The following is a 57,671-nucleotide window of genomic DNA, read 5'->3' on the forward strand; positions in this document are numbered from 1 at the left end:
CCGGACGATATCGCGCCCGGTATGACCGTCGCAGACCGTCCAGACGCCAGCCACATCCTTATAGGCTTCGTACTTCCGTCCCTCCACACCGTCATGGCCGCCAAGAAAAGCCGTGGCAATGAGCATCGCGCCGCCGCCCGCAGCAGCGATGAGTTTATTACGCAGACTGCTGGTCATCGGCATATCAGTCATCTCCAACTTTTACCGTCGGGCCGTATTTCTCCAGCGCCCTGACCTGGGCATTGGCGACCTTTCGTTTGAAGTACCAGTTAATAAGCCCGGTGATGACAATGCCCGCGATACCAGCCAGCACGCCGACGGCACTCCATTCATCAGGGCTCAGTTTTGTCAGAACACCGTTCAGGATGGTGCCGCCGGAAGTGCCGAGCGCGACACCGGTTACGAGTTTGCTCATATGGGACATGTCTCTCACCTCCGCTGAGGGGAAGTGTTTCAGGGGAAAATGGATAAAAAAAAAGCCTGCATTGCAGGCTTGTGAGATATTTTTTTGGCTTGTGGTGCCGGGTGCCTCCCGGTAAGTTCGAGCCAGCGACTGAAACTTGCGTGTTAGGTTGTCTTACTGTTAACCGGTTGCTGATTACGCCCCTCCGCTCAGGGGGATTCACCACAAAAGAATCTTATCCCATTTCGCTGTAATCGCCTGTTTATGAGGCTAAAAAAGGCACCCTACCGCACGATGTGTTAAAGATGGCTAAAAAGCCTGCTTGTAAAAGCAGGCCAGAAGTAGCAAAGCAAATATGACTGTCGGTGTAATTGGTATGTGGTGCCGGGTGCCTCCCGGTGGATCTGCCCCAGTCAGCAGATCCGCGATGTTGAATAATCAAAAAACTTACTGGTCGCCCCGCCGCACAGGGGGATTCACCACAACTACATTAGCCACTAAATAATTCACTTTGTCAAAGGCACCAGGAGATGCCTTTTGCACAGTGTAATCACTGGATTCAACCAAACCCCAGGGTTATGCTGGAACTTCAGCGCGCCCGTGGTAGCACACGGACGAACTCAACATATGAGGGATGGCTGATTACCTCTGTTCAAGGAAAAATAATGGCTATAAATATTCCCGTATATTTTATGACCGATGATGGTGAGATTTCACTAACTCCAGTTCATAAGGCTGTACCCGTTATTCCGATTACATTTACCGCTGCAGACAAAGACAACTTAAACACCGCCCCTAATCCAGAGAAACATAAATACACTATGGTTTTGCTTGATACTGGTGCGACTGGTTGTTTTATTGATGAAAGTTTTGCTGATGATCTTGACATGCCAGTAATCAAAGAAATTAATGTTCTCGGAGCCACGTCGACTATCAAATCAACTGTACGTGCGACAGTAATGTGTTTTACGGACGATGGAAGATTATTCAGGCAAGAAGTTTCAACTGCACCGTTATCTGCTAATGGTAGAAAATTTCTTGCGGCATTCGGAATGGAGTTTCTGGAGCATTGCTCGTTAACCCTTGATTTCGAAAATAATAAATTTGAGTTATTATTTAACAGCTAATCCATACCAGTAACAAAATCACCTCAGTGTTTTCGTTTTTAATACCAGTAGGCGGCTTGTCCCTCAAAGAGTCATGCCGCTGAATGCCAGTATCAATCAAATTTAAAACCACTAATTTCACATTTTTTTTACATATATTGCATTCTAAAATTTCAACATGTTGAGCCAACGTCAACTTTTCATCGACCTTGTCAACCTGACACTCAAGCTGCTGAATACGTTCTTCCTGTGTCATTTTCACCTCAACAAAATCTTTATTTCGAAGCATCTAGCTAAAAGGCCCGCCGAAGCGAGCCTTTAGAACACATTCCCTATGGTTCGTCCTATAGTTTTACTTATTCATCTGCTTTTGTTTTTTTGCCAAGAGGTTCACTTTCAATCTTTAAAATAATTGACTGTTTCACCATCTCACTAAAAGCCTTTAAATCATCAGAATTATGAATGGTTACAGAGACATTATTATTCTGATTATCTGCCAACAGGACATAGACTAATTTACCATCCATTACATGCACGTTAATTCGCGTAACCACTGGCCGAGGTAACGGAGGTTCATCATCAATCACTGTATATAATTCAAATGTCGCGCCATCGACTTTATCAATTGTGAGGCTATCAAATGAATGACCCCAACTACCATTCTTATTTATTACATATACATATGGATGATGCGTATGACTCTCTGTTTGAAACGACTCAGCGGGTAACTCCAGTGAATTAATATAAATCACTATAAAATTATTTATAGAGGTGAGTATTAACTCTTTATACTGATGCCTATTGCCTTTTAGCTCTGCCCTTTTATTTTTAAAATCTTTAAACGTAATCATACTATTTCTCTTTTCAAATTTCCTCGATAACAGTATGCCACGATAAATCGTCACGAAAAGGTAGACAGCTTGATTATGTGCAGTGCAACCAACAAAAAAACCCGCCAGTGGCGGGTTTAGTGCGAAGTATCTCTTGGGCGCTATACTCCACGATTTAAAGCATACACGACAACTTCGGACAAAAGCAAGTTCTACGCTGCGAAATTTCTAAATATTGCTCTTATCATCACGAAAGCTGGTTGCAGCCTCAAAGGCGGTTTCAGCTCTCTGTTCCTGTCGATGGCAAAAATCCACCAGCAGCTCCAGAAATGGCTTCCAGTTGCGGGTCCATGTTCTGACATGCAGATCCGGGACGCGCTTCAAAATCGCCCTGTATGCAGCAGTTGAGGGTAATGAAGAATAACCATTACCATCACACCGCTCACATTTTTTAAACACTGGTGCGCCATGTTCTTTGGTCGCTTTGCGGTCGAGCACTTCCCCTTTCCCACCACAACGACAACGGGCATAAATAACCCCCTTCCCATTGCATGCGCCGCAGATATGCTTTACCAGTTCACGCTTAATTTTTGCTGGTACCGCCTCGACACCTTCGGAATTGATAATACCTGGATGTTTAACCACATCTTCATATAGTGATGTAAAGCCGGTACCACTACAGTTGTGACACGTCACGCTGGTGGCCGCCGATCGTGAGTATTCAGCAAAGGCAAACTGCGCCAGCACCAGCATACATTGGCCAAATTCACCGCCAGCTGCTTTGCGCACGTTTTTTGGTGCGGTGTCAATTGCATATCGGGCCAGCGCCTGAACAGCCAGTTGCTCATCACTTTTACTGACACCAGCTTTACCCAAATATGCAGCCAGACCAAAGCGTGCCTTACTGCTGGTGGTGCCTAATGCCGCCATGATATCGTTGCCGGTAAGTCGATCAGGGCCTGTACTACTGGCCGTGTCGTTAATATGCATACTTTGCGGGCTAAAATGTTTGAGTGCTGCTTCCAGTTTCATGCGGCCTCCTGCTGTTTTTTATAGAAAACCAGCTCACGAACCTGATCGCCGTTCATAAGCATATTGTTGAAATCATCGTGATCCGGCCAGTACACGCTTACGCGCTCCAGGTCGTTCTTTGCCAGCAAATTGGCATGGGCGCATTCGTAGGCCGCAGCCAGCCCGGTGGCACTGTTCTCGTCACGGTCGGCAAAAATAATCAGGTGCTTAACGCCTGAAGGGACGCGGAACTTTTTCATGAAGCCGCTATTGATTGTTGCCCAAGTGTTTACCTTGTAAATTTGGTGAGCAGACAACGCCGTTTCGATGCCTTCAGCGATGCCCAGAGTAGTGGAGACGGGAAACATTCTGATCGCAACTGAACGCGCATAATCCAGGTAGTTATCTTCCTGTAATGATTTGAGACGCTTGGCGCTGGAACCGATGTCTGCTTTTTTGGCTCCATCAAGCAAGGTCTGGTGCAGGTAGCACAATTCCCCTTTATCATCTGTAGCCAGAGAATAAAGAGACTGAAACACGCGCCCGTTATGTCTCTGTTTATCGTTAAATCGGATCGCCTCAGCAGGCAGGTTGAATATTCCACGATAATTTAGATAGTCAGCTCCGGTTGTACCACGCAGCGCCACCAGCTTCGAAAACTTGCTCAGCACGCGACTGCGCAGACTAGCAGCATTACTGATCACCGGAATTTTCACACGCTGAAAATTATTACCGATCAAACGGTCTATTTCGGTGCAAATCTCATTAAATGGCTTCCCCTGTGTCAGGGTGACAAGCTTCATGCCGTCACCGCTGCCGCAGATGCAGATCCAAGTCCCGGCACCATTACGATCATCAATGCGGAATTTTCCGCGAGCACTGCATACAGGACACTTACCTTTGAAGTGATTTTTTCCTGTAATTGGTGGCAGGCGGTAATGCTTGAAAATCATGGCCCACTGGCCCTTTGCTGCTTCTGCTGTTTTCATGCCTGCACTCGCTTAGATAATTCCTGTCTTATGTCACTAATCCGGTCTAAAGCTTGTTGAACTTTTGGAGCAATGGGCTTCTGCTGTTGTTCATTAATCATCTGCCCGCGTTGCTCTTTTTCTCGCCGTTTAACAAAAGCGATCTGTTTATGTTTGATGAAGTTAGAAACCACGGGAGTAATTTCCATTGGGTAGTCACTTAAATTTCTGGGCCATTCGTTAAAACGCTCGCGAAATGTATTTGCACACCAGCCATCACTCACTGGCTTTTTGCCCAGCGATACTCGCTGGCGCTGATAGAACTTGATTTGACTCCACCAGGCTTGTTTCTCAGCCGTTGTCGGTTGTGGCTGAACTTTCCCCAGCTTCTTGAGCTTGCGACCAGAATCAGTATCAATGTCCTCACCTGCCAGGGGCTTATGCCCACATTTTGGGCAGACGTAGACGCCAGCTGGTTTCATGTAGTGGCATTGCGAGCATTCATGCGGCAGCTTCTCTTCGCGTTCTTCAGCTGCGCGGCGCGGGCTTTCCTCCATACCGTCAGATTTACCGGGGAGATCGTCATACTCGATAGAGTCCGGATATCCCAGGCGGTGCACAGTGCCGCTGTGATCAAAGATGAGGCAGGTTTCTTTACCAGGAGCTATGCGCAAACCACGCCCGATCGCCTGCAACCAGCGAATTTCACTTTTGGTTGGCCTGGCATAAATGATGCAACGAACGTCGCTATCGAAGCCGGCCACGAGCACGCCAACACTGACAATGATTTTTGTCGCACCCTTTTCAAAGCGGTGAATGATTGTCTGCCGTTCGTCCGCTGGCGTATCAGCGGTCATGACCTCAGCGTTAACACCCGCCTGGTTAAACTGGATTGTCAGGAAATTGGCGTGGTTTACGTTGACGCAGAATGCAATTGTCGGCAGGTCCCGGCCATTTTCCAGCCAGTTCTGTACGATGTCGCCCACCAGCGTCGAGCCGCACATGATCTCCGCCAGTTGTGCTTCGTTGTAGTCAGTGCCGAACTGCAGCGATGGGCAAGTTTTAACCCCTTTCAGATCCGGCTTAGTCGGTGCGTAAAATTCGTATTTGCTCAGATCACCGCGCTGAATCAGCTCGCCGATAGTGGTTGGCTTAATCAGTCGTTCATAGTATTTGCCCAGGAACGGGGAAAAGGGTGTACCCGACAGGCCGATAACTTTCACACCTTTAGCCCGCAGGCGTTCGATATCCTGAAGGATGCGTTTTTTGCGCAGGTGCGCTTCGTCGATAATCAGCAGATCGATGTCGTCAGGAAACACTCGACGAATCAGTGTGTCGGTGCTGGCAATCTGAATTTTCAGAGACGGATCATAGTTCGGGTGATCCGCCCAGATATAACCGATTTCGTCACCCGGCAACCCATACTCAACAAAGCGATTTGCAGTTTGAGTAATAAGAATCTGGTATGGGGCGCAAAACATTACTCGCATGCCACGGCTGACGAAACCGGCAACGATGAAGGCGGCCAGTCCTGTTTTACCGCTGCCAGTCGGAGCGTAAACCATGAAGCTGTCGTGTGCCTTCCAGTTACGGCGCAACATATTAAGCGCGCGCTCCTGTGCAAAATTCGGTGTGATCGTCAGCTGCATTGTGCGGACCCCGTGGTAATGAGATAATCATTTTGTGATGTGGTTTGCATGTATTTCCCCCTCACATGGCTGGTGGCCTCCCCAAAGGCTGCCAGCCTCCCTTATGATTCAGCTCCCCTGAAAATTACTCTTCCAGAAAGAACCCTCTTAACATTTGACTGCTGCGTACTACTTAGCTGATACAGACGTTTTTTTAAAAACCCCTTTAAGACAGAGATCTACTTAACTTATGGATCTCTCCTGTTGGAAAAGGACACGGTTCCAGCCCCTACACCCAATCCCCCCTTACCCCCCTTTCCCTCTTCCCCATAAAAACGTACTACTTACCTAGTACATACGGGGGTTGAGTTAGTGTGTTGCCAACCTGAACAGGCACCTTTAAGCCTGTTTAAGTCCGGGTACCTTTAAACCCGTAACATTCAGGAACGCGTTGGCGTTCCGGCCAGGGGAGGTTCGGCGGTATACCCCTGCAAAGCCCTGCCCTGGTTCTTCACAAAAAGACGGAGCCGGGTATTTGCTTCATGCCTTGCCCGGTTGTCTTTTCGGTATGAAACTGGCTCAGCATCGAAAGTTTCCTGATACACCGCCGCATAACGTTGAATTGCTTTTTGCCTTGCAGTGGGAGTCAGGCTATGTAACTGCTCCTGAATCCACTCGGAATCTGCCTGGCAAAAAGATGACGGTAATTCCAGTTGAGAAATCACATTCAGTCCTTCAGATGATTTCAACTGGATGTGGAAAAAGTTCAGGTAAGTCTGGCCGAATTTGGTGAGCACTAATTTGACCGCCAGCCGCAGCCACAATCCTTAAAACATGCTCAGCCTTAACCCTTTTTCCATGACGCCATTTCCAAACTGTGGCCTGCGATACACCGCACAATTTTGCTAATGCGCCTTGGCTACCAGCGCAGCTAATAGCAATGTCAATCGGTTCCGAAATCATAAAACCCCCTTAGTAATAATTATTACTTTAGCGATTAAATGTGGTTGTAGCAAGGTTAATAATTACTTTTTGACTTACCTATTTGTATGAGCTACATTTTTAACAACTTTTGGAGTATTCGATATGACAAACAATTCTTTCGCGGACAGATTGTCCGAAGCGATGAAAACAGCAGGGTTAACACAGGCATCTCTTGCAGAGTCGGTGGGGATGTCACAATCAAGCATATGGAAGTTAACTTCCGGAGCAGCTTCAGGCTCAAGAAAAACAGTTGAGTTAGCCAAGGCACTCAAAGTAAGACCTGAATGGCTGGCTTCTGGGGAACTTCCCAGAGATGATTCAACTCCGGCTACAATGGTTTCAACCACTCCCCCTTCATTACCGGGAACATTTCGCATCGATCTACTTGACATACAGGCAAGTGCGGGGCCGGGAACATATCTTTCTTCAGAGTTCGTGGATACTATAAGAGCAATCGAGTTCACAGAAGAACATGCCAGAAGTATGTTTGGTAACCGCTCTGCCTCTGCTATAAAAGTCATAACAGTTCGCGGAGACAGCATGGAAGGAACAATTGACCCTGGAGACTTTGTTTTCGTTGATACAACAATAAATTACTTTGAGGGTGATGGTATCTATGTCTTTGTTTTCGGTAAAACTATCCATATTAAACGTTTGCAAATGCAGAAAAACTCACTAGTAGTGCTCTCTGACAACAAGCTTTATAGCTCATGGGAGATTGACGCTTCTGATGAAGATCAATTTCATGTTTTAGCGAAAGTTCTGGTTAAACAGTCGTCTGCCTTCAAAAGATTTGGATAAGATGAAGATCACATAAAAGACCGCTTAGGCGGTCTTTTTTTTGCTTAGCAAACAATAAATTAAAACCAAAGTAAAAAATAAAATCACTTTAGTGGTTGACCAGAGAATCATTTCAAGCCATGCTTATTAAAACTTAAGTAATAGAGGGCTTGAAGATGAAAGCTGCAACCACCAAAAAATTCTTTCAAATCGTAGATATTCCTGATTATCGCTACCCTGGCAATAAAGATGCAATCATGGATATCGATTTCAATAGCGTCGCTACTGACTGTGATACTAAAACTATCTCCCTGCTGGAAGCGATTAACATCTTAGGTATTAATATTCTTAACGAAACTGACGGGAAGAAAACTGATAGCAGTAAGATTTCTATGTTATCAGGCATTATCTGTGACCTAGCGGAACTTGCAATTGCCACCAACAAAATATCTCAATCCGCTGCTTATTCTTCAGGTTATAAGGATGCAGAAAATGTCTGATATCACATTGCAAAAAGCGGCAACTAAGGCTTACCAGGCTGAGATTGTTGCGAGGATGCTTGAGAACTATCCTCATAAATTGACCGACTCAGATGTGGAATCCGTCGCATCACTTTTGGCAGATCTCATTAGGCCGGTAACTGCTTACCTTATTGAGGAAGAGTCCAAAAACCCTGCTTAAAAATAAATTAATCATTTTAATTATAGAAATAATCCTGGGGATTCCTGCAATCAAATTAAGGTGAATCATGGTTAATCCACAAGCATTTAAAACAGCAAAATTATTAGCATCATCAGGCTACTGGGACATAGCTCTGCTTTTCCTTCGTAAAGCATATGGGAGATGATTATGGAGAATGTGATAAACACATATCGCCGCCGAATTTTAAAAGCTGCATTATTACGCCACCAGCGCAAAACAGGCAGTAACTGCCTTGTTATTAAAATTAATAAAGGAAGAATTAACACGGTCGAGTTAACAGAGATTCTTCTGGATGGATTATTACGAAAATTCGAAAGGCTCGCTATCAGTGAGTATGGAAATGTAGAGGGCGTAAAAACTATTAAGGGAATTTACAGCAGCTCTGTTGATGTAAATGGCAGCGGTGAATTCCTCACAGAAAGCGGGAAGGAGTTAATCGACGAACTTATTTCTGAGCTGGTTGAGTTCGTTAAAAAGCAGAAACCAGTAAATGCGGAGACCGTCAATGACTAACCAACAAACAATGCTCTATCAGGGTGTGCAGATTCCTCGCCCAGTATTGAACGTGGATCTGCATGTCCTCCCTGATTTTACCGGGCGGGTAGTCCTGCACATTCAAAACGGGAGGGTGATATGCGACCGCCGGCTGCTCGACGATGAACACATTTGCTCACTGGCAACGTTTATCGAAATGGCACGCGACATGGAGCTGAGGATTGGGGAGGTAGCTGGTGGCACTGACAGCGATACGAATTCCTGAATGGGTTCATGGACAGGCGGTAAACATTCTTCGCCAATACCGGGCCGGGAGAATACACCCTCGCCGTATGCACAAGACAGGCTATCTGAGCCTGAAAGTCAATCTGCGCTGGCGGCTGTTGTCCCGCGACGGCGGCCAGAACTGGGCAGTAATGAGTCACGAACGATATAGCAAGTTAAAGGATAGAAAATGAAAAACAACCGCACTAATTCTGCAATTGACCAGGCGATCAGAGTCTATGAGACCCCAGCTGGTCCGTTATTCGTTGCCGCCCGGCATGGTCGCATCAAAAAGTGCTTCACCCGTGATACTGCGATCCGTTACCTCGCTTATTTTATGACTACCCAGGCATTCGGTATGTCAGGCTTTAAACAACGGCATCCGGAAGAAAGGATCGAGCGTAACGGTATTGAGATGTGGCAACAGGGCGAAACAACGCAAAAGTATTTGCATGCCCACCAGCGTTGCGTACGTAGGCTGCGCCGCATCCTGAAACATAAGCGTGATGTACAAACCTGGTACGACAAATGGGAATCCATGCATAACCGCTATGTCAAAGAGGTTGATGAACTACAGGCCATCAAGCCCAAAGGGCTTCTCTGACAGTTTTTTGCATACTTTGCAGCTTTCTGCTGATGGTCGTATTTTTCGGCCAAACAACTGATATGAGTTTTGATGAAACACTGAGGTTAGCTATGAACATAGTTAAAAATACCGGGCTGAACGCTGAGCAATCTTCGAATACTTTCTCAGACAAAGATCTGGAAAGTATGGCCCACGGCAATAATCCTCAATCCAACGCTTACCGCGAACTGCTTGCCCGTCGCCATCAGCAAACAGATTTTCAGGCTGCCATCGATATTTTGCGTGAAAGAGCTGCGCGCGAACTTGATGGCGGTTTTAAGGCTCACCACAACGCTCTGATTTATGCTGCTAACGAACTGGAAAATGCTCAGGCTTTTGGGCGGGAGGGCAGGCATGAGTCTTGATTGCGTACCGCTTTCTACTTACTGCCGTGACGCCGGGGAAACAGTAGAAGCCGTTAACAAACGGATACAAAGAGGGTTATGGGTGGAGGGTGTCCATGTATTAAAAGTCGATGGCGTAAAAGAACGCTGGATTGACTTAACGGAGGTTTCAAAGTGGGCAAGAAAGAACAAGGATCATTATCTCTCCCAAGAGGAGTAACCATTCGCCAGCACAAAACTGGCGATACCCTGGTGATCACATTCACATACAAAGGGGTTCTCTGCCGGGAGCCTCTTTCCAAAATGGAAACGAACGCGCGCGGTGTGAAGTATGCTGAGCGGCTACTAGGCGAGATACAAAATCAAATTGTCAGCGGCACATTCGACTATCCGAAATACTTTCCCAACTCCAAAAAGCTGACGCTGTTCGGTGTTGTGAAGAAAACCAAAAATATTAAGTCCTATCTGGACGAGTATCTGAAAATCTGCGAAAACCGCAATCTGTCGCCGTCGACTATTGGTGGTTATGAAAAATGCCTTTCGGCACTGTCAGCCCTGCATAAACTTCATGTTTCAGAGCTGACTCCTGCAGTGCTAAAAAATTGGATAGCCAGTCGGAAAACAAAGCTTAAGACGATCAGGAATAACCTTTCATTTTTGCGCAGCGCTATCGATGAGGCCGTTACTGATGGACTATTGACGATCAACCCGGTCACGCTGGTCAGCGCCAGTCGGTACCATGTGATCGATAGTTGTCCGAACTCCGACGATTACGAGGTTGATCCATTCGCGCCATCGGAGACCAGCGCTATTTATCAGCACTGTAAATATCAGGAGTGGGAGAACCTGTTCCGCTTCGCATTCAACACTGGTCTACGCAGCTCCGAGTTGTGCGCATTAAGATGGTCTGATATCGACTTTATCGAAAATACAGCGCACGTTCAGGCGGCCAGCGTAGTTGGTGTACTGAAGGGTACAAAAACAAAAGCTGGTACCCGTAAAGTGGAGTTGAACAGTGATGCACTGATTGCACTGCAAGCCCAGAAGATATTCACTTTCATGAAAAGCGAGTTCATTTTCAGCGATCCAAAAACGGGAGAGCCCTGGGCGAACGCCGACGCAATACGCAAAAAAGCCTGGGTGCCAACCCTCAAAAAAGCCGGTGTTCGTTACAGGAATCCGTACCAGACGCGTCACACTTTCGCCACCCGGCATATCAGCATGGGCGTTAACCTGTTCTGGTTAGCCGGGCAAATGGGCCATAAGGGGCCAGAAATGTTGTTCCGCCATTACGGATCTTACCTTGCTGAATATGACGGTAAAACTGCCATTACAGCAGCTCTGTAGGACGGTAAATATTGCAAAATGTTGGACAGAATCAGGACGTTACAGAGACAGTAATCTGCACGTAAAATGCACTTGAGCAATATTATGAAAGAAAATTTATTTATATTCAATGTGTTATATTGTTTTCGGACACGGGTTCAACTCCCGCCAGCTCCACCAAAATCCTTCGAAGATGATTCCAGAGTCATCTATAGAAGTCGAAAGCCCGCATGGCGCAAGCCTTGCGGGCTTTTTTGTCATCTACATACCCGTCATCAACAAACCGCTGACGCCGCCTGTCAGCTGACAGTGTTTCAGACAAGCTCATGCTCAGGTAAGCCACCCTCCCCCTTTCAGCCCCCTGACCATCCGCACTTCACCACCGAACGCGTATGGAGAAAATAACTGGATTTCGGTCACCACCTGACATGTCAGATACTGTCAGAACGAAAGCCTTCAGCATGACAGGCAAACTACCCTATGAATAAATCTCACAACGTTATAAAGAGCGATTTTATTCCATGCGCTTTCATCATCCTCATGACAGTCAACCAAAAGAATTAAAGTACAAATAATAAATCCCCGTTACTATCGCCCGGTCGCGAGGCCCACTTTATTTAGCGAATAAGGAATATAATACAGGTATTCCGGAAAAGAACAGATCACGAACTCTATGGAATAATTGATTGTATGTCTTTATCTTATAAGCGCTAATACGATAATGAATCATATTGCCAGGCAGTGACTTATTTTATCCTTCCATGTTGAATCCTTTCAGTTAATACTTACCAATATCCGGGTACCTGCCTGACCGGGCAGTCAGGACGCCTTATCACCAAACGATTCGGTCCTTTACTCTCTGCACGAGTGAGCTTATCTGCCTCGCTGGATGGTGTTTACCAGCCGAAAAAAGTTAATGCTTACACAGTCTGGGCCGCGTTTTTAGTAGGCTTAAGAAAAAAAACCATGTATAAACAATCCATTACACCCCACCACATCATTTATTTTCTTTGAACCCCATCACAAAATTTTATATAAATCACAATACCTACAATTTAATGTAGGAATCCTTAATTTGCGCATTTTTATAGTTCTGGCTATATCATTAATAAGCCATACGGGAGAAACGCCGTGAGGAGCATATTGCCTATTTGAGTGCCGCTGAAAAACATTCATTGGCGGCCAAAAATTAATACCTTTATATAACCACTACCTCTCGTCTCGGGAAGTAGGATTCATAGCAAAACGCAAATAAATAACGGTGAGAAACTATTTTTAAATAGAATCTCTGCCGCAGAGTCTTTTTACCTGAAATTCAGAACGATGCGTAAGTTAACGCTTCATCTATATCTGCTGGGAGTAAAAACCAATGGTATCGATATCTGTCATTTCTGCTTTAACCGGTGTAGAAACGTCTACCACAGCCTCTGAAGTCACGTTAAGCCATCCCGCTATTGTAAAACTTCAGGTAGCGCGAGCAGATATCGCCTCCCTTACCCGCGCCAATAACGATTTGATTGTTCATCTTCGCTCGGGTGAAACCGTCGCCATTAAAAACTTTTATCTTGCTGAAGGCGAAACCAAAAGTTTGCTGGTGCTTGAAGACAGTCAGGGGGCTTTGTGGTGGGTAGAAGATCCTTCAGCCGCCGGGCTTAATTTTGTCCATATTGCCAGCATTGACGATTTATTAGCGACTGCTGGCGCAGGCGCAGCGGCCTCTGACGGCGCGGCTCCGGTGTGGCCGTGGGTGTTGGGTGGGTTGTTAGGCGGCGGTGGTCTGGCTGCCGTCGCTGCTTCCAGCGGAGGAAGCGGTCACGATGACGACGAGCACAATACCACGCCGCCTCCAGGTAACGAAACTGGCGAAGATAATACCCCGCCTGATGCCCCCGGAAACCTGATCATCAGTGAAGATGGCAAAACGCTTACCGGCAGCGCTGAACCTGGCAGCACGATTACCGTGACCGATGCTAATGGCAATATTATTGGATCCGGCACGACGGGTAGCGATGGTAACTTCACCATCGATCTTGATACGCCGCAGACGGAGGGTAAACCTGTCGAGGTGGTGGCAACCGATCCTGCGGGCAATACCGGCCCTTCCGCCAGCGTAGATACTCCCGACCTCACTGCGCCAGATGCGCCTGCCAATCTGTTGATCGTTGATGACGGTGCCACGCTGACCGGCACGGCGGAGCCCGGAAGTACGGTGAAGGTGACCGATGCCAGCGGAAACCTTATAGGCACGGCGGTGGCTGGCGCTGATGGACATTTTCAGCTGGCCCTTAATCCCGCGCAAAATCACGGTGAAACGCTTAACGTCAGCGCCACCGATGCAGCGGGCAATGTTAGCCCGTCAGCGACGGTCATCGCGCCGGATCTGACCTCATCCGACGCCGGTACGTTTGATAGCGTGCTGGATGATGCGGGCGCTGTTACAGGTCAATTGAGCAACGGTCAGCTCACCGACGATACCTGCCCTACCCTGAATGGCGGCGGTCAGCCAGGCGCTACCATCACCGTTTACGATAACGGCACCGCTATCGGCAGCACGTTGGTGGATGCCAGCGGCGCATGGCGCTTTACGCCTGCCACCCCGCTCTCTGAAGGCACGCATATTCTGACGGTCTCTTTCAGCAATACGGGGACGTTCTCAGCGCCGTTTACATTAATCGTGGATACCACTCCTCCGTCCGCGCCGACCGATCTCACTACGTCCATAGACGGCACTACCGTCACCGGTAGCGCCGAGGCCGGAAGCACGGTCACCATTACTGATGCCAGTGGCAACGTGCTTGGTAGCGGCACCGCCGACGCCGACGGTCATTTCAGTATTGGTATTGCACCAGCGCAAACTAACGGCGAAGCCCTGACGGCGGTGGCCCGCGATGTCGCGGGGAATACTGGCCCGACGGCCGATTTCAGCGGCTCAACGTCTCTCTATCCTGATGTACCTGTCATCCTCTCGGCGCTGGACGACGCGGGTGCGCTCGCGGGTAATCTTAGCAGCGGTCAGAGCACCGATGACGCCACACCGACGCTGAGCGGTAGCGGAGAGGCCGGAGCCACCATTACGCTGTACAGCGATGATGTGATTATCGGTACCACCCTGGTTGATGCCAGCGGTAACTGGAGCTTCACGCCCACCACGCCGCTGGGTGAAGGCGAGCATCGCTTTACCGCGACAGCCACCAATGCCAACGGGACCAGCGGCTTGTCTGCCGCCTTCACGCTGAATGTCGACCTCACTGCGCCTGCCGCGCCGGACGGGCTGGACATCTCCGACGGTGGCACTGTGTTAACCGGGAATGCCGAAGCGGGGAGCACCGTCACCGTCACCGACGGCAACGGTCAGTCGCTGGGTAGCGTGGTGGCAGGCGAGGATGGCAGTTTTACCCTTCCGCTGGATCCGCCACGCACCGGCGGTGAAACCCTCACGGTGGTGGCGACCGATCCGGCCGGTAACAGTGGGCCAGTTGCCACCGTGACTGTGCCGGACAACGCTCCCGCAGGCACGCCGGTCATCGATCTGGCGATTGACGATGCGGGGCCGATTACCGGTGCACTGAGCAATGGTCAGCGCACCGACGATACCACGCCGACCCTCAGCGGTAGCGGTACGCCCGGTGCCACCCTGACCGTGTATGATAACGGAACTGAAATCGGCTCCGTCACCATCGACAACGACGGACGCTGGCGCTTTACGCCAGGGACACCGCTTGGCAACGGCAACCATGCGCTGACCGTCATCTCTATCGATGCAGATGGCAATGTCAGCCCGGCCTCCGGCGTTTTTACCCTGATTATCGATACCGAAGCGCCTGCCGTCCCGGTCTTCACCAGCCTGACCGATGATGCGGGCCCGCTCACAGGCCCGCTACTCAACGGCCAGGTGAGCGATGATACGCAGCCAACCTTCGCCGGACGCGGCGAGCCTGGCAGTACGATCACGCTGTATGATAATGGCACCGTTATTGGCCTGGCGACGGTCGATCCCGCAGGCAGCTGGACCTTCACCCCGCCCGCTGCGCTGAGCGACGGCAATCATAGCTTCACCATTACTGCGACGGATCGGGCAGGCAATACCAGCGCCGCGTCAGCCCCGTGGACGCTCACTATCGATACCGTCGCGCCAGATGCGCCAGCCGCACCGGTTGCCGCCGATGCGTCCGGTCCGCTTACCGGTACGATCACCGACGGTCAGCCCACTGATGAAACCCGTCCTGTCCTCAGCGGCAGCGGCGAAGCTGGCGCGACCGTCAGCGTGTATGACGGCGCCACGCTGCTGGGCACGGCGGTTATCGCCGATGACGGCAACTGGAACTTCACGCCTTCTGCACCGTTAGCCGAAGGCGCTCATGCGCTGACCATCACGATTACCGACCTGGCCGGAAACGTCAGCCAGCCCTCTCCGGCGCTGAATGTGGTAGTGGATATTACCCCGCCTGCCGCCCCTACGGAGCTCGTTACGTCTACCGACGGCACTACAGTCACCGGCACTGCCGAAGCGGGAAGTACGGTTAGGATTAGCGATGACAGCGGCAACCTCCTCGGCAGCGGTACTGCCGATGAAAATGGCCGCTTCAGCATCGGTATTGTTCCGGCGCAAACCGATGGCGAAACGCTGACGGCCACTGCCCGCGACGCCGCCGGAAACGACGGCCCGGCGGCCACCTTCACCGGTTCAACCTCGGGTTACCCTGACGTGCCGGTGCTGGTGTCTGTGGTAGATAACGTGGGTAGCGTCACCGGAAATCTGACCGACGGCCAGACGACTGACGATACCACGCCGACCCTGAACGGCACCGGCGAACCCGATGCCACCATTACGGTATACAGCAACGGCACTGCCATCGGCACCACTACCGTTGACGCGTCGGGCAACTGGAGCTTTACGCCATCGCCCGCCCTGCCGGAGGGTGAGAATACCTTTACCTTCACGCTCACGGCGACCAACGGTAACGGCACCAGCGGCATCTCGCAGCCACTGACGCTGATCGTGGATACCACCCCGCCCGCCGCGCCTGACGATCTCGCGGTCTCTGAAGATGGAGCCACCCTCACCGGTAATGCCGAAGCCGGAAGTACCATTACGATCCGCGACGCCAACAACACCATCATTGGCACCGCCGTTACAGGCCCGGACGGCACGTTCAGCGCGACGCTGACGCCGCCGCAGGTTAATGGCGAAGCGCTCACCGCCACGGCAACCAACCTCGCGGGTAACGCGGGTCCGGCGGCAGGCGTAAACGCTCCGGATATCACGCCGCCTGCCGCCCCGGACGATCTGGCCGTGTCAGAGGACGGCACGACCCTCACCGGGAATGCTGAAGCAGGCAGCACCGTGACGGTTACCGACGGCAACGGTCAGCCGGTGGGCACCGTCACCGCCGGGCCTGACGGCAGCTTCACCCTGCCGTTAGATCCGCCGCTGACGAATGGCGAAACGCTGAATGTTATCGCCACCGATCCGGGCGGCAATAGCAGCCCGACAGCCAGCACCACCGCGCCGGATACCACCGCGCCTGACGTGCCGGTGATCTCCGCGGTAACGGATGACACTGGTCCGTTGACCGGCTCCCTCACCAGCGGTCAATCCACCGATGATGCCCGCCCGACGCTGAGCGGCAACGGTGAGGCAGGTACAACCATCACCGTTTACGATAACGGCGAGGCGCGTGGTACCGCACAGGTAGACGCGGACGGCAACTGGAGCTTTACACCCACTACCCCGCTGACCGACGGCAATCACGCGCTGACCGTTACCGCGACCGACGCAGCGAATAATACCAGCCCGCCCGGCGCTGCATTTACGCTGGTCGTCGATACCCTCGCGCCGCCGACGCCCGTTATTGAGGCCATTACGGACGATACGGGACTTATCACCGATACGCCGATCACTGCCGATCCTCGCCCGACGCTGAGCGGCAATGGTGAAGCGGGCAGTACGATAACGATTTATGACAACGGCACGCCGATCGGGAGCGTGCTGGTGGCAGAGGATGGCAGCTGGCGCTTTACGCCAGACAGCGATTTGAGCGAAGGCCAGCACGCGTTGACGCTCACCGCGCAGGATGCTGCCGGCAACACCAGCGCGACCTCGACGCCGGTTAACCTCAACGTAGATATTACTGCGCCTGACGCGCCAGCCGTTCCGCTCATCAACGACAATACCGGGAGTATTACCGGGCCGGTGGCGGACAGTCAGCCAACGGATGAAACCCGCCCGGTGCTGACCGGTAACGGCGAAGCGGGGACGATGATCACCGCCTGGCGCGGCAACGAGATGATTGGCACCGCAATGGTCGATAGCGACGGTAGCTGGAATTTGACCCCGGATACGCCGCTGGCGCACGGCAACCATGTGCTGCGCTTTACCGCCACCGACCAGGCCGGAAACATCAGCGAGCCGTCAGAGCCGTTAACCATTACCGTTGACCTGATCGCGCCCGACGCCCCGACCGATCTGGCGGTTTCCGTTGATGGCGCAACGGTTACCGGGTCGGCGGAAGCCGGAAGTCTGATCACCATTACCGATGCCAGTGGTAACGTACTGGGATCGGCCGCCGCCAACAGCGACGGCAGTTTCTCGGTCAATATCGCGCCGTCGCAGACGAACGGCGAAGCGCTGCTGGCCACCGCCCGCGACAGCGCCGGAAACAGCGGGCCGTCGGCGGACTTTACCGGTTCCACCTCTGGCTATCCGGATGTACCGACCATTATCTCGGTCTCTGATGATGTGGGCACCATCAGAGGAAATCTGACCAGCGGTCAGCATACCGATGATACCCAGCCAACGTTAAGCGGCACCGGTGAGCCGGGCGCGACAATTACCGTTTATCTCAACGGTGACGCGGTGGATAGCGTTCTGGCAGACGACGCTGGCAACTGGCGTTACACGCCGACTGAGCCGCTGGCGGAGGGGGAAAACGCCTTTACCTTTACCGTTACCGCAACCAACAGCAACGGCACCAGCGGCGAGTCTCAGCCTTTTACCATCGTGGTGGATACCGTCGCCCCGGATGCGCCGGTGATTGCCGAAGTGATTGATGATGCCGGAAGTATTACCGGCGCCATCGCCAACGGTCAAACCACAGACGATCGTCAGCCGACGCTGGGCGGCAGCACCGAGCCCGGAGCAACGCTGACCTTCTATGATAACGGTGTGCAGATTGGCAGTGTGCAGGCCGATGACAGCGGCAGCTGGCGTTTTACGCCGGACGCGCCGCTGGCCGAGGGCGGCCACAGTATCACCGTCACCGCGACCGACACGGCGGGGAACGTCAGCGCAGCCTCCCCGGCGTTCAGCTTTACAGTGACTACCGCCGCGCCAGACGTGCCCGCGATTACCGCTGCCGCTGACGACGCAGGCCCAGTGACCGGCGCGTTAAGCAGCGGGCAAACCACCGATGACACGCAACCACAGCTGAGCGGTACGGCCGCCGCCGGTAGCCAGATTGTTATTTACGATAACGGCGCTGAACTGGGCGTCACTACCGCTGACGGAGAGGGGCGCTGGAGTTTTACGCCTCCTGCCGCACTAAGCGAAGGCAACCATGACTTTACCGTCACCGCGGCCGATGCTGCGGGTAACGTCAGCGCCGCCTCGCCTGCCTTCACGCTGATTATCGACGTTACCGCGCCGGATGCGCCTACTCTGCCCGTTATTAATGACGATGCTGGCAGCATCACCGGTCCGCTGGTGGACGGTCAGTCAACCGACGATACGCGCCCGACCCTGAGCGGCAGCGGCGAAGCAGGCACTCTTATCACTATTTATGACGGCGATACGGTTACAGGTACGGTCGTCGTTGGTGATGATGGACAATGGAGCTTTACCCCGGAAACAGCGCTGGCGGAGGGTGAACATACCCTGACCTTTACCGCCACCGATCCCGCCGGAAACGTGAGCCAGCCGTCCGCGCCTGTCACCTTCGTGGTGGACACCACGCCGCCTGCCGCACCGACCGGCCTGACGATCGGCGAAGAGGGTGTTAACGTTACCGGCAACGCGGAGGCCGGTAGTCAGGTAACCATTATTGATGCAGGCGGTACGGTGCTCGGCACCGGTACGGCGGCTGATGACGGCAGCTTTACCGTTGTTATCACGCCAGCACAAACGGCGGGGCAACCGCTTACCGCCGTCGCGCAGGATAGCGCGGGCAACAGCGGCCCGGCGGCAAACTTCACCGCCACGAACTCCGGCTTCCCGGCCGTGCCGACGATTATCTCTGCCACGGACGATGTGGGCGCGGTAACCGGCACGCTGTCCAGCGGGCAGGCTACCGACGATACGCAGCCCACCTTCACCGGCAGCGGCGAAGCGGGCACAACCGTCACGCTGTATGACGGCGGTACGGCGATTGGCAGCGCCACGGTAAATAACGATGGAAGCTGGAGCATTACCCCCGACGCGCCGCTGACGGAGGGCGCGCATAGCCTGACCGTTGTCGCTACCGATCCGGCGGGCAACGTCGGCCCGGCGTCGCCGGAGGTCACCCTGACCGTCGATACGCTGGCACCTGCGGTTCCGGTCATCAACGCGATTATTGATAATCAGGGGCCCATAAACGGACCGCTGCTGGAGGCGCAGGTCACCGATGCGACGCTTCCGGTAATTACCGGTTCCGGCGAAGCGGGAACCACCCTTAGCATTCTGGATAACGGCACGGAAATCGGCACCGCGCAGGTTAATGAACAGGGAGAATGGACTTTCACCCCTGCCAGCCCGCTGGGCGAAGGGCCGCACGCGATCACCGCGATCGCCAGCGATGCGGCAGGTAACGCCAGCGCGCCGTCCGCCGCCGTTACCTTTAACGTCGATCTGACGCCGCCTGCTGTACCAGTACTGCCAGGGTTAACGGATGATGTCGGCCCCATCACCGGGGCAATAGCCAACGGCGCGCGCACCGATGATAGCCAACCGACATTGACCGGCAGCGGAGAACCCGGCACAACCATTACGCTCTATGACGGCAGCACCGTTCTCGGTACGGTGCCGGTGGAGGCCGATGGCGCATGGACCTTCACGCCAGCCACGCCGCTGGCAGAGGGTACCCATACGCTGACCTTTATCGCTACCGACGCGGCGGGTAACGCCAGCCAGCCGTCCGCTGCGATCCGCGTTGTGGTGGACACCACGCCGCCTGCCGCCCCGGGCGATCTGGCGGTCTCCCCGCAGGGCACCACCGTCACCGGAACGGCGGAAGCCGGCAGCCGCGTGACCATTACTGACGCCACCGGCAATGTGGTGCTGGGAAGTGGAACCGCAAACCCTGACGGCACCTTCAGCATCGGCATCTCTCCGGCCCAGACCGCCGGGGAATCCCTGCTGGCGCAGGCCACCGACAGCGCCGGTAACGTCGGTCCCGCCGCGCCGTTTACCGCCACCGACTCCGGCATCCCGGATGTACCGGTTATTGTCTCCGTCAGTGATGACGTGGGCCCGCTGGTGGGGGATCTGAGCAACGGTCAGCGCACCGACGACACGCAACCGACCATCACCGGTACCGGCGAGCCGGGTGCGACCATCACGATTTATAACAACGGCGCAGAAATGGGCACCGCGCTGGCCGACGCCAGCGGCAACTGGACCTTTACCCCGACCGATCCGCTGGCGGAAGGGGAAAACAGCGTAACCTTTACCGTAACGGCTACTAACGGCAACGGTACCAGCGATGAAACTCAGCCGTTCACGCTGATCGTCGATACCGTCGCGCCGGATGCGCCTGTCATCGGTCAGGTGGTGGACGATGTGGAAGGCGGCACCGGCCCGCTGACCAGCGGCCAGCCGTCGAACGATCCGCAGCCGACGCTCAGCGGGACCGCCGAAGCGAACGCAACCATTACGGTTTATGATGGCGCAACGGCAATCGGCAGCGTGCAGGCAAACGCTAACGGCGTCTGGAGCTTCACGCCGCCAGCGCCGCTTGCCAGCGGCACGCATCCGCTGACGGTGGTCGCCACTGACAGTGCGGGCAATAGCAGCACGCCGTCAGCCGCCTTCACTCTGCAAATTGACACCGCCGCGCCTACCGCCCCGCTGATAGTGTCGGTCACCGATGATATCGCCCCTGGTACCGGCCCGGTCACCAGCGGCCAGCCAACCAACGATAGCCAGCCGACCTTCAGCGGCACCGGCGAAGCGGGCTCAACCGTTACGCTGTACAGCGACGGCGCGGCAATTGGCAGCGCGCGGGTCAGCGATGCAGGCAACTGGACCCTGACCCCGGCGCAGCCGCTGGCCGACGGCACCCACCTCATCACCGCCTCGGCAACCGACGCGGCAGGTAATAGCGGGCCGCTTTCAGCGGGCTTTACGCTGGTAGTGGATCTCAGCGGACCGCAAGCGCCGATCCTGAACGCCATTACGGATGATACCGGCAGCGTCACCGGCCCTCTTACTGCGGGCCAGACGACGGACGATACCCGTCCGGCACTCAGCGGCAGCGCTGAACCAAACGCCAGTGTGCAGATCTTTGATAACGGTATCGCCATCGGCAGCGCCCCGGTGAACGAAAACGGCGAGTGGAGCTTTACGCCGACAACGGCGCTGGCGGAGGGCGTGCATAACTTTACCGTAACGGCGACCGACGCCTCCGGCAACACCGGACCGGCCTCGGCGGCCTTTGCCATTAACATTGATACGACCGCACCTGTAACACCGTTAATTGACAGCGTCAGCGATGATAACGGCAGCGTGACCGGTCCGCTCGTCAGCGGCCAGACCACCGACGACACGCTCCCGACGCTGAGCGGCAGCGGCGAACCGGGCGATACCGTCCGGCTGTACGATGACGGCATTGAGATCGCGTCGGCGCAGGTTAACGATGACGGTATCTGGAGCCTGACGCCGGATGCCCCTCTGGGCAGCGGCAGCCATCCGTTAACCGTCACCGCTACCGACGCCGCGGGCAACAGCAGCGCGCCGTCGCCGGTATTTAACGTCGTGATCGACCTTACCGCTCCGGCCGCGCCGGTGATTGCCAGTGTGACAGATGACTCCACCGGCACGTCACAACCGTTGACCAGCGGCCAGCTCACCCGCGACGCGCAGCCTGCGCTGAGTGGCACCGCAGAAGCGGGCGCTACGGTACGCATTTTCGATAACGGCACGGAAATTGGTGCGGTACAGGCTGATGACAGCGGCAACTGGCGCTTTACCCCGGATACTGCGCTGGGCGAAGGGTCGCACGATCTTACCGTCAGCGCCACCGACAGCGCAGGCAATACCGGCCCGGCCTCGGCAGCCTTTACGGTTGTGGTGGATCTCACCGCGCCGCAGGCCGCTACGCCGGTGGTAACAGATGATACCGGACCGATCACCGGCGTGCTGGCGGATGGTCAGCGCACCGATGACACCCGCCCTGCCCTGAGCGGCAGCGGCGAGCCGGGCAACCAGATCGTTCTGTTTGATAACGGGATTGAGATGGGTAACGTCACGGTGGGCACCGACGGACAGTGGCGCTTTACCCCGGATGCGCCGCTTGCCGAAGGCGAGCATAGCTTCACCGTGCGGGAAACTGACAGCGTCGGCAACGTCAGCCAGCCGTCTGCCGCCATCGCCATCATTATTGACGTCACCCCGCCGGAGGCTGCGTTCATTACGACCGTGGCACAGGATGGCACCACGGTCAGCGGGACGGCGGAGGCCGGGGCGTTAATCACCATTGTTAACGCCGACAACGTACAAATTGGCAGCGGGACCGTAAATACCGACGGCACCTTTGTCGTGCGCCTCTCCCCGGCGCAGACCATGAGCCAGCCGCTGGAAGCGCGTATTCAGGACAGCGCGGGCAACGTTGGCGAACCGACAGCGTTTACCGGGTCCGACTCCGGTCTGCCGGATGCGCCGACCATCGCCACCGTTACTGATGACGCGGGCACCCTGACCGGCAATCTGACCGCAGGCCAGGCCACGGACGATACCCGGCCGTTGCTGAGCGGAACGGCGGAAGCTAACGCGCAGATTACGCTGTACAACAATGGCGTTGAGCTGGGCAGCGTGACCGCTGATGCCGATGGCAACTGGAACTTCACGCCGGAAACAGCGCTGGAAGAGGGACCGCACCAGTTCACCGCCACGGCGACTACCGCGGCAGGAACCAGCGGACTTTCCGCACCGTTCGCCATCGTGGTGGATACCGTTGCGCCTGACGCGCCGGAGGATCTGGCGGTCAGCAGCGATGGCCTCACCGTCACTGGCAGCGCGGAAGCGGGCAGCAGTATCGCCATTACCAGTACCGCAGGCACGCTGCTCGGTAATGCCGTCGCAGGCGAGGATGGCAATTTCCGCGTCACGCTTAACGCGCCGCAGACTAACGGCCAGCAGTTAACCGCCATCGCGACCGATGCGGCGGGCAACAGCAGCCAGCCTACCCGCACCGGCGCAGGAGATACCACTGCGCCTGTGGCGCCGCTGGAGCTGGCGATCACCCCGGATGGCGCTGTCGTCACCGGGCGCGCTGAGCCGGGCAGCACCGTCACCATCGTTAACGCCAGTAATGAAAATGTGGGCAGTGGCCTGGTGGACGATAACGGCAATTTCAGCATCGAACTGACCACGCCGCAGATCACCGGCGAGCTGTTAAGCGCCACGGCGACCGATACGGCAAACAATACCGGACCGGCAGCCACCGTCGCCACGCCGGATCTGACGCCGCCAGCCTCGCCGTCAGATCTGCTGGTCTCTGAAGACGGCACCACCCTGTCAGGCAGCGCGGAAGCGGGCAGCACGGTGACGGTGACCGGACCGGATAACGCACCGCTCGGCAGCGCCACGGCGGATGACGACGGTCGCTTTAGCGTAACCCTGACTACGCCGCAAACCAACGGCGAGCCGTTGAGCGCGACGGCCACCGATGCCGCAGCGAACGAGGGTCCCGCAGCCACGGTTAACGCCCCGGACATCACCGCGCCGCAGCCGCCGACCATCACCAGCGTGGTCGATGACGTGCCGGAATTCACCGGTGCCTTGACCGACGGCCAGAGCACCAACGACCCGCGTCCGACGCTGAATGGCACCGCCGAGGCCAATTCCACAGTACGCATCTTTGACGGAGAAACCGAGATTGGTTCGGTGACGGCGGACGCCAGCGGTGTCTGGAGCTTTACGCCTGAGATCGCGCTGAGCACCGGCGGGCATGTGTTGACCGTCACCGCCACCGACGGCGACGGCAACGTCAGCCAGCCGTCTGCCGCCTTCAGTCTGGTCGTGGATACGGTTATGCCGCAGATCCCGGCGATTACGCTGGTGACTGACGATACTGCGCCGGTCACCGGACAACTCGCCAGCGGACAAAGCACCAACGACACGCGTCCGACGCTTTCCGGCATCGGCGAGATCGGCGCTACGGTGACGATTTTCGATAACGGAACGGCGATCGGCAGCGCGCAGGTGGGCGAAACCGGTAGCTGGACCTTTACCCCTGACACCGCGCTGGCGGCAGGCCCGCACAGTCTGCGGGTCAGCGCCACCGATGGCGTGGGCAATACCAGCGCCCTCTCCACGCCGTTTACGCTGACGGTAGATACCTGCGCGCCCGCAACGCCGGTCATCAGCGCGGTGATTGACGATACCGGCAGCATCACCGGGCCGTTAACCAGCGGACAGCGAACCGACGACGCGCGGCCCGCGCTGAGCGGGACGGCGGAGGCGAACAGCACTGTTCGTATCCTCGACAACGGCACGCTGATTGGCACCGTCCAGGCCGGCAATAATGGCACCTGGAGCTTTACCCCAACTGCGCCGCTGGCAAACGGCGCGCATACCCTGACCGTTACCGCCACCGATGCCGCGGGTAACGTCAGCCCCGCCGCCAGCTTCGGCCTGACGGTGGATACCCGCGCCCCTGCCGCGCCGACGATCGCTGCCGTCAATGATGACGTCGGCAGCGTGACCGGCAGTCTGACTCGCGGGCAGAGTACCGATGATACCCGTCCGCAGCTGAACGGCAGCGGCGAGCCGGGTGCAACCATCAACCTGTATGATAATGGTACGCTGATCGGCAGCACTACCGTCGCCACTGGCGGGAGCTGGAGCTTCACGCCGACTACCGCGCTGACCGAAGGCACTCATGCCCTGACCGCCGTCGCCGTGGATGTGGCCGGTAACGCCAGCCCGGCCTCCGCCGCGTTTACCGTGGTGGTGGATACCACCGCCCCGGCCATCCCCGTCCTCGCCGCGGTAACTGACGACGTGCCGGAAGGCACTGGCAGCCTGATTTCAGGGTAGCAGACCAACGACACGCAGCCGACCCTGAGCGGCAGTGGCACGCCGGGCGATACCATTACCGTCTATGACGGCGATGATACGCTCGGGACAGCGCTGGTGGATCCCGACGGCAGCTGGCGCTTTACGCCAGCCGCGCCGCTGGAGGTGGGCGAGCACAGCTTTACGCTGACCGCCACCGATCCGGCAGGCAACGCCAGCGGTCCGTCTGCGCCTTTCGTCATCGACGTACAGACCGCCATACCGGCTACCCCAGTGCTGCTCAGCGTTGAAGATAACGTCGGCGCAGAGACCGGCCCGCTTGCCAGCGGCGATCTGAGCGATGACAACCTGCCAACGCTCACCGGCACCGCGCCGGTAAACAGCACCGTCACCATTTACAATGACGGCACGGCGATTGGCACCACGCTGGCGGACGACGCGGGGAACTGGCGCTTTACGCCGTCCACCCCGCTGGCAGACGGTCTGTATACGCTGACCGTCACCGCCACCGATGCCGCGGGTAACGTCAGCGCGGCCACCGCGCCGTTCTCCTTCACCATAGACGCCACCGCGCCTGCCGCGCCGACCATTAATGCGGTAGAAGATAACGTCGGGCCGTTCACCGCGCCGCTGACCAACGGCGGCTATACCGATGATACCCAGCCGCTGATCCGCGGCACGGCTGAAGCGGGTAGCACGGTGACGCTGTACGCCAACGACGAGCAAATCGGCACGGCGGACGTCGACGATGCCGGCAACTGGACCTTTACCCCGGCCACCCCGCTGGGCGAGGGAAATTATGTTCTGACCGTCAGCGCGACGGACGCGGCGGGCAACGCCAGCGGACGCTCTGCCTCGTTTACCCTTAACGTGGACCTGACCGCGCCGGATGCGCCGGACAACCTGACCACCCCTGGCGACGGCACCTCGGTGTCGGGCACGGCGGAGGCTGGCGCGACGGCCATTGTCAGCGATGCGCTGGGGAACGTGCTGGGCAGCGCGGTTATCGGCGAGGATCGCAACTTTACCGTCACCCTGACCCCGGCGCAGACCAGCGGCTCGCCGCTGACCGTCGTCGTTCAGGATGCGGCAGGCAATATCAGCGATCCAACCGTGTTCCCGGCCTCGAACTCGGGCCTGCCATCGGTGCCGGTGATCACCGCCATCGCCGATGATGTTGGTCCGCTGACGGGGAATCTGACCAACGGCCAGAGCACAGACGATAATCAGCTTTCGCTGAGTGGCACCGCCCAGCCGGACGTGCTGGTAACGATCATTGTCGATGGTGCAATCGTGGATACCGTGGAGGCCGATGCCGATGCCGGTGGCGCGTGGTCGTACAACCTGCCCGCAACGCTTGCCGACGGTCCGCATACCTTCGCGGTGAATGCCACCAACGCAAACGGTACGGGCGGCACCTCCTCGCCGGTCACGATTATCGTTGATACCGTCGCGCCGGAGGCACCGGTTATTACCGACGTCACCGACAATGTCGATGCGCTGACCGGCCCGCTGGTCAGCGGCCAGGTCACCAACGATGCGCAGCCTGGGCTGAGCGGTACGACGGAAGCCGGGGCGACGGTCACTATTTACGATAACGACGAACTGCTGGGCAGCGTCGTGGCGGATGCTGAGGGCAACTGGAGCTTTACCCCGGCCGCCGCGCTGAGCGAAGGCGAGCACGCGCTGACAGCCATCGCCACCGACGCGGCGGGCAATACCGGCCCGGCCTCGTCGCCGTTCACGGTGGTGGTGGATACCCTCGCGCCAGTACAACCCGTGCTGACCAGCGTGGTGGATAACGTCGGCACCGTTACCGGGCCACTCGTCTCCGGCCAGACGACCGACGACACCACGCCGACGCTCAACGGTACCGCTGAGGCTAACGCCACGGTGCTGATTTTTGACAACGGTGCACAGATTGGCAGCGCACAGGCCAGCGATAGCGGAGCCTGGACCTTTACCCCGACGACAGCCCTCGCCAGCGGGCCGCACAGCTTCACGCTGAGCGCGGTGGATGCCGCAGGCAATACCGGACCAGCCACGGCAGGATTTGATATCACCATCAATACCGCTGCGCCAGCCACGCCTGTCATCGCCAGCATTACCGATGATGTCGGTGCGATTACCGGTGCGCTGGCGCAGGACCAGGTCACCGATGACGCCCGGCCGCTCCTCAGCGGGACGGGCGTCACGGGCGCGACCGTGCAAATCCTCGATAACGGGGCATCGATCGGCACCGTGCTGGTCGATAATACGGGCGCATGGACCTTTACGCCTGACGCGCCGCTGGCAGACGGGGTACACCGATTTACCGCCACTGCCAGCGATGCGGCGGGCAACACCAGCGCCGCCTCCCCGGCCTTTAGCATTACGGTGGATACCACAGCCCCGGCCGCGCCGGGCATTGTCTCCGTCGTCGATGCGACCGGTCCGCTGACCGGGGCGCTGACATCGGGACAAACCACGGACGAAACGCGCCCGACGCTGAGCGGCAGCGCGGAAGCGGGTTCGACGCTGCAAGTGCTTGATAACGGCGTGGAAATCGGCGTCGTGACGGTGGGCGGCACCGGCAACTGGATCTTTACGCCGGATGAGCCGCTGGCGGAGGGTCCGCATGCCTTGACGGTAGTGGCGACCGACGCGGCAGGCAATACCGGCCCGGCGTCGGCGGCGTTTGATGTTATTGTAGACACTACCGCGCCGGTGGCCCCGGCTATCACCAGCATTACTGACGATGTCGGCAGCGTGACCGGTCCGCTGGCAGGCGGCCAGTCTACCGACGACACGCGGCCTTTGCTGCGCGGCACCAGCGAAGCGGGAGCCACGGTGCAGATCCTGGATAACGGCGTGGCTATCGGCTCGACGCAGGCGAATGAGGCTGGCGAATGGAGCTTCACCCCTGAAACCGCGCTTGCTAACGGCAGTCACGCTTTCACCGCTGTCGCCACCGATCCGGCAGGCAACAGCGGCCCGGCGTCCGATCCGTTTACCGTCGTTGTCGATACCGTGCTGCCCGCCGCGCCGGTTATCGCGCTGGCCACCGATAATATCGGTAGCGTCACCGGCCCCCTGACCAGCGGCCGTACCACCGATGACACCCAGCCTGCGTTCAGCGGCAGGGGCGAACCGGGTACCACGCTGCGGCTCTTTGACAATAACGTGGAAATTGGCGTGACCACGGTGGGAAATAATGGCAACTGGAGCCTTACGCCAGCGACGGCGCTTGCCAGCGGCCCGCATACCCTGACGGCATCGGTAACGGATGCGGCGGGCAATACCAGCCCGCTCTCCGGTCCATTCACGCTTACCGTCGATACTACCGCGCCGGACGCGCCGGTTATTGTCGCCGTTACGGATGACGTTGCGCCGGTAACCGGCGTGGTCGGCAATGGTTCCGCTACTAACGATGCCCGCCCGACGCTGAGCGGCACCGGCGAAGCGGGTGCCACGCTGCGTATTCTGGATAACGGCGTGCAGATCGGCACCGCGACGGTCGCGGCCGACGGCAACTGGTCGTTCACGCCGGGGGCTAACCTGGCGCAAGGGGCGCATAACCTGACCGCCACCGCCACCGACGCGGCGGGCAACACCAGTAGCGCCTCCGCAATTTATAACGTGGTGGTGGATACGATCGCCCCCGCCGCACCACAGGCGGCGATTAACGCTGACGGCAGCGTCATCAGCGGCACCGCTGAAGCGGGCAGCACCGTCACCGTTACGCTACCCGGCAACGTGCAGCTGACCACCACGGCTGGCGATAATGGCGCATGGAGCCTCACCCTGGACGATCGGCAGACCGAAGGCGAGACGATCTCCGTCACTGCCCGCGACGCGGCGGGCAACGTCTCCGCCGCCACGCCGCTGACCGCGCCGGTACTGCCGCTTTCAGCCAGCGATAACGTCGCGGAGCTGGATCTGACGACAGATGCCACCGTCACAAACGAGAACTACAGTGACTATGGCGTTCTGCTGGTCGGCGCGCTCGGCAACAGTGCGACGGTGATCGGCAACGACACGGCGCAGGTCACCTTTGACGTCGCCGAGGGCGGCAGCGCGGATATCAGCATTGATTCCGCCGCCACCGGGATCGTGCTGTCGCTGCTGAATACCCAGCAAATTGCCGTGCAGCGCCTCGACGCCGTCAGCAATGCGTGGGTGACGGTGGCGGACTCCTCGCAGCCGCAGTTTGCCGATCTGCTGACGCTGAACGGCAGCAGCGTCAACTTTAACCTCGACGGACTGACCGGCGGCACGTACCGCGTGCTGAGCTACAACTCCAGCCTGCTGGCGACCGGCTCCTTCACCAGCCTTAACGTCTCGGTGACGCAAACCAGCGCAGGCACGCTGAATGGTGAAACCACGCACGTTGGCAACGTGATCCAGGATATCGATCCGGTGAGCGGCGCTGACAGCGCGCCGAACGGCACGGTGGTCAGCCAGGTTACCAACGCCAGCGGCCAGACGGTGACGGTGGGCGCTGGCGGAGCGAGCATTGACGGTCTGTACGGGACGCTGACCATCAATCCGGACGGCAGCTACAGCTACGCGCTGACCAGCACCTCGCCGACGATCCTGGGACGTACGGAAAGCTTCACCTATACCATTACCCACGACGGCGTCAGCGACACGGCGCAGCTGGTGGTCGCCCTCGGCGAGGGTGCGGCGGGCAACGCCGTGACCGCCGTCGACAACACCGCGACGCTGAATTATGAAACCCAGGTCGAAGCCGTTGATAACGGTCCCTCTTCCCAGTCCAGCTTCTCGGTGGTGGGGATCGCGCTGGGTAATGTCCTCAACGCCAATATTCTGGATAACCTGACCAACCCGATCATCTTTGACGTTGAAGAAGGCTCCACCCGCACGTTGACCCTGCAATCCTCTGCAGGCGGCGTGGCGTTGCTCTCAACCTTCGATCTTTACGTCTACCGCTTTAACGACGCCATTCAGCAGTTTGAGCAGTACCGTGTCGAGCCCGGCTGGCTACAGGTGCCGCTGCTGGGCGGTCAGTCCAGCCAGCTCACCCTCACGCTGCCGGGCGGCGAGTACCTGTTCCTGTTGAATAACGCTTCCGGTGTAACCGCGCTGACGGGCTACACCCTGAATATTCTTCAGGATCATGTTTATAACGTGGAGAGCATCAGCGCCAGCACCGAGGGTAATGTGCTGGAGAATGACGTTGCCCCGGCGGGCACTGTCATTACGGAGGTAAATGGCGTCGCGGTGGGCGCACAAGGGGCGACCATCGAAGGCAGTTACGGCACCCTGACCATCGATCAGGCGGGGAACTACAGCTATACGCTGCGTAGCGGCCTCGGGGCTGACAGCATTAACGTACCGGATAGCTTTATCTATACCGTGAGCACGCCGGAGGGCGGCACCGACAGCGCATCGCTGAATATCACCGCCACGCCGCTGTCGGTGGATGCGGTGGATGATGTCAGCCCGCTGATGACCTTTAACACCGTGCAGGATACCACCGCCTTTACCGACAATGCGGTGGGCAGCGCCGGCTGGACCAGTTCGCTCTTCTCCCGCACCGGCGGAACCGGCAGCGGCGTCATCGAAGTGGCGGCGGGTACCGCGGTGAAAGAGGCGGTGCTGCACTTTACCGTCGCTTCCGGGCTGGCGCTGGGCGGGCTGACCGTTAACTGGACGCTGTCTGACGGCACCACCGTTCTGCGCAGCGGCTCTTTTAACGGCGGTGCGCTGCTCGGCAACAGCATTGCGGTAGATCTGGGCGGGCTGGAGCTGCATTCCGGCAACTATACGCTGAGCTATACCGGCAGTATCGGGGCGCTCTCGGTGGGAACCATTACCATCACCCCGAGCGTAACCGGCACCACCTACGATCTCGACAACTTCGAGACCAGCGGCGTGCATACCGTCAGCGGCAATATCTTTGACGGCAGCGACGCGGGCGGCGTGCTGGATCAGCTCTCTACCGTCGATACCCGCCTGACCATCACTGGCTATAACGGCAGCAGCACCACGCTGGATCCGTTTGCCAATAGCGGTGCCAGCGGCACCGTTCAGGGCCATTACGGCACGCTGGCGATCAATATTGACGGCTCGTACACCTACACGCTGACGCCGGGTATCGCCACCTCATCCATGACGACAAAGGAGACGTTCAATTACACCCTCAACGACCAGAACGGCCATACGGATAACGCCACGCTGACCATCGACATGGCACCGCAGTTTGTCAGCACCGCGCAAAGCGACACGATTATTGGTACCGCCTATGCCGACACGCTGATTTATCAGCTGCTCGACAGCACCAGCGCGACGGGCGGCAACGCCAGCGATAACTGGAGCAACTTTTCGCTGGCGCAGGGTGACAAAATCGATATCGGCGATCTGCTGGTGGGCTGGAATGGCGATCAGGCGGCGCTCGGCAGCTACCTGAACGTCACCACCAGCGGCAATAACACGGTGATAGCCATTGACCGGGACGGTGCCGGTACCACCTATCAGTCCACTAACCTGGTAACCCTGGAGAATGTACAGACCAACCTCGAAGAGCTGATCCAACAAAATCACATTATTAGTTGATGTACACAATAGCCCCGGACGATGTCGTCCGGGGCAGATAAGCAGTGACATTTTCTTAGGGATAACTTATGCGAAAACTACGGCCCGTTGTCGGGTGGCTGGTTAGCTGCCTGTGTCCGTTTCAGCTCTGCGCCGCCGGGGCGCACCCCACGATTGCTTCCGCAGATCTCGCCCAACAGCAGGCGTTGCCGTCACTGGATGGCGTAACGTCTCTGCCGCTGGAAACCGCCGCCCCGGGTCAGCTGACGCTGGAGAAAGCCGTCGACCGCGCGGTGGCCTGGCATCCGTCCATCGGCGAAGCGGTGGGTAAACTGGCCTCGCAAAACGACCAGGTGGATGTTGCCCGCGCTAAATATTACCCGCAGGTTAACGCGGGGATGAACAATGGTTATACCAATACCTACTCTGACAGCGGATTCAGTCCGTCGCTGGTGCTTTCCCTGTCCCAGATGCTCTACGATTTCGGTAAGGTCTCAAGCCAGGTCAGAGCAGAGCGTGCCGGGGTGGCGCAGGAGCAGGCCAACGTGCTGCTCAGCATTGATACCGTCGGGCACGATACCGCCACGGCGCTGGTGCAGGTGCAAACCTGGCAGCAGATGGTGGCGATTGCTGAAGAGCAGCTTGAGGCGCTAAACGCGGTCGGCCATCTGGCCCACCAGCGCAACGATGAAGGTGCCAGCTCGCTCTCCGACGTGGTGCAAACCGACGCGCGTATAGAAGGCGCACGGGCGCAGCTGGTGCAATATCAGGCCAGTCTTGAAAGCGCCCGGGCCACGCTGATGACCTGGCTGGGCTGGAATAATCTTAATGCCATCAGCAACGACTTTCCTGAGAAGCTGAATCGCAGCTGCGACGTGGCGCAGCCGGATGACCGTCTGGTGCCGTCGGTGCTGGCGGCCTGGGCGCAGGCGAATGTGGCGCAGGCCAATCTGGATTACGCCGATGCCCAGATGACTCCGACCATTTCGCTGGAGCCGGAAGTCAGACATTATCTCAATGATAAATATGCCAATAGCGCCGAGCTGGATCGCACCCAGTATTCCGCATGGGTACGGGTAGAGATGCCGATTTATCAGGGCGGCGGCCTGACCGCGCGGCGCAATGCCGCCAGCCACGCGGTTGAAACGGCGCAGTCCACCATCCAGCGCGTCCGTCTTCAGGTCCGCCAGAAGCTACTGGAAGCCCGCAGCGAGGCGCTAAACCTGGCGACCTCGCTTCAGGTGCAGGCCCGGCAACAGGCGCTGAGTGAGCGTACCCGGCAAATCTATCAGCAGCAGTATCTGGATTTAGGCTCACGCCCGCTGCTGGACGTGCTTAACGCCGAGCAGGAAGTTTATCAGGCGCGCTTTGCCCAACAGCAAACGCTCAACCAGCTCCATCAGCTTCAACTCAACTGCCTCTACAATACCGGCAAACTGCGTAGCGCATTTGGCCTGGAAAATCGTCGTATTCAGTCCGTGGAGATCCAGCCATGACACACGCTACCCTTCCTGACGATGAAGCGCTGAGCGGTCCGATGCTGGATCGCTGGGCGCTGGCGATAGGCGATGTGGCGGCGCACTACCGCATCTCCTGCTCGCCGGGCACGATCCAGGCTAACGCCCCGTGGTTTCAGGGCAAGCCGTGGCTGCCGGCGTTAACCCAGCTCGCGCGCCAGAGCGGGCTCTCTTTCCAGCCGCTAACCGACCCGCAGGCCGCGCTCTCCCGCTGGCAACTGCCGGTGGTTGCCGTACTGGCGAACGATCATCTGGCGGTGATTGAACAGTTCGACGGCGAGGACACGGTTGAGGTCTGCGTGATTGACAATACGCGCCAGCGTAATCGGGTGGCGCTCAGCGCACTGCTGGCGGACATCCGCTATGCGGTGGCGCTGCGCCCGCTTTCGGCGCTGAAGGACAGCCGGGTCGACGCCTATATTTCCCGCTTTCGTCCCGACTGGCTGAAAAGCCTGGTGATGAAAGATCTCAAACCCTACGGTCCGGTCATGCTGGCGGCACTGCTGATCAACGTTCTGTCACTGTCAGGCATTATCTTCTCAATGCAGGTCTACGACCGGGTGATCCCGGCGCAGTCGTGGCCGTCGCTGTATGTTCTTGCGCTCGGCGTGCTGATCGCGGTGATCTTCGGTTTTCTGCTGCGGATCGCCCGCGGCAATATTATGGATCTGCTGGGTAAACGGGCCGATATGCGCGTCTCCGACCGGGTATTCAGCCACGCGCTGCGCCTGCGCAACAGCGCCATTCCCCGCTCCACCGGCAGTTTTATTTCCCAGCTTCGCGAGCTGGAGCAGATCCGCGAGATGATCACCTCGTCCACCATGTCGACGGTGGTCGATCTGCCCTTCTTTCTGCTGTTTATGGTGGTGCTGGCGATTATCGCCCCGCCGCTGGCGTGGATCGCCCCGGTCGCCGCGCTATTAATGATCCTGCCTGGCCTGCTGCTGCAAAAAAAGCTGGCGGTACTGGCGAACCAGTCGGCTCACGAAGCCACGCTGCGCAATGCGGTACTGGTTGAGAGCGTACAGGGGCTGGAAGACATCAAACTGATGCAGGCCGAGAACCGCTTCTTGCAGCAGTGGAACCACTATATCCGCATTACCGCCGAATCCGGCCTGCGCACCCGCGAACTGTCTCAGGGGTTAATTAGCTGGGGGATCACCGTACAGAGCCTGGTGTACGCAGCGGTGGTGATGTTCGGCGCGCCGCTGGTGATTGAAGGCACGATGACCACTGGTGCGGTGGTGGCGGCGTCAATTCTGGCCTCGCGGATGATAGCGCCGATGGCGAACCTGTGTGGCGTGCTGGCCCGCTGGCAGCAGGTCAAAGCGGCTAAGGTGGGGCTGGACAGCATTATGCAACTGCCCACCGAGACGCAGCGCGATGACAGTCTGGTGCACCAGGAGATTTTCCACGGCCATTACCAGTTTGAGAATGCGCAGTTTCGCTACCACAACGACGATCAGAGCATTCCGCTACGCGTTAACCGACTGGAGATCCAGCCCGGCGAGCGGGTTGCCATTCTCGGGCGCAACGGGGCCGGGAAATCAACCCTGCTACAGGCGCTGGCGGGCGGAGTCGAGCTGGCGGGCGGTGAAGCGCGCCTCGACAGCCTGAGCCTGCCGCAGATCGACATGGCCGACCTGCGGCGCAATATCGGTTTTCTCAGCCAGAACGCCCGCCTGTTTTACGGCACCCTGCGCGAGAACCTGACCCTGGGCGCGCCGCACGCCAGCGATGAGGAGATTTTCAACGTGCTGGAGATCAGCGGCGCGGCGCGCTTTGTCAAAACCCAGCCTAAAGGGCTGGATCACCCGATTATGGAGGGCGGCACCGGGCTTTCCGGCGGTCAGCGTCAGTCTATTCTGCTGGCGCGCATGCTGCTGCGCTCGCCGAACATTGTGCTGCTCGATGAACCCACCGCTTCGCTGGATGAACACACCGAGCGGGAGTTTATCCAGCGGCTCGGCCAGTGGCTCGGCAACCGCACGCTGATCGTCGCCACCCACCGCGTGCCGGTGCTCGACCTGGTGGAACGGGTGGTGGTGCTGAAAGAGGGGCAGCTGGTGATGGACGCGCCGAAAACGCAGGCGTTAAACCAGAGTCGTAAAGCCACGCCGGTTAACGGACGGGAGGATAACAATGAAAACCAGTCAGCGTGATGCGCCGTTCAACGACCTGGATCTTAGCCGCGAGAACGCCTTTTCCGGATCGACGCGCATTATTGTCCTCTGCACCCTGCTGTTTGTCCTGATCGGGATCTGGGCATGGTTCGGCGTGCTGGATGAGGTATCCACCGGCACCGGTAAAGTGGTTCCCAGCTCGCGCGAGCAGCTTTTACAGTCGCTCGACGGCGGCGTGCTGGCCGAATTAACGGTGCGGGAAGGTGACCAGGTGCAGGCGGGCCAGGTGGTCGCGCGTCTCGACCCCACCCGTTCCGAGTCCAACGTCGGCGAGAGCGCGGCGCGCTACCGGGCCTCTCTCGCCTCCAGCGCGCGGCTTTACGCTGAAGTCAGCGATAAACCGCTGCTCTTTCCCGATTCGCTGAAAGCCTGGCCGGATCTTATCGCCGCGGAGACCCGACTCTATAATTCCCGCCGCGCACAGCTTACCGATGCCCAGACAGAGTTAAAAGAGGCGCTGACCTCGGTCAATAAAGAGCTGGCAATCACTCAGCGGCTGGAGAAAAGCGGCGCGGCCAGCCACGTCGAAGTGCTGCGACTGCAACGGCAAAAAAGCGATCTGGGGCTTAAGCTCAGCGACTTGCGTTCGCAGTATTACGTTCAGGCGCGCGAGGCGTTATCGAAAGCTAACGCCGAGGTCGAAATGCTCTCGGCGATTATTAAAGGCCGGGAAGATTCGGTGACGCGCCTGACGGTGCGCTCGCCGGTGCGCGGCATTGTGAAAAATATTCAGGTGACCACCATCGGCGGCGTAATCCCGCCCAACGGGGAGATGATGGAGATTGTGCCGATTGACGATCGGTTACTCATCGAAGCCCGACTGTCACCGCGCGACATCGCCTTTATTCATCCTGGTCAGCGCGCGCTGGTCAAAATCACCGCCTACGATTACGCCATTTACGGCGGGATGGAGGGCGAAGTTGAAACCATTTCGCCGGATACGATTCAGGATAAGGTCAAGCCGGAGATCTTCTATTACCGGGTGTTTATTCGCACCCATCAGGATTTTCTGGTTAATAAAGCGGGACGCCGTTTTTCTATCGCGCCAGGGATGATTGCGACGGTCGATATTAAAACCGGGGAGAAGACGATTGTCGATTACCTGATAAAACCGTTTAACCGCGCTAAAGAGGCGTTGCGGGAGCGGTAGAAAGGGGGGTGTGAAACGAGGCGTTTACCTTCTCAGGTGGAGCCCTGATTACGCCCGGCAATCACCTGCTGCCGGGTACCCCTGTCCGTCACGATAACCTCTTTCTCATTTTCCGGCGTCAGCATTACTGAACACATCAGGAGCAAATGTTATAAATCTGTAACACAGATTTCCTAGTATGGCCTGCAACTTTTGTCCCTCTGGCAAACTGACAGGAAGCCGCGATGAGCAGACCATTACACTCCGTATTTAAAAAAGAACACAGCGAAGATATCAGTAATCCCAGCGCTAACCCGGTATTCTCCGAGGTGGCGGATGTCTTCCTTTCCCGCCGTCGCTTTTTACAGGCGGGCGCCATCGCCGGTGCCGCCGTCTCTTTCCCCGCGCTGATGCGCTCAGAAAGCGCCTTCGCCGCGCTGACCCGCCCTTCCCCGCTGGCAAAAGCCGTCGCGCTGGGGTTTACCAGTATTCCGCTCTCGACCGACGATACCGTGATCGTGCCGGAAGGCTATATTGCGCGCCCGTTTTACCGCTGGGGTGACGCGGTGGGTCTGAAGGGTAACCTGCCTGAATTTAAAATGGACGGCAGCAATACCACGGAAGAGCAGGCCGCGCAGGCGGGGATGCACCATGACGGCATGGCCTGGTTTAGCCTGCCGCAGGGCGAAGATAATCCGTCGCATGGCCTGCTGGCGATGAACCATGAATATATTGATAACGGGATGCTGTTCAAAGACGGCGTTGCCAACTGGAGCCATGAAAAAGCCCTCAAGGGGCAGAATGCGATGGGCGTGTCGGTCATTGAAGTGAAAAAGAGCGGAAACGACTGGCAGGTCGTGCGTCCTTCAACGTATGCGCGACGGATCACCGTTAATACGCCGATGCAGCTCACCGGCCCGGCGCGTCAGCAGGATCTGATGAAAACCGCCGCCGATCCGCAGGGTGAAGTGGTGCTGGGCACCATGCAGAACTGCGCGAACGGGTTTACGCCGTGGGGCACCTATCTCACCTGCGAAGAAAACTGGTCCGATATTTTCGTGAAGAAAGCACAACGTAATGCGCTGGAGAAGCGCTACGGCATCAGCGACACCGACGCCTCCTACCGCTGGAATGAAGTCGACGATCGTTTTAACGTCGATAAAACGCCCAATGAGCCGAATCGCTTTGGCTGGGTCGTTGAGATCGACCCTTACAATCCCTCCTCCACTCCGCGCAAACATACCGCGCTGGGACGCTTCAAACATGAGGGCGCGGCAGTAACCCTGGCACCGGATAACCGTGTGGTTGTCTATATGGGCGACGATCAGAAATTCGAATATATCTATAAATTTATTTCCGATAAGAAATACGATTCGGCAAACCGCGAGGCGGGAATGCAGCTGCTGGAGTCCGGCACCTTGTACGTGGCTAAATTCAACGACGACGGCAGCGGCGACTGGCTGCCGCTGGTCTTCGGCGAGAACGGGCTGGATAAGAGCAACGGCTTTGAAAACCAGGGCGATTTGCTGATCAAAACCCGTCTGGCGGCGGATACGGTCGGCGCAACCAAAATGGACAGGCCGGAGTGGATTGCCGTAGATCCGCATAGCATGGGCAGCGTCTACTGTACGCTGACCAATAACAGCGATCGTGGTATGGAGGGCAAAGCGCCGGTGGATGCAGCGAACCCGCGCGCCGCCAACCTGTTCGGTCATATCATGCACTGGAACGAAGAGAACGGCGATCCGGCGGCCACAGGCTTTAAATGGGATATCCTGGTGCTGGCGGGACGCACGGATGATAAGGATGCGAAAGCCAAAGGGTCGATGCAGGGCGCGGAGTTCGGCAGCCCGGACGGCTTGTCATTCGACCATCGCGGCGTGCTGTGGATCCAGACTGACGTCTCCTCCAGCACCATTAACCAGAAAGATTATGCCGGAATGGGCAATAACCAGATGGTCGCGACGATTCCGGGCACCAACGAATATCGTCGCTTCCTCACCGGGCCACGCGGCTGCGAGATCACCGGCATCGCCTTTACGCCGGATAACCGCACGCTGTTTATCAATATTCAGCATCCCGGCGAAGGTGGTGACGATGTGACCGATCCGGCGAATCCCCGCGCGGTGTCTAACTGGCCGGATGCCAATCCCAGTGGACGTCCGCGCTCGTCAACGGTGGTGATTACCAAAGCCGATGGCGGAATGATCGGCCTGTAACTCCTCACCGCGCCCCGGGCATCCTGATCCGATAGCCGCCCGGGGCGTTTACCCTGCCGTACCGCCAGATATTCTCCTGCCGTACCCTTTTCCCTGCTGCTAACGAAATGACATTTACCGTTTACATTGTAAATTGTTATGTTATAACATTGCAATTCGTAAGTAACGGTATGGGATCACGTCTGGAATGAAGAGCGATGCAGTAGAGCTGGTAAATCTGACGCTGGGCTATAACGGTTTTCCGGTCATACACAACGTCTCCGGCTCGGTGCGCAAAGGGTCGCTTACCGCGGTGGTTGGTCCTAACGGTTCGGGTAAATCAACGCTGCTTAAAGGGATCGCGGGCATTTTGTCGCCCTCTGACGGTGAATGCATTATTCATCCCCCGACGCGAATCGCCTATTTGCCGCAGCTATCGGAACTGGACCGCAGCTTTCCGGCCTGCGTGCAGGATATTGTTTCGCTCGGCCTGTGGCCCGGGCGAGGCCCGTTTCGCCGTCATCGCCGGCAGGATCGTCAACGCCTCTCGGATGCGCTGGCGGAGGTCGGAATGACCGGTTTTGAAAACCAGCCGCTTGCGGCGTTATCCGGCGGGCAGCTTCAGCGGGCGCTTTTTGCCCGGGTCATTCTCCAGGATGCGGATCTTATTCTTCTCGATGAACCCTTCAACGCCATTGATGTGAAGACCACGCGCGACATGCTGGCGCTGATCAAACGCTGGCACGCCCAGGCACGCACCGTGGTGGTGGTGATCCACGATATGCGCCTGGTTGGCGAGCACTTTCCAGAGACCCTGATGATAAACGGCAGGGTTGTGGCCTGGGGCGAGACGCTGGCGGTGCTTAAACAAGGGACAGAGTATGACCACGCAGATAAGGAACGAATTGAATGACGGGATGGCTTTATGAAGGGTTTATTGCTCCCTTTACGACGTTTGGCTTTATGCGCAATGCGCTTTATGGCTCCGTGCTGCTTTCATTAAGCGCCTGCCCGGTGGGCGTATTTTTAACCCTGCGCCGCATGAGCCTGATGGGTGACGCCATGTCTCACGCCATTCTTCCCGGCGCAGCGATGGGTTTTCTGCTGTACGGCCTGGATATTTTGCCGATGACCCTCGGCGGTCTTCTCGCTGGCCTGCTGGTGGTGCTCAGCGCTGGCGCAGTTTCGCGTTTAACCATCCAGAAAGAAGATGCCTCTATGGCCGCTTTTTATTTGATCGCGCTGGCGCTTGGTGTGCTGATTATTTCGTTACGGGGCTCCAGCGTCGATTTAATGCACGTGCTTTTCGGCACCGTACTGGCGTTAAATCACGAGGCGCTGCTGTTAATTGCCACGGTGGCATTTGCGACGCTACTTCTCTTTTTTATCTTCTGGCGGGTAATTATTGCCGAATGCCTTGACCCGCTGTTTCTGCGTTCTGTTTCAGGCTTAGGTTCGCCGGTGCATTTTATTTTCCTGGCGCTGGTGGTGCTAAACCTGGTGGCGGGTTTTCAGGCGCTCGGCACATTATTGTCGGTAGGGATAATGATATTACCCGCGGTGACCGCCCGCTTTTGGGCAAAGCGCGTCGCCTCCATGTGCATGCTGTCAGCATTACTGGGAATACTCTCCAGCCTGGCTGGCCTGCTGCTCTCGTTTCATTTCTCCCTGCCCTCCGGGCCGGCGATTATATTGTCGGGAGGCGTTTTTTATCTTTTTTCAGCGATGAGCGTCATGCTGCGCAAGCGCTAAATGTATTCCACCCCTCATTACATTAGCCATGATTAAAAATACAAGGAGAACCTGCCAATGAAAATGGCAAAAAAACTATCATTTAATCAGTACGTCCCGCTGTTATTTCTGTTATTTACCTCGTGGCAGGTCAGCGCAAAAATTAACGTTATTGCCAGTTTTTCGATTATTGGCGATATGGCGAAAAATATTGGTCAGGATCGTATTATATTGCGCACTATTGTGGGACCCAACGGCGATGCACATGTGTACGAACCGTCTCCGGCCGACGCGATTGCGATGGCTAAAGCCGATGTGATTTTGATTAATGGATTACAGTTTGAAGGCTTTATTAAGAGATTGATCGCGGCAAGTGAAACATCCGCGCCGGTAACAGAGACCACGAAAGATGCGCATATTATTCGCGATCCGGCGGGCGGCCATTATCACTTTTATGAGGGTAAAGCAGTATTTCACGCGGCACCTTTTGATCCACACGCATGGCAATCCATCGCCAATGCCAACATTTATGTGAAAAACATTGCCGATGCGTTTTGCGCCGCCGATCGGCCCGGCTGCACGTTTTATCAGGACAACGCCCGCGCCTATACCCGTAAGCTGAACGCACTACAGCAAAAAATAAAGACAACGATGGCCGCCATTCCCGAAAACAAACGCACCGTGGTCGTGGGACATAATGCGTTCCGCTACTTTGAAGAAGATTACGGTATTCATTTCCTTTCACCACAGGGGATCTCGACCGAGGCGGAAGCCTCCGCTGCTGACGTTGCCGGTATTTTAAAAGAGATTAAGCAAAATAAAGCATCGGCAGTATTTGCAGAGAATATTTCTAACCCTCGTCTGGTGGCACAAATTGCGGCTGAAGCCGGTCTCAGCGTCGCCGGAACGCTCTATTCCGATGCCTTATCCGATCCCGCCGGTCCCGCCTCCACCTATCTCGCCATGATGGAGCATAACGTTACAACCCTTACCACCGCCGTGAATAACGGAAAACCACGCCGGTAATTATTCCCCCGCATAACTGACATACTGGAGATCATTATGAAAAAACGTTTATTAGCAGCGTCTGTTTCGGCGCTGCTGGCTGGCCTCGCAGGAATGCCTGCGCACGCCGATGAAGAGGTCAACGCCTGGCGGTTATTCGTTGCCGATCACGATAAGCCGGTAGTGACGGTCATTGACGCGCTGAACAGCAGTAAAATGGCGACCTTCCCGGTTAAAGGACCGGCAAATTTAGCCCGCAGCGAAAGCGGTGCCACCGTATTCGCAATTCAGGGCAGCGCGGGTGAAGTCTCCGTGATATCGTCCGGCATTGCGTTTCACGATCATGGCGACCATGCGGATATTGATGTTGATCCTCCGCGGCTGCTGGACCTGACCTTAACCGGTAAAAAACCGGGCCATTTTGTTGAGCGCCAGGGGAAAGTCGCCCAGTGGTTTGACGGTGAAGACAGCGCGGAAATCTTAAGTGAAAAAGCGGTACTGGCCGGTACGAAAGAGATTACCCGGGTTAACGTTGTTGCGCCTCATCATGGCGTCGCAGTGCCTTACGATCGCTATGCGGTGGTCTCAATCCCCAATCCTGAAGATGCCGCAAAACGGCCGATTGGCGCGCGCGTCGTCGGCCTTGACGGGAAAAAAGTCGGTGAGGATGCGCCGTGCCCGGGCCTGCATGGCTCAGCCGGTTCGGGCGATATTTTTGCCCTCTCCTGTGAAACGGGACTTCTGCTGATTTCCCAGAAAGGCGATGCGCCGGTCATTACACATCTTCCCTATGCCGCCTCCCTCCCGGAAGGCAGCACCTCAACATTAATTGGCGGCAAAGGGCTGCAGTATTTTATCGGGAATTACGGGCCGGACCGTATTATCCTGGTCGATCCGACCGAAACCGATAGCTTCCGTCTGATCCAGCTGCCCACCCGCCGGGTGCATTTTGTTGTCGACCCGGTACGTTCGAAATTCGCTTACGTCTTTACCGAGGATGGAAAACTGCATCAGATTGACGTCTTAAAAGGCGAGATTAGCAAGTCAGTCACCTTAAGCGAACCGTACTCGATGGACGGTCACTGGAACGATCCGCGCCCGCGTATTGCCGTTGCGGACAAGCAGATTTTCGTCACCGACCCGCTGAAAAGTAAAATAGACGTGGTGGATGCCGACAGCTTTAAAAAGACCGGCGAAATTAACGTTGCCGGTCAGCCGTTTAATATCGTTGCCGTCGGCGGCTCCGGCATGGTTCACGGCCATAGCTACGACCATCACGATTAACAGGAAAAATCATTTTATTTTCTCGGGCCTGCGCTCCCGGCAGGCCTGCTCCTTTTTACGTTATTGAGATTTGCTTTTCAATTTGCCACTGGAATTGATTTTAATGAAAACTAACCTGATAACACTCTTGCTCACTGCACTTTGCAGTACGCATGCTTTTGCCTTCAGCATTGATTATCGTCACGAAGTGCAGGATCGGGCAGAAAACACGCATAAAGACCGGCTACTACTGTCTCACCGTTTTACTAATGGCTTTGGACTGTCATCAGAGGTGAAATGGAAAACGGGCGATAGCGACGCTGACAATAATAAAATTTATCATGAAAATACCAGCGACGGCTTTGAGGTTACGCCCAGCTACCTGTATGGCTTTAACAAGATTTATTCTCTTGAAGGAGGGCTGAATATTGTTTCCGACAGCGGTTACACAAATTATCGCCCCTATATTAAAAGCATTATCAATATTGCCGAAGATGTAAACTGGTCGCTGCGTTATCGCCCGTTTTATAAACGCTATAGCGCAAACCGGAATACTGAAAAAGAGACTTCGGAGAACGGCGTGACTATTACCTCCGTACTGGGATATCGCTTCCTGAGCCAGTGGGGTCTGGATTACGAACTGGAATACCACAAAACCAACACCGCCTTCTTTGCGCCGGTCGCGAATAATAACAGCTATCAATGGTCGCACGATCTTAAACTGGCGTATTCAGTGGATAAAAACTGGAAGCCTTATGTCGCCATCGGCAACGTCTCCGGCAGTAAATACACTGATGAACGCCAGACGCGCTATCGTGTTGGGGTCACGTATAACTTTTAAGGCGTAACGGGCGGCTGACGCCGCCTTCAGGGAATGGGCAATGGAAAGCTCCAGCACGCCAGCGCCGATCACGGCGATATTTTTACGGTCAATGCCCATCCCGTAAGGATATCAGCGTTCCGTGTCGGACGCGTCGCTCAGCTCATTCAACACAATCTGCTTCGCACTGGCGGTTTCCAGCTTATCGCCATAATCATCCGACAAATCCGGCAGGCTGGTAAACTGGCCGTCAAGAAACAGAAAGTCGATTTTACCGGCGATATCGTCCAGCGCTTCCCGCTCCGTATTTATCCCTTCGCCATGCTCTTTGTTGCCATCCAGAAGCCAGGCGATCCCGCCCTCTTCCGTCTGGTACCCGCCGATATCAATGATATGGCCGTCAATATTTTGCGCCAGAATGCGCTGCTCACAGAGATAAATAAAATAGGGCATACGGTCCTGTTTATTATTCGCGGCCATCGTCATGATCCTCATTGTGATAATCGTATAAGAATGGGTAAGTATAGGCGGCTTCAGGCGGAGTGCGCCTCAGCCCCCCGGCGCCATCGTTACGGCTCCTCAAACCACGGCGCTACCGGATCGGGATAGTGCCGCCACTTTGCGGGACCTTCCGCCATCTCTTCATCGGTCAGTAACGCCGCATTGAGCCTGGCGGTGAGGGTGGCTTTATTCATATTCATACCGATAAACACCAGCTCCTGACGGGCATCGCCAACGCCTTCCAGCCAGTTTTCGCGGATATACGCCAGCGACGCCTCATCCGTCGGCCATTGCTCCCTCGGCACGCTGGCCCACCACATACCGCCCAGCCCTTCACGCGCCACGCCGCCAGCCTGCGACCACGATCCGGCGAACTCCGCACGGCTTGCCAGCCAGAAATAACCCTTTGAACGTACCACCCCGGTCAGCGCAGTTTCCATCACCTGCCAGAATCTTGCCGGATGAAAAGGCCGTCTGGCGCGGAAGACAAAGCTGGCGATCCCGTACTCTTCTGTTTCCGGCGTATGCTCGCCACGCAGTTCTTTTAGCCAGCCGGGGGCTTCTGCTGCTTTATCGAAATCGAATAGCCCGGTATCCAGCACCTGATCCAGCGGAACCTGACCGAACCGGGCGGTAATAATCTTCGCCCGGGAATTGAGCGAGCGGAGGATAGCGGTGAGTTTTTCTCGCCGGGCATCGTTAATGAGATCGGTTTTGTTCAGCACCAGCACATCGCAAAATTCAATCTGATCGATAAGTAAATCCACCACGCTACGGCGATCGTTTTCGCCCAGCGATTCACCACGCGCCGCGATACTGTCCACCGATTCATAATCGTTGAGAAAGTTGAAGGCATCCACCACGGTCACCATGGTATCCAGCCGGGCGACGCTGGAGAGACTCTGCCCGTCTTCTCCGGCAAAGGTAAAGGTCTCGGCCACCGGCAACGGTTCAGAAATCCCCGTCGATTCAATGACCAGATGATCGAAACGCCCTTCTTTTGCCAGCCGGTTCACCTCCAGCAGTAAATCTTCCCGCAGCGTGCAGCAGATACATCCATTACTCATTTCCACCAGTTTTTCATCGGTGCGGGAAAGCTCAGCGCCGCCGTTTCTGACCAGCGCTGCATCAATGTTTACTTCAGACATATCATTGACGATCACCGCCACACGCCTACCTTCGCGGTTATTGAGTATATGGTTCAGTAACGTTGTCTTGCCGGACCCTAAAAAACCAGAAAGAACGGTGACGGGCAGTCTCCGTTGATTATCGCGTACAGCTATAGACGCTGCCATGTTTACCCCTTTTCTACCAGTACATGAACATTCGATTATTTTTGCTATGTTATAACATAACAATACCAGGTGCCAGTATTGTTAAAATGGGGCGTAAAAGCCGATCACGGCTGGCGCTGCGGAGCATTGGTAAAGGAAGTGTAAATATGCGCTGGTAATTGTAAATAGTAATAACTATCATTGCCATTCTCAAATAGTCAGCTTCTTCCCCGTGGGCAACACGAACGTTGCACCACGTCACAATAAAAGAAGCGGCGTTATCCTTCCTGACAGGAACCTGGTATGTCTTTTGATAGCAAGGAAACCGGCGCGTCCGGTATTACCGTTTCATTACTGGCGTTGGCTATTCACGCCATTGTTGCCCCTTCGCTTGCCCACGCTGAGGAAGCGAACGCGCCTGAGCAAGAGATGGTCGTCGAAGGGTCGGCCACGCCAGCAGACGGCGACACCGCACACGACTACAACGTTCTCACCACCCACGCGGGAACAAAAATGACCCTGACGCCGCGTGACGTTCCCCAGTCTTTCAGCGTGATAACGCAGCAGCGTATGGAAGATCAGGATCTGCAATCTATCGGTGAGGTGCTGGACAACACGACCGGTATCTCATCTCAAATCGTCGATAGCGAGCGCTCCTCATACTTCTCGCGCGGGTTTGAAATCAGTAACTACACCTACGATGATATCCCGACCTCCGTCAGCGACGTCTGGAACTACGGCGATGCCGCGTCTGACACCGCCATTTACGACCGCATCGAGGTGGTGCGCGGCGCTACCGGCTTGATGACCGGGGCGGGCAGCCCGGCGGCGTCGGTCAATATGGTGCGCAAGCATGCGGACAGCAAAACCTTCATCGGCAACGTCAATGCCAGCTACGGAAGCTGGAATAAGCAGCGCTACGTGGCAGACGTCTCTGGTCCGCTGAATGAGATGGGATCGGTGCGCGGGCGTATTGTCGCCGGCTATCAGGATCAGGACGGCTGGCTGGACCGCTATCATAAATCCAAAAAATTCCTTTACGGGGTGGTGGATGCGGATGTATCCGACCACACCACGCTGTCGCTGGGCTACGACTATCAGGAGAGCAATACCGGCAATCCGACCTGGGGCGGGCTGCCGACCTGGTACAGCAACGGCGTGCGTACCCATTACGATCGCAGCACTAACACCTCGGCGGACTGGGCGCGCTACAGCCTGGATTCGCGTAAAGTCTTCGCTAACGCCACGCATAACTTCGATAACGGCTGGTCGCTGCGGGTGAATGGCACCCATGCGGAGGAGAATTTTAACGACAAGTTGCTCTACGTGATGGGCTCCCCGGATATGATCACCGGTGAAGGCACCAGCGGTTTTGGCAGTAAAGATAAAGGTAAGCGCAAGCTGGATTCAGTCGATACTTATGCGACTGGCCCGTTCTCCCTGCTCGGACGCCAGCATGAACTGGTTGCCGGGGTGAGCTACAGTCGCCAGCATAACGCCACCTACAGTGCCGATGGTCCGGTTGATAGCGAGCAGATGGGGCGTTTTGATGATAGCTGGAACGGCGATGTCATCGATCCTGAATGGGGCGACTGGTATCTCAATGCTGACGATGTGGTGCGGCAGAAATCCGCCTACTCCGCCGCCCGCTTCTCGCTGGCCGACCCGCTCTCCTTAATTGTCGGCGCGCGCTATACGCAGTGGAGCACCAACGGCAGTAGCGGTGATATGAGCAAAACCAATATTACGCCATACGGCGGGCTGGTTTATGACATCAACGATATCTGGTCAGCCTACGCCAGCTACACATCCATCTTCCAGCCGCAGACCAAACGCGACAGCAGTGGCAAATATCTTTCACCCGTCACCGGTAAAAGCTACGAAACCGGGCTGAAATCCGACTGGCTGAATGGCCGCCTGACGGCCACGTTTGCGGTGTTCCGCATTGAGCAGGATAACGTCGGCCAGGCGATCGATGGATCCTTCGTTAACGGCGGCAGCGAGCAGGCATACTACCCGGCAAAAGGGGCTACCAGCAAAGGGGCTGAGTTCGAACTGAACGGCGCGGTGACCGATAATCTGCAAATGACCTTCGGCGCAACGCGCTACGTCGCCCGCGACACGTCCGGCCGCTTTAACAGCAACATGCCGCAGACCACGTTCAAACTGTTCACCCGCTATCAACTGCCGATGCTGCCTGACGTCACTATTGGCGGCGGAGCGAACTGGCAGAATGGGGTCTACAAAGACGCGACCGCGCCGGACGGCGAAACGAAGCGCGTATCGCAGGGCAGTTTCCCGCTGGTTAGTCTGTTTGCCCGCTACCAGATGACGAAGCAGCTGGCGGTGCAGGCGAACGTTGAAAACCTGTTTGACCGCAGCTATTACACCTGGCTTGGCGATTCAGAAGTGTACGGCGAGCCGCTGAATTATTCGGTGAATCTGTCTTATACGTTCTGATACAACTGGCCCCGGCGCGAGCGTCGGGGCCAACAGCACTACTGCCAAAAAACCAATCTGTTATTCAGGAATACGCAATACCTGGCCGGGATAGATTTTCTCCGGGCTTTTCAGCATCGGCTTATTGGCTTCAAAAATCTTATTGTACTTATTTGCGTCGCCATATACCTGTTTGGAAATAGCGCTCAGGGTATCACCGGATTTTACGGTATAGAACTGGCTCTCTTTAGCCGGGGCATCCGTTTTGACCTGATCGTCAACGCTGGAAATACCCGCGATATTGCCTACCGCCACCAGCAGCTTTTCTTTAGCTTCCTGGCTCAGGGCAATACCGGAGACCACGGCTGCGCCGTCAGTTACCTGTACGTTAACTTTATCCGCGTCCGGAATACCGGTTTTGCTTAGGTGATCCTGAACTTTTTTTGCCTGATCGTCATTATGGCCGGATACTGCATCCCAGAGTTTCTCGCCAGCATCTTTTACAAAGTTAAACAGTCCCATTTTTACCTCGTTATAGGCAGTGAAGATATCAACAGTGTAGCAGAAAATAATTACTCTACATTCTGCAACGTTTATAAATAAGCATCTGTATCAGAAAGTTATAGAGCCGATAGTTAAATTAATTCATCAGTTAATTCCGATAAATAATATATTTTGGGGCATAAATTTAAATAGATAGTATTTTGCAGCAGAGGATATCTCTACTGCAAAATTTGTGATCCTATTTTTCTAAATGACTGATGCGCACCAAAGGCGGATCCTGCTTTTTATCCAGACTACCGCTCAGGGTGAGCAGATGATCTGGTTTAACCTCACGATCGTTAAAGACGCTCGGTGGAATTTGCACCGTGATTTCACCGGTTTTGTCGCGGAACAGGAAGCGGTCGTCACCGGTTTTTTTCACCAGGTTACCGCGAAATGAGACTGATGCGCCATCGTGCATCGCCTTCGCTTTTTCGATGGTTGAGATGCGTGCATCCTCAACCCCACGATATCCGTCATCCATCGCATGCGGCGGCGGCGGAGCATCCCCCGGTTTCAGGCCACCTTTTTCTTCAGCGTGTACGCCCATACTTAGCAATGAGCCAAGAAGAATGAAAAGCGCTGTCTTATTCATCTGTGCCTCTCCGGTTATTCAGGTCAGCTATAAGCATGGCAGTCATCTTACGTTCCTGCAAATTCGCCGGGTTATTGCCGCTAATATACTGATGAAAGTACACAATGCCTCGCGCTTATTTCTCTGTCTGTGCGGGAAATTTAGCTATATTACGTGGTAGCGTAGTGATTAATGGACGTTAACCGTAACCCTGAAGGTCGTAATGAATAATTCCATAAACCCGTCAGCCACTGAGCAACACAATCATTCCCCGCTCTCTGTAGAACAGATTGCCGACCGTCTGGGCAGTCTCCTTACGCAAAAAAATTTACGCCTGACGACCGCGGAGTCCTGTACCGGCGGGCAAATTGCCACCACGCTGTGCGCGGCAAAAGACACCCCTGATTTTTACGGCTGCGGATTTGTCACCTTTACGGATGAGGCGAAAAGCCGATTACTGCACGTGCATCCCCGAACGCTGGCGGAGTATACCGCCGTTAGTCGTCAGACCGTGGAAGAGATGGCGCGGGGTGCAAGAGAGGTCTCAGGTGAACCACTGTCCGTTGCGGTCAGCGGTTATGCGGGCCCGGATGATGGTCCGGACGGGACACCCGCCGGCGTTGTCTGGTTTGCATGGTCTGTGCTTGAGCAGCCGGTGATAAGCGAATCCCGGCAGTTTAGCGGTGAGCCTGAAGACGTGATTAAGCAGGCGGTACAGTTTGCCCTCGCCCGCGTGCTGCACTTTCTGGAAGAAGAGACTGAAGCCTCAGAGTAATCCCCTGAGGCTTTATATTAATTGCGCGTCTGTACCCAGAAAGCATGAATAAGTCCGGGAATATAACCCAGCAGCGTCAGAATAATATTCAGCAGAAACGCCCAGCCGAAGCCTTTACCAATAAGTACTCCCAAAGGGGGAAGAATGATCGTAATTACTACGCGCCAGAAACCCATAAAAAACTCCGTATAAAAAGCAGGCTATTGTAAAAAAAGAGATTTTCTCTCTAAGCGTAAACAGTGTAGTCAACGGTGGAGGTTGCGCCCCGCCTTTTTACCCTCTTTTACCTTCCTGACGTTACTATGCTAATGTTTTGAACAATGAACCACATCAACAGGAGAGTAAGTATGTTCTCAACGGGCGATATCGTGCAGCCGCGCATTGGCGGCCCAAAGTTAAAAATTATTGAGGTAAATGCCGATCAGATTGTTGCCGTTCCGGCAAATGACGAGCAGGGCAATAAAGTCACGCTCAAGGCCGCTGACGTGGTGCTCTACGCCGAAGATGGCGATTTTGGCGTTTGTTGATCGCAGGCGGTGAGGCTATACCTCGCCGCAGCGCAAATATGCATTTCCATTCATTTTAACCGCATAATAACCCTCTCATGTTTTCAGCATTATCCTCTGCTAAACGCGTTTTTATCCTATAAAAAATGCTTTACCGCCCGCGTAATGACGTTACTCCCGATACTCTACTGAAAAATGTGAAGTGACGCAGACTGTCTAAAATGCACCAAAACCCTCACCAATCCTAACTCATTGATTTAAAAATAATAAAAACACAACAGCAACGAAAATAACGAAACGCGTAAAAAACAGACAACCACAAAGCAATTTATCCATAAAAATTAAGTAAATAAAAATATTCATCTAGTTGTGAGTTTATAAGCAGTCATATAATCTATACACATCGAATGAAGCGGCTATTCCCGCTAATCCCCTACTTCCTTTTTCTTCAGGAGCACAACGATGTTCTCTGCGCAGTCCCGTCTGCGTCACGCGATGGCTGACACGTTTGCAATGGTGGTCTACTGCTCCATTGTTAATATGCTGATCGAGATATTCCTCTCCGGAATGACGTTTGAACAGTCGCTTTCATCGCGTCTGGTGGCAATCCCGGTTAACATTATTATTGCGTGGCCTTACGGTTTTTATCGCGATGCGATTATGCGCGTGGCGCGCCGCATTAGCCCGGCGGGATGGATTAAGAATCTGGCGGATGTGGTGGCGTATGTGACGTTTCAGTCACCGGTCTATATTGCGATTTTGTTGACCGTGGGCGCGGGCTGGCCGCAAATTGTGGCGGCCGTCAGCTCGAATATTGTGATTTCCATGTTGATGGGGGCGGTCTATGGCTACTTTCTGGACTACTGCCGCCGTCTCTTTCGCGTCACGGCATGCCAGCAGGCAAAAGCCTGAGGGAACAGCATTAACCCGGCTGGTACTCGCCGAATACACCTTTAACAAAACGCTCAAGTGCCATCCGTGAACTGAAGCCGTGAGGAATGCCGTAATGTTCCTCGCGGTGGCCTCCCAGATAAAGCGGGAAGTGCTGATAGTGATCGCAGGTTTTTATATCCGAGGCCGGATCCGCAAGCGTCATGCACCGTTCTTTCAGGGTCGGATGGACAATCAGCGCCGTTCTTCCCATCCGCGCTTCGCGATTAACATATACGTAGTCCTCCCCACGCTGATAACCGTAAGTCTTCTGCGTGACTACATCCATTGTGAATCCCATTCTTTCAAGAACGCGCGCCACCTCATCGGGTCGTAAATACATATTTTATCCTCGTTATCTTTTACTGCATCGCCACCTTAACGTATTCAGCATTAGCACCGCTTTCAGAAAAGTCCATAAAAGAGTTTTTAGCGCTGCGTTTAATTTCCGGGTCAAAAAAGGTGGTCTACACTTAAAAACACATCGAAATCAATGGAGGATCCCATGTTTAATCGACCGAACCGTAACGATGTAGATGATGGCGTTCAGGATATCCAGAATGACGTTAATCAATTAGCGGATAGCCTTGAATCCGTATTAAAGTCCTGGGGCAGTGATGCCAAAGGCGAAGCAGAAGAAGCGCGCCGTAAAGCGAAAGCGCTGTTAAAAGAAACGCGTGCACGTGCCAACGGCCGTACCCGTGTGGGCCAGGCAACGCGTGACGCCGTAGGTTGCGCAGGAACGTTTCTGCGTGAAAAACCCTGGTGCAGCGTCGGTACAGCCGCCGCCGTCGGGATTTTCTTTGGCGCACTATTGAGCCTGCGCCGCCGCTAATTCATCCCCTGTTTTAATCAGAACCCCTGCTGGTCGCCCGGCGGGGGGTTTTCTTTTTTCCCCCCTGCTCCGCTCTGCGTCAGCCACGGCGCGCCTTCCCACGCTACGTTCATCTGCCAGGCAAAACTTATCTAAAAATACTATATCTTGTATGGTTGAACTTTTAGTTATCTACATCTAGTATCTCATCTTATGAAGCAACACGACTCCGACGCGATATCCGCGCCGCCACTCTCATTCTAAATGGAAATACGAATCATGCGTATTATTATTTACACCCGAAATGATTGCGTTCAATGCCACGCCACCAAACGTGCGATGGAAAGTCGCGGACTGGCGTTTGAGATGGTTAACCTGGATGTTGAGCCGGATGAAATTGAGACGCTGCGTGCCCAGGGCTATCGCCAGCTGCCGGTGGTCATCGCCGGTGAAACCAGCTGGTCTTGCTTCCGCCCGGATATGATCAATCGCCTCAGCGCTGCGCCCGTTGCCGCCCGCGCGTGAGTACGCTCGTCTTCTTCTCCAGCAGCTCGGAAAACACGCTGCGTTTTATCGAGCGGCTGGGATTGCCCGCGGTACGTATTCCGCTGAACGAGCGCGAACGCATCCGGGTAGATGAACCCTACATTTTGATTGTGCCGAGCTACGGCGGCGGCGGAACGGCAGGCGCAGTGCCGCGCCAGGTGATCCGCTTTTTAAATGATAAACATAATCGGGCGCTAATTCGCGGGGTGATTGCTTCAGGGAATCGCAACTTCGGCGAAGCTTACGGGCGCGCCGGAGATGTCGTTTCGCAGAAATGCAACGTTCCCTGGCTTTATCGTTTTGAGCTGATGGGCACCCAACGTGATATCGATAACGTGCGAAAAGGAGTGAGCGAATTTTGGCAACGACAACCGCAGAACGCGTAACGCAGGCCGCGCCGGATTACCATGCGCTAAACGCCATGCTGAATCTGTATGACAACGCAGGCCATATCCAGTTTGAGAAAGATCGTCAGGCCGTGGACGCCTTTTACAGTGCGCATGTCCTGCCCAATACGGTCACTTTCCCGCATCAGGACGCGCGCCTCGACTGGCTGGTGAGCGAAGGGTATTACGACGACAGCGTGCTGGCCCGTTACGACCGCGCCTTCGTGGTGGATCTATTTGCCCGCGCGCACGCCAGCGGTTTTCGTTTTCAGACCTTCCTCGGCGCGTGGAAGTTTTACACCAGCTATACGCTGAAAACCTTCGACGGCAAACGCTATCTTGAGCATTTCGAAGATCGGGTGACGATGGTGGCGCTGACGCTGGCCCAGGGCGATACCGCGCTGGCACAGCAGCTAACCGATGAAATGCTGTCCGGTCGCTTTCAGCCCGCCACGCCAACGTTTCTCAACTGCGGCAAGCAGCAGCGCGGCGAACTGGTTTCCTGCTTCTTATTGCGCATTGAAGACAATATGGAGTCGATTGGCCGGGCAGTGAACTCCGCTCTCCAGCTCTCGAAGCGCGGCGGCGGCGTGGCGTTTCTGCTCTCCAACCTGCGCGAAGCAGGTGCGCCGATTAAACGTATTGAAAACCAGTCTTCCGGGGTGATCCCGGTGATGAAAATGCTGGAAGACGCTTTCTCCTACGCTAACCAGCTCGGCGCGCGTCAGGGTGCGGGCGCGGTCTATCTGCACGCGCACCATCCGGATATTCAGCGTTTCCTTGATACCAAACGCGAGAATGCCGACGAAAAAATCCGTATCAAAACCCTTTCGCTTGGCGTGGTGATCCCGGATGTCACTTTCCGTCTGGCGAAAGAGAATGCGCAGATGGCGTTGTTCTCGCCCTACGATGTGGAACGCATTTACGGCAAACCGTTTGGCGATATTGCGGTGAGCGAACTCTATGATGAGATGGTCGCCGACGAGCGAATTCGCAAAACCTGGATTAACGCCCGCGACTTCTTTCAGACGCTGGCCGAGATCCAGTTCGAGTCCGGCTACCCGTACATTATGTTTGAAGATACGGTTAACCGCGCCAACCCGATTGCCGGGCGCATTAACATGAGCAATCTGTGCTCGGAGATTTTACAGGTCAACAGCGCCTCCACGTTTGATGACAATCTCGATTACGCCCATACCGGGCACGATATCTCCTGCAACCTCGGATCGCTGAATATTGCGCATACGATGGATTCGCCGGATTTTGGCCGTACCGTTGAAGCCGCCGTTCGCGGCCTGACCGCCGTCTCCGACATGAGCCACATCCGCTCGGTTCCCTCGGTAGCGGCGGGCAATGCTGAGTCGCATGCCATTGGGCTGGGACAGATGAACCTGCACGGCTACCTGGCACGGGAAGGGATCGCCTACGGTTCGCCGGAAGGACTGGATTTCACTAATCTCTATTTCTACACCATTACCTGGCATGCGCTGAATACGTCCATGATGATTGCCCGCGAACGTAATCAGCGCTTCGCCGGGTTTGAGCAGTCGCGCTACGCCAGCGGCGAGTATTTCCGTCAGTATCTTGAGGATGACTGGCAGCCAAAAACGGCGAAAGTGGCGGCACTTTTTGCACGCGCCGGCATTACCTTACCCACCCGCGCGATGTGGCAGCAGTTGAGCGAGGAGGTGAAACGCTACGGCATTTATAACCAGAATTTGCAGGCGGTGCCGCCGACCGGGTCAATTTCTTACATCAACCATGCGACCTCCAGCATCCACCCGATCGTGTCGAAGATTGAAATTCGCAAGGAAGGAAAAACCGGGCGCGTGTACTACCCTGCCCCGTTTATGACCAACGATAATCTGGCCCTGTTCCAGGACGCCTATGAGATCGGCGCGGAGAAAATCATTGATACCTATGCCGAAGCCACGCGCCATGTCGATCAGGGATTGTCGCTAACGCTGTTCTTCCCGGATACCGCCACCACCCGCGATATCAATAAAGCGCAAATTTACGCGTGGAAGAAAGGCATCAAAACGTTGTACTACATTCGCCTGCGCCAGCTCGCGCTGGAAGGCACCGAAATAGAAGGCTGCGTGTCATGCGCGCTGTAAGGAGAGAGGGATGAACCGCCTGTCGCGCGTAAGCGCCGTGAACTGGAACAAAATCCACGACGATAAAGATCTTGAGGTCTGGAACCGTCTGACCAGCAACTTCTGGCTGCCGGAAAAGGTGCCGCTGTCGAATGACATTCCCGCCTGGCAGGGACTGAGCGCAGCGGAACAACAGTTGACCATTCGCGTCTTCACCGGGCTGACGCTGCTCGATACCATTCAGAACACGGTGGGCGCGCCGGCGCTGATGGCCGACTCGCTGACGCCGCATGAAGAGGCGGTGCTGTCGAACGTCAGTTTTATGGAGGCGGTGCATGCCCGCTCCTACAGCTCGATCTTCTCAACTTTATGCCAGACCAGAGATGTGGATGCCGCCTATCTGTGGAGCGAAGAGAACGCCCCGTTACAGCGTAAAGCGCAGCTGATTCTGGAGCGCTATCGCGCCGACGAGCCGCTGAAGAAAAAAATCGCCAGCGTGTTTCTGGAATCGTTTCTGTTCTATTCCGGCTTCTGGCTACCAATGTATTTTTCCAGCCGCGGTAAATTGACCAACACCGCCGATCTGATTCGCCTGATCATTCGCGATGAAGCGGTCCACGGTTACTATATCGGCTACAAGTACCAGAAAGGGCTGGAGAAACTCAGTGCGGAAGAGCGTGAGGCGCTGAAGAATTTTGCCCTCGAATTGCTGATGGATCTTTACGACAACGAGCTGGCCTATACCCACGATCTGTATGCCGATACCGGCTGGGAAGAGGATGTTCAGTCCTTCCTCTGCTATAACGCCAATAAAGCGCTGATGAATCTGGGATACGAACCGTTATTCCCACCGGAGATGGCCGAGGTCAACCCGGCTATCCTTGCGGCGCTCTCGCCTAACGCCGATGAAAACCACGACTTTTTCTCCGGGTCAGGTTCCTCTTATGTGATGGGCAAAGCGGTGGAAACCGAAGACGAAGACTGGAATTTCTGACGATAAATCCTGCCGGGCATTGTTCATGCCCGGCGGTGGATCAGGCACGCGGATGAAGCGGAATGCGTGTCAGGTGTGAGACCAGCTCCAGCTCGGCTTTACGGAACGGTAGCCCGTTCTCATCAAAAACATCGTGGAACCAGAGGTGGGCATAATCACCCTGCTCTCTCAGGACGACCGGCCACGGCATGAAAGTTTGCGTTTTCCCGCGTACCAGCCCCCACTGATACGGCACCACGTTACAACCATGCATAAGCGGCAGTTGCGCCTCAAAAGTGCTGCCAACGTGACGGGCCAGCCATTCGGTGCAAAACAGCGGACGACCAAATTGCTCCACGCGACGGATAGCGCGGACCATTTTTGCCGTGCCGACATAGGCGTGAAAGCTGATCACATCAGAGAGTTCCAGCGCGGCGCAATCGACAGGGTGCTGATAGATTTCCTCATCCGGCTGCTCCGGATCCTGCGAAACATGCCAGGCCCCTACGGTTAACGGCTGAACAGGATCTTCATCTCGCGCCCACTGAAAGGTCTTCCTCATCAATTCCAGGGCAAAATGCTCCAGCTTTTCATCGTACAGCACCTCTTCAGTCCCGCTGGCAAAGGTGCCGCGGTTACCCGGTTCGTTGTACAAATCCCAGACGATAATGCGCGCATCTTCGCGGAAAGTGTGGATGATATCACGCACGTAGCGTTCGATTTCCGGCCACACAGCATAGTCGCAAACCTTGTCGCGTCCCGGACTGGCGGCAGCCTGGCTATTATGCTTGCCGGGCACCGGCGCTTTTTGCGGCCCGAGATAAGGTTCATCGCCGGAAAACCCGCAGTCGTCCATCAGGGTGAGCATGGTACGAAAGCCCTGTTTCGCCGCTATCGCTAAAAAAGCGTCGATGCGGCTAATCAGGCCGTCCCGGTCGTGCTGCCAGACGATAAACGGCAGGTTAATACGTAACGTGTTGTAACCCACATCCCGCGCCCAGCCCAGCTCCTGAGCGATAGTTTGCGCATCGAAGGTTGCGCCCTGCCACAGTTCCGTCCAGTTCACGGCGGTCCGCGGCAAATAGTTGAATCCGCACATCCACCCCTGCTGCTGATACCAACGATGTGCCAGTTCCTTACTCCATTGTTGACGCATAAACTCTCCTGTTATCCTTTGCGAGTAATATTTATTAGCTAATAAATATTACCTGACCTCCTGAACTGCAAGATCGCCGTGAGATAGTTGTTATGAT

General features: G+C 55.8%; 47 protein-coding genes (1 of these 47 running past the window's edge). 31 read left to right on the forward strand and 16 right to left on the reverse strand.

What is annotated here, in order from left to right; genetic code table 11:
* Together P0H77_RS16430 and P0H77_RS16435 are read right to left on the reverse strand one after the other, a co-directional pair.
* A protein-coding gene (locus P0H77_RS16430) for a lysozyme (protein ID WP_276165160.1) crosses the window boundary here: on the reverse strand, positions 1-183 show its 5' end (the start). 321 nt of this gene lie to the left of the window's left edge; the window shows 183 of its 504 coding nt (coding positions 1-183); its start codon is at positions 181-183; the stop codon falls past the left edge of the window.
* Position 184: 1 nt separating this feature from the next.
* Positions 185-415: a class II holin family protein gene (locus P0H77_RS16435; RefSeq protein WP_103678201.1), complete on the reverse strand. Its 231-nt coding sequence runs from the start codon at positions 413-415 to the stop codon at positions 185-187.
* Positions 416-1,068: 653 nt separating this feature from the next.
* On the opposite strand from P0H77_RS16435, the gene P0H77_RS16440 reads away from it, so the two are divergent.
* The gene (locus P0H77_RS16440; RefSeq protein WP_276158232.1) at positions 1,069-1,530 is read left to right on the forward strand and encodes a retropepsin-like aspartic protease; all 462 of its coding nucleotides are present in this window, start codon (positions 1,069-1,071) and stop codon (positions 1,528-1,530) included.
* Here P0H77_RS16440 and P0H77_RS16445 read toward each other — a convergent pair.
* The 7 genes from P0H77_RS16445 to P0H77_RS16475 all read right to left on the reverse strand — a co-directional run bounded on the left by P0H77_RS16445 (position 1,520) and on the right by P0H77_RS16475 (position 6,909).
* Positions 1,520-1,765, reverse strand: coding sequence for a hypothetical protein (locus tag P0H77_RS16445; protein ID WP_276158234.1), 246 nt, complete (start codon positions 1,763-1,765; stop codon positions 1,520-1,522). The genes P0H77_RS16440 and P0H77_RS16445 overlap by 11 nt on opposite strands.
* 100 nt (positions 1,766-1,865) lie before the next feature.
* Positions 1,866-2,360 (reverse strand): hypothetical protein, encoded by a 495-nt coding sequence (locus P0H77_RS16450; protein WP_276158236.1) that lies wholly within the window; start codon positions 2,358-2,360, stop codon positions 1,866-1,868.
* A gap of 207 nt (positions 2,361-2,567) precedes the next feature.
* Positions 2,568-3,371, reverse strand: coding sequence for an antitermination protein (locus P0H77_RS16455; RefSeq protein ID WP_276158238.1), 804 nt, complete (start codon positions 3,369-3,371; stop codon positions 2,568-2,570).
* Complete coding sequence (locus tag P0H77_RS16460) at positions 3,368-4,339, reverse strand: toprim domain-containing protein (RefSeq protein WP_032174087.1); 972 nt, start codon at positions 4,337-4,339, stop codon at positions 3,368-3,370. The genes P0H77_RS16455 and P0H77_RS16460 overlap by 4 nt, the downstream gene beginning before the upstream one ends.
* Positions 4,336-5,967: a DEAD/DEAH box helicase gene (locus P0H77_RS16465; RefSeq protein WP_276158244.1), complete on the reverse strand. Its 1,632-nt coding sequence runs from the start codon at positions 5,965-5,967 to the stop codon at positions 4,336-4,338. The genes P0H77_RS16460 and P0H77_RS16465 overlap by 4 nt, the downstream gene beginning before the upstream one ends.
* A 419-nt stretch (positions 5,968-6,386) precedes the next feature.
* Positions 6,387-6,677, reverse strand: coding sequence for a hypothetical protein (locus P0H77_RS16470; RefSeq protein WP_276165161.1), 291 nt, complete (start codon positions 6,675-6,677; stop codon positions 6,387-6,389).
* 4 nt (positions 6,678-6,681) lie between these two features.
* Positions 6,682-6,909: a YdaS family helix-turn-helix protein gene (locus P0H77_RS16475; RefSeq protein ID WP_276158246.1), complete on the reverse strand. Its 228-nt coding sequence runs from the start codon at positions 6,907-6,909 to the stop codon at positions 6,682-6,684.
* Between the two features lie 123 nt (positions 6,910-7,032).
* Here P0H77_RS16475 and P0H77_RS16480 point away from each other — a divergent pair, with 123 nt between their 5' ends.
* From P0H77_RS16480 to P0H77_RS16580, 21 genes are all read left to right on the forward strand, one after another.
* On the forward strand, positions 7,033-7,731 hold the full coding sequence (locus P0H77_RS16480) for a helix-turn-helix transcriptional regulator (protein WP_276158248.1): 699 nt from the start codon (positions 7,033-7,035) through the stop codon (positions 7,729-7,731).
* A gap of 155 nt (positions 7,732-7,886) precedes the next feature.
* A complete protein-coding gene (locus P0H77_RS16485; RefSeq protein WP_276158250.1) occupies positions 7,887-8,210 on the forward strand; it encodes a hypothetical protein in 324 nt (107 codons plus the stop codon).
* Positions 8,203-8,391: a hypothetical protein gene (locus P0H77_RS16490; protein ID WP_276158251.1), complete on the forward strand. Its 189-nt coding sequence runs from the start codon at positions 8,203-8,205 to the stop codon at positions 8,389-8,391. The genes P0H77_RS16485 and P0H77_RS16490 overlap by 8 nt, the downstream gene beginning before the upstream one ends.
* A gap of 168 nt (positions 8,392-8,559) precedes the next feature.
* Positions 8,560-8,925, forward strand: a complete 366-nt coding sequence (locus tag P0H77_RS16495) for a hypothetical protein (protein WP_276158253.1) — start codon at positions 8,560-8,562, stop codon at positions 8,923-8,925.
* On the forward strand, positions 8,918-9,172 hold the full coding sequence (locus P0H77_RS16500; protein ID WP_276158254.1) for a hypothetical protein: 255 nt from the start codon (positions 8,918-8,920) through the stop codon (positions 9,170-9,172). Before P0H77_RS16495 ends, P0H77_RS16500 begins: the two co-directional genes overlap by 8 nt.
* Positions 9,144-9,365 (forward strand): hypothetical protein, encoded by a 222-nt coding sequence (locus tag P0H77_RS16505; protein ID WP_276158256.1) that lies wholly within the window; start codon positions 9,144-9,146, stop codon positions 9,363-9,365. The genes P0H77_RS16500 and P0H77_RS16505 overlap by 29 nt, the downstream gene beginning before the upstream one ends.
* Positions 9,362-9,775: a hypothetical protein gene (locus P0H77_RS16510; protein ID WP_276158258.1), complete on the forward strand. Its 414-nt coding sequence runs from the start codon at positions 9,362-9,364 to the stop codon at positions 9,773-9,775. Before P0H77_RS16505 ends, P0H77_RS16510 begins: the two co-directional genes overlap by 4 nt.
* A gap of 92 nt (positions 9,776-9,867) precedes the next feature.
* On the forward strand, positions 9,868-10,161 hold the full coding sequence (locus P0H77_RS16515; protein ID WP_276158260.1) for a hypothetical protein: 294 nt from the start codon (positions 9,868-9,870) through the stop codon (positions 10,159-10,161).
* Positions 10,151-10,360, forward strand: a complete 210-nt coding sequence (locus P0H77_RS16520; protein ID WP_276158262.1) for an excisionase — start codon at positions 10,151-10,153, stop codon at positions 10,358-10,360. Before P0H77_RS16515 ends, P0H77_RS16520 begins: the two co-directional genes overlap by 11 nt.
* Positions 10,315-11,487, forward strand: coding sequence for a site-specific integrase (locus P0H77_RS16525; RefSeq protein WP_276158264.1), 1,173 nt, complete (start codon positions 10,315-10,317; stop codon positions 11,485-11,487). Before P0H77_RS16520 ends, P0H77_RS16525 begins: the two co-directional genes overlap by 46 nt.
* 1,348 nt (positions 11,488-12,835) lie before the next feature.
* Positions 12,836-25,699: an Ig-like domain-containing protein gene (locus tag P0H77_RS16530; protein ID WP_276158266.1), complete on the forward strand. Its 12,864-nt coding sequence runs from the start codon at positions 12,836-12,838 to the stop codon at positions 25,697-25,699.
* 54 nt (positions 25,700-25,753) lie between these two features.
* On the forward strand, positions 25,754-32,236 hold the full coding sequence (locus P0H77_RS16535) for a BapA/Bap/LapF family large adhesin (protein ID WP_276165162.1): 6,483 nt from the start codon (positions 25,754-25,756) through the stop codon (positions 32,234-32,236).
* Between the two features lie 68 nt (positions 32,237-32,304).
* Positions 32,305-33,711 (forward strand): TolC family outer membrane protein, encoded by a 1,407-nt coding sequence (locus tag P0H77_RS16540; RefSeq protein ID WP_276158268.1) that lies wholly within the window; start codon positions 32,305-32,307, stop codon positions 33,709-33,711.
* On the forward strand, positions 33,708-35,894 hold the full coding sequence (locus tag P0H77_RS16545) for a type I secretion system permease/ATPase (RefSeq protein ID WP_276158270.1): 2,187 nt from the start codon (positions 33,708-33,710) through the stop codon (positions 35,892-35,894). Before P0H77_RS16540 ends, P0H77_RS16545 begins: the two co-directional genes overlap by 4 nt.
* Positions 35,875-37,065 carry an HlyD family efflux transporter periplasmic adaptor subunit gene (locus tag P0H77_RS16550; RefSeq protein ID WP_276158272.1) on the forward strand — a complete coding sequence of 397 codons (1,191 nt, stop codon included), beginning with the start codon at positions 35,875-35,877 and terminating at the stop codon, positions 37,063-37,065. Before P0H77_RS16545 ends, P0H77_RS16550 begins: the two co-directional genes overlap by 20 nt.
* Positions 37,066-37,289: 224 nt before the next feature.
* Complete coding sequence (locus P0H77_RS16555; RefSeq protein ID WP_276158274.1) at positions 37,290-39,263, forward strand: PhoX family phosphatase; 1,974 nt, start codon at positions 37,290-37,292, stop codon at positions 39,261-39,263.
* 187 nt (positions 39,264-39,450) lie between these two features.
* Positions 39,451-40,155 carry a zinc ABC transporter ATP-binding protein AztA gene (gene aztA, locus P0H77_RS16560; RefSeq protein WP_276158276.1) on the forward strand — a complete coding sequence of 235 codons (705 nt, stop codon included), beginning with the start codon at positions 39,451-39,453 and terminating at the stop codon, positions 40,153-40,155.
* Positions 40,152-40,994, forward strand: coding sequence for a zinc ABC transporter permease AztB (gene aztB / locus P0H77_RS16565; protein WP_276158278.1), 843 nt, complete (start codon positions 40,152-40,154; stop codon positions 40,992-40,994). The genes aztA and aztB overlap by 4 nt, the downstream gene beginning before the upstream one ends.
* Before the next feature lie 57 nt (positions 40,995-41,051).
* Positions 41,052-41,999, forward strand: a complete 948-nt coding sequence (gene aztC / locus P0H77_RS16570) for a zinc ABC transporter substrate-binding protein AztC (protein ID WP_276158279.1) — start codon at positions 41,052-41,054, stop codon at positions 41,997-41,999.
* 36 nt (positions 42,000-42,035) lie between these two features.
* Positions 42,036-43,262, forward strand: a complete 1,227-nt coding sequence (aztD, locus tag P0H77_RS16575) for a zinc metallochaperone AztD (protein WP_276158281.1) — start codon at positions 42,036-42,038, stop codon at positions 43,260-43,262.
* 103 nt (positions 43,263-43,365) lie between these two features.
* Positions 43,366-44,082 carry an oligogalacturonate-specific porin KdgM family protein gene (locus P0H77_RS16580; RefSeq protein WP_276158283.1) on the forward strand — a complete coding sequence of 239 codons (717 nt, stop codon included), beginning with the start codon at positions 43,366-43,368 and terminating at the stop codon, positions 44,080-44,082.
* 111 nt (positions 44,083-44,193) lie between these two features.
* Here P0H77_RS16580 and P0H77_RS16585 read toward each other — a convergent pair whose 3' ends face one another.
* Together P0H77_RS16585 and zigA are read right to left on the reverse strand one after the other, a co-directional pair.
* A complete protein-coding gene (locus P0H77_RS16585; RefSeq protein WP_276158285.1) occupies positions 44,194-44,541 on the reverse strand; it encodes a hypothetical protein in 348 nt (115 codons plus the stop codon).
* A gap of 89 nt (positions 44,542-44,630) precedes the next feature.
* Positions 44,631-45,857 carry a zinc metallochaperone GTPase ZigA gene (gene zigA / locus P0H77_RS16590; protein ID WP_276158287.1) on the reverse strand — a complete coding sequence of 409 codons (1,227 nt, stop codon included), beginning with the start codon at positions 45,855-45,857 and terminating at the stop codon, positions 44,631-44,633.
* 282 nt (positions 45,858-46,139) lie between these two features.
* On the opposite strand from zigA, the gene fhuE reads away from it, so the two are divergent.
* Positions 46,140-48,296, forward strand: a complete 2,157-nt coding sequence (fhuE, locus tag P0H77_RS16595) for a ferric-rhodotorulic acid/ferric-coprogen receptor FhuE (RefSeq protein WP_276158288.1) — start codon at positions 46,140-46,142, stop codon at positions 48,294-48,296.
* A 60-nt stretch (positions 48,297-48,356) separates the two neighbouring features.
* Here fhuE and lysM read toward each other — a convergent pair whose 3' ends face one another.
* Together lysM and P0H77_RS16605 are read right to left on the reverse strand one after the other, a co-directional pair.
* On the reverse strand, positions 48,357-48,797 hold the full coding sequence (lysM, locus tag P0H77_RS16600) for a peptidoglycan-binding protein LysM (RefSeq protein ID WP_276158290.1): 441 nt from the start codon (positions 48,795-48,797) through the stop codon (positions 48,357-48,359).
* A gap of 220 nt (positions 48,798-49,017) precedes the next feature.
* Complete coding sequence (locus P0H77_RS16605; RefSeq protein ID WP_276158292.1) at positions 49,018-49,413, reverse strand: YdeI family stress tolerance OB fold protein; 396 nt, start codon at positions 49,411-49,413, stop codon at positions 49,018-49,020.
* 202 nt (positions 49,414-49,615) lie between these two features.
* Here P0H77_RS16605 and P0H77_RS16610 point away from each other — a divergent pair, with 202 nt between their 5' ends.
* A complete protein-coding gene (locus P0H77_RS16610) occupies positions 49,616-50,167 on the forward strand; it encodes a 2-oxo-tetronate isomerase (protein WP_276158294.1) in 552 nt (183 codons plus the stop codon).
* 17 nt (positions 50,168-50,184) lie between these two features.
* Here P0H77_RS16610 and P0H77_RS16615 read toward each other — a convergent pair whose 3' ends face one another.
* Positions 50,185-50,343 carry a YqaE/Pmp3 family membrane protein gene (locus tag P0H77_RS16615; RefSeq protein ID WP_103678479.1) on the reverse strand — a complete coding sequence of 53 codons (159 nt, stop codon included), beginning with the start codon at positions 50,341-50,343 and terminating at the stop codon, positions 50,185-50,187.
* A gap of 171 nt (positions 50,344-50,514) precedes the next feature.
* Here P0H77_RS16615 and P0H77_RS16620 point away from each other — a divergent pair, with 171 nt between their 5' ends.
* Positions 50,515-50,694: a hypothetical protein gene (locus P0H77_RS16620; RefSeq protein ID WP_176919542.1), complete on the forward strand. Its 180-nt coding sequence runs from the start codon at positions 50,515-50,517 to the stop codon at positions 50,692-50,694.
* A 441-nt stretch (positions 50,695-51,135) separates the two neighbouring features.
* Positions 51,136-51,585, forward strand: coding sequence for an L-alanine exporter AlaE (alaE, locus tag P0H77_RS16625; RefSeq protein WP_176919543.1), 450 nt, complete (start codon positions 51,136-51,138; stop codon positions 51,583-51,585).
* A 10-nt stretch (positions 51,586-51,595) separates the two neighbouring features.
* On the opposite strand, the gene P0H77_RS16630 is transcribed toward alaE, so the two are convergent.
* The gene (locus tag P0H77_RS16630; protein ID WP_176919544.1) at positions 51,596-51,946 is read right to left on the reverse strand and encodes a DUF2002 family protein; all 351 of its coding nucleotides are present in this window, start codon (positions 51,944-51,946) and stop codon (positions 51,596-51,598) included.
* Positions 51,947-52,108: 162 nt separating this feature from the next.
* Between P0H77_RS16630 and P0H77_RS16635 the strand changes: the two genes are divergently transcribed.
* The 5 genes from P0H77_RS16635 (at position 52,109) to nrdF (ending at position 56,439) form a co-directional block, all read left to right on the forward strand.
* Positions 52,109-52,438, forward strand: a complete 330-nt coding sequence (locus tag P0H77_RS16635) for a DUF883 domain-containing protein (RefSeq protein WP_276158298.1) — start codon at positions 52,109-52,111, stop codon at positions 52,436-52,438.
* 243 nt (positions 52,439-52,681) lie between these two features.
* On the forward strand, positions 52,682-52,942 hold the full coding sequence (gene nrdH / locus P0H77_RS16640; RefSeq protein ID WP_276158300.1) for a glutaredoxin-like protein NrdH: 261 nt from the start codon (positions 52,682-52,684) through the stop codon (positions 52,940-52,942).
* Positions 52,939-53,349, forward strand: coding sequence for a class Ib ribonucleoside-diphosphate reductase assembly flavoprotein NrdI (gene nrdI, locus P0H77_RS16645; RefSeq protein WP_276158301.1), 411 nt, complete (start codon positions 52,939-52,941; stop codon positions 53,347-53,349). Before nrdH ends, nrdI begins: the two co-directional genes overlap by 4 nt.
* Positions 53,322-55,466: a class 1b ribonucleoside-diphosphate reductase subunit alpha gene (gene nrdE / locus P0H77_RS16650; protein WP_276158303.1), complete on the forward strand. Its 2,145-nt coding sequence runs from the start codon at positions 53,322-53,324 to the stop codon at positions 55,464-55,466. The genes nrdI and nrdE overlap by 28 nt, the downstream gene beginning before the upstream one ends.
* 10 nt (positions 55,467-55,476) lie before the next feature.
* The gene (gene nrdF / locus P0H77_RS16655; RefSeq protein WP_276158305.1) at positions 55,477-56,439 is read left to right on the forward strand and encodes a class 1b ribonucleoside-diphosphate reductase subunit beta; all 963 of its coding nucleotides are present in this window, start codon (positions 55,477-55,479) and stop codon (positions 56,437-56,439) included.
* Between the two features lie 40 nt (positions 56,440-56,479).
* Here nrdF and P0H77_RS16660 read toward each other — a convergent pair whose 3' ends face one another.
* Positions 56,480-57,574 (reverse strand): cellulase family glycosylhydrolase, encoded by a 1,095-nt coding sequence (locus tag P0H77_RS16660; protein ID WP_276158307.1) that lies wholly within the window; start codon positions 57,572-57,574, stop codon positions 56,480-56,482.
* Positions 57,575-57,671: the final 97 nt, after the last annotated feature.

It is taken from the genome of Superficieibacter sp. HKU1 (assembly GCF_029319185.1).
Taxonomy (GTDB): Bacteria; Pseudomonadota; Gammaproteobacteria; order Enterobacterales; family Enterobacteriaceae; genus Superficieibacter.

Bases quoted from the DNA above. Each gene is read 5' to 3' on its own strand.
- P0H77_RS16635 (WP_276158298.1), top strand. From the start codon at position 52,109: ATGTTTAATCGACCGAACCGTAACGATGTAGATGATGGCGTTCAGGAT.
- P0H77_RS16550 (WP_276158272.1), top strand. From the start codon at position 35,875: ATGAAAACCAGTCAGCGTGATGCGCCGTTCAACGACCTGGATCTTAGC.
- P0H77_RS16500 (WP_276158254.1), top strand. From the start codon at position 8,918: ATGACTAACCAACAAACAATGCTCTATCAGGGTGTGCAGATTCCTCGC.
- aztB (WP_276158278.1), top strand. From the start codon at position 40,152: ATGACGGGATGGCTTTATGAAGGGTTTATTGCTCCCTTTACGACGTTT.
- aztD (WP_276158281.1), top strand. From the start codon at position 42,036: ATGAAAAAACGTTTATTAGCAGCGTCTGTTTCGGCGCTGCTGGCTGGC.
- P0H77_RS16485 (WP_276158250.1), top strand. From the start codon at position 7,887: ATGAAAGCTGCAACCACCAAAAAATTCTTTCAAATCGTAGATATTCCT.
- P0H77_RS16515 (WP_276158260.1), top strand. From the start codon at position 9,868: ATGAACATAGTTAAAAATACCGGGCTGAACGCTGAGCAATCTTCGAAT.
- P0H77_RS16435 (WP_103678201.1), bottom strand. From the start codon at position 415: ATGAGCAAACTCGTAACCGGTGTCGCGCTCGGCACTTCCGGCGGCACC.
- P0H77_RS16540 (WP_276158268.1), top strand. From the start codon at position 32,305: ATGCGAAAACTACGGCCCGTTGTCGGGTGGCTGGTTAGCTGCCTGTGT.
- P0H77_RS16630 (WP_176919544.1), bottom strand. From the start codon at position 51,946: ATGTATTTACGACCCGATGAGGTGGCGCGCGTTCTTGAAAGAATGGGA.
- P0H77_RS16605 (WP_276158292.1), bottom strand. From the start codon at position 49,413: ATGAATAAGACAGCGCTTTTCATTCTTCTTGGCTCATTGCTAAGTATG.
- P0H77_RS16615 (WP_103678479.1), bottom strand. From the start codon at position 50,343: ATGGGTTTCTGGCGCGTAGTAATTACGATCATTCTTCCCCCTTTGGGA.
- aztC (WP_276158279.1), top strand. From the start codon at position 41,052: ATGAAAATGGCAAAAAAACTATCATTTAATCAGTACGTCCCGCTGTTA.
- P0H77_RS16585 (WP_276158285.1), bottom strand. From the start codon at position 44,541: ATGGCCGCGAATAATAAACAGGACCGTATGCCCTATTTTATTTATCTC.
- P0H77_RS16465 (WP_276158244.1), bottom strand. From the start codon at position 5,967: ATGCAGCTGACGATCACACCGAATTTTGCACAGGAGCGCGCGCTTAAT.
- P0H77_RS16460 (WP_032174087.1), bottom strand. From the start codon at position 4,339: ATGAAAACAGCAGAAGCAGCAAAGGGCCAGTGGGCCATGATTTTCAAG.
- lysM (WP_276158290.1), bottom strand. From the start codon at position 48,797: ATGGGACTGTTTAACTTTGTAAAAGATGCTGGCGAGAAACTCTGGGAT.
- P0H77_RS16660 (WP_276158307.1), bottom strand. From the start codon at position 57,574: ATGCGTCAACAATGGAGTAAGGAACTGGCACATCGTTGGTATCAGCAG.
- alaE (WP_176919543.1), top strand. From the start codon at position 51,136: ATGTTCTCTGCGCAGTCCCGTCTGCGTCACGCGATGGCTGACACGTTT.
- P0H77_RS16475 (WP_276158246.1), bottom strand. From the start codon at position 6,909: ATGATTTCGGAACCGATTGACATTGCTATTAGCTGCGCTGGTAGCCAA.
- P0H77_RS16490 (WP_276158251.1), top strand. From the start codon at position 8,203: ATGTCTGATATCACATTGCAAAAAGCGGCAACTAAGGCTTACCAGGCT.
- P0H77_RS16610 (WP_276158294.1), top strand. From the start codon at position 49,616: ATGAATAATTCCATAAACCCGTCAGCCACTGAGCAACACAATCATTCC.
- P0H77_RS16545 (WP_276158270.1), top strand. From the start codon at position 33,708: ATGACACACGCTACCCTTCCTGACGATGAAGCGCTGAGCGGTCCGATG.
- P0H77_RS16520 (WP_276158262.1), top strand. From the start codon at position 10,151: ATGAGTCTTGATTGCGTACCGCTTTCTACTTACTGCCGTGACGCCGGG.
- P0H77_RS16580 (WP_276158283.1), top strand. From the start codon at position 43,366: ATGAAAACTAACCTGATAACACTCTTGCTCACTGCACTTTGCAGTACG.
- P0H77_RS16450 (WP_276158236.1), bottom strand. From the start codon at position 2,360: ATGATTACGTTTAAAGATTTTAAAAATAAAAGGGCAGAGCTAAAAGGC.
- P0H77_RS16440 (WP_276158232.1), top strand. From the start codon at position 1,069: ATGGCTATAAATATTCCCGTATATTTTATGACCGATGATGGTGAGATT.
- aztA (WP_276158276.1), top strand. From the start codon at position 39,451: ATGAAGAGCGATGCAGTAGAGCTGGTAAATCTGACGCTGGGCTATAAC.
- P0H77_RS16555 (WP_276158274.1), top strand. From the start codon at position 37,290: ATGAGCAGACCATTACACTCCGTATTTAAAAAAGAACACAGCGAAGAT.
- nrdF (WP_276158305.1), top strand. From the start codon at position 55,477: ATGAACCGCCTGTCGCGCGTAAGCGCCGTGAACTGGAACAAAATCCAC.
- P0H77_RS16530 (WP_276158266.1), top strand. From the start codon at position 12,836: ATGGTATCGATATCTGTCATTTCTGCTTTAACCGGTGTAGAAACGTCT.
- fhuE (WP_276158288.1), top strand. From the start codon at position 46,140: ATGTCTTTTGATAGCAAGGAAACCGGCGCGTCCGGTATTACCGTTTCA.
- P0H77_RS16455 (WP_276158238.1), bottom strand. From the start codon at position 3,371: ATGAAACTGGAAGCAGCACTCAAACATTTTAGCCCGCAAAGTATGCAT.
- P0H77_RS16445 (WP_276158234.1), bottom strand. From the start codon at position 1,765: ATGACACAGGAAGAACGTATTCAGCAGCTTGAGTGTCAGGTTGACAAG.
- zigA (WP_276158287.1), bottom strand. From the start codon at position 45,857: ATGGCAGCGTCTATAGCTGTACGCGATAATCAACGGAGACTGCCCGTC.
- P0H77_RS16480 (WP_276158248.1), top strand. From the start codon at position 7,033: ATGACAAACAATTCTTTCGCGGACAGATTGTCCGAAGCGATGAAAACA.
- P0H77_RS16510 (WP_276158258.1), top strand. From the start codon at position 9,362: ATGAAAAACAACCGCACTAATTCTGCAATTGACCAGGCGATCAGAGTC.
- P0H77_RS16495 (WP_276158253.1), top strand. From the start codon at position 8,560: ATGGAGAATGTGATAAACACATATCGCCGCCGAATTTTAAAAGCTGCA.
- nrdH (WP_276158300.1), top strand. From the start codon at position 52,682: ATGGAAATACGAATCATGCGTATTATTATTTACACCCGAAATGATTGC.
- P0H77_RS16620 (WP_176919542.1), top strand. From the start codon at position 50,515: ATGTTCTCAACGGGCGATATCGTGCAGCCGCGCATTGGCGGCCCAAAG.